Origin of the sequence: Paenibacillus sp. Dod16 (genome assembly GCF_049893405.1) — a bacterium.
Classification (GTDB): Bacteria; Bacillota; Bacilli; order Paenibacillales; family Paenibacillaceae; genus Paenibacillus_AQ.
This window is the reverse complement of the sequence record NZ_JBNDYG010000070.1, coordinates 1-47194: the sequence shown is the minus strand read 5'-3', so window position 1 is coordinate 47194 and position 47194 is coordinate 1. Positions and strand designations below refer to the sequence as shown.

Here is a 47194-nt window from a genome sequence, read left to right as displayed (position 1 = left end):
AAGTGACCATTTGAAATGTGAGAAACCCTGTACTTTGAAAAAAGTACAGGGTTTCTCGACAATCTGAACTCACCCTAGGGTGAGTTTTTTTTCGTTACGAGTATAAAGGAAAAACATACTCAGCGTTTGGATGTTTAACCGTAAACTCGATCGATCATGCAAGCATAATACGCCATACAGAAAATGTTGGAACGGGACATTTATTGCGGTTTTCCTGCAAAACAAGAAATGACCAATAAGCTCCTGCTCCTTACTTCGCGGCACTGTCAGGTATAAGGGACCTCGCGTTGGATTACGCCCCATGCGCGAATCGGACATATTTTTCCTTACGTGTTCATGCAAGAATTGTCCCTGTTCTGCTGCCTTCAGCACCATTATGGTAGACGTACACCATAAGCAAAGGAGGGAATGCTGATGAAATGGTGGTCAACGAACCGTCTCCGATTGATTCAAAATAATCTTCGCGAGACGGACGCCAATATGGATGTGGATCTTTTGATTCGGGAACTCAAGTCGTTTCAAGCGAATGTGCTCATGATGAATGCCGGGGGCATATTTGCGTTTTATCCATCATCGCTTATGCATCAATATGTAACGCCTTATTTAACCAAGGACCTTTTGGGGGAAGCGGTGGAAAAAGCCCATGCTAACGGATTGCGATTTATTGCGCGGTTCGATTTCAGTAAAGCGCACGAATCGTTGTGGTTGCGGTATCCGGAATGGTTTTACCGGGACCGGCAAGGGCGGGAGGTCAATTATCACGGCATCGTTCATACGTGTCTGAATGGAGAATACCAGCAGGTGAAGTCGCTGGAGAGCATTCAAGAAGTGTTGGAGCGTTATCCGGTGGACGGGATATTCTTCAATATGTTCGGCTACCAGCATTGGGATTACAGCGGAAATTTCTATGGGCCTTGCTATTGCCCAAACTGCCGCTTGCGGTTTCGAGAAGTGACCGGCGAAGATTTGCTGGCGTATACCGGGCCCGAACATCCGATGCACGAGCTGTACCGTTCCTTCCAGGAACGGACGGCAAGGGAAGTACTGGAGCGCATCCACGGATTCGTGAAGTCGCTCCGGCCCAATGTGGCCATCAGCACGTATCACCCGCACCGGGTCGATATCGTCCGCAAGGAATCGAATACGTCGCTGACAAGGAGCGGCCCGCCTTGGCTGTATTCAGCCTCGGAGAATGTCGCGTCTATACAAGACAGCTGGGATGACAAGCTGATCAGCAACTGCAGCATTAACGCCATCGACCTGACCTACCGGTTCACAGGAGTATCCGAGAATGAAAATGCAATCCGTTTATATCAAAGCATCGGAAGCGGATCGGGGCTGGATTTCTGCATCATCGGGGCATTCGAAGGATACCCGGACCAGGCAAGCTTCGAAACGGTGAAGGATATTTTCCGATACCATGCGGAGCACGAGGAGCTGTTCGGACAGCTCGGCTCCATGGCTGAAGCGGTGCTCGTCAAGCCAGCGGCCCCCGAAGCGGCAGCGGAGTATCACGGTATGTTTAAAATGTTAAAGGAAGAGCACGTCCTCTTCGACGTGGTGATGGAAGAACAACTGGTGGCCATGGAGTCCAAACTAATGCATATGCGAGCAATTATTCTTCCCGGCGTTCAGGAATTGTCGGTGGCGGCGGCGCGAGCGCTGAATCGGGCGATGGATGCCGGCGCGGTGCTGGTCGCATCGGGAACGGCGCTGGAGCGGCAGCCGGAGCTGCTTAAGGAATGGTTCGCGGCCTCGTTCACCGGCGTGAAACAATCGGAGCCGGGCGCTTATCTGGACGTTTCGGACAAGTCACATTTCCCCGGATTTGCCCATGGCAGGGACTGGATCGCCGCCGGAGGAAGCTTTGCCCGCGTTGCCTTTGACCCGGATACGACCGAGTGCCGATTGCCATTCATCGAGCCGTCCACGTTCGGGCCGCCGGAGCGAGCTTACGGCCACCGCACCGGAACAGATTACGGTTTGGCGCTGCACAGGCGGGTCGGCAAGGAGGGAACGGTCCGAATCGGCGTGTATATGCCTTGGAATCCCGGCGAGCTCTACTATCGTCACGGGTTTGAGGACTACAGGCAGGTAATGGCGGACGTGCTACATGATATCTTGCCGAATCGGGTTGCTACTACGAACGCGCCTCCATGTCTAGAGTTGTTCATTCACCGATTGAAGGAGGGCGGATGCCTGGTTCAGCTGCTGAATCTCTCCGGATATAACGGGACGACCTTTATGAATCCGCTCCCGTTATATGATGTTCAGGTGGAACTGACCGTTGATCGTGTGGACGAAACCGCTGCAGCGAATGCTTCGTGGTCTTGGCCGCAAAAGTGGCGGCTGCCAAGAAACACGGAAGCGAGGGGCAGGCTGCTCCGTGCCGATTCCGATGCGCTGGTGGAAACCTCGCAAGATCGCGTGGCGGTGACGCTGCCGCAACTCGGCCGTTATGAAGCGATTTGGCTTCAGGCCGTGCCTGTCGGCGATCGAAAGGAGCTGATCTCCCGCGATGCCAAAGCTTAAATCTGCTAAACCTGCCCAAGGAGCCGGACAAGGGGCGGGCGGGGTCATGAAGCCGGGCCTAACGCTTCGCCCGGGCAGTCTCGCATCCCGCATCGTCAAGCACCGCGTCATTTATTTGCTACTGCTGCCCGGGCTGCTCTTCTTCTTGCTGTTCAAAATCGCGCCGATGTGGGGGCTTCTCCTGGCCTTTAAGGATTATAATCCGTTTCTCGGCTTTGCTGGAAGCGAATGGGCGGGATTTAAGCACTTTGCGGATCTGTTCTCGAGCTCCAACTTCTATATCATGCTGCGGAATACGTTTGCGATCAATATGATTGCGCTGATCTTCCATTTTCCGCTGCCGATCTTGCTGGCCCTGATGCTGAACGAAATCCGGCATGAGAGCTTCAAGCGTCTGAACCAGTCCATAGTTTACCTGCCGCATTTCCTGTCGTGGGTCGTCGTGGCCAGCATGACGTTCTTCCTGTTGTCGACGGACGTGGGGATCATCAATAAACTCATCGCCGAAAGCGGCAGGGATACCGTTTCCTTTCTGTCCAATCCGAATTACTTCTGGGGACTGCTGACGGCGCAAAGCATGTGGAAAGAGGCCGGATGGGGAACGATTATCTTCCTGGCGGCCATGGCGGGCGTGGATCCCCAGCGCTACGAAGCGGCCGTCGTAGACGGGGCGGGCCGATTCCGACAGATCTGGCATATCACGCTTCCGGCCATCCGGCCAACGATCATCATTTTGCTCATTCTTCGGCTGGGCAGCATGGCGGACACCGGCTTCGAGCAGATTTTGCTGATGATGAATCCGCTGGTGCGTTCGGTGGCGGAGGTGTTCGATACGTACTCCTACACACACGGCATTCTTCAAGGGAAGATAAGCATCGGGGTGACGGTCGGCATGTTCAAGGGGCTGGTGGGGCTCGTCCTGATCGTGGCCGCCGACAAAATCGTAAAGCGGCTCGGCCATGAAGGGATTTACTAAGCCTCCAATTACCCGATTGCACCGCGTCTGCAGTATACCCATTATGCTAAACGAAAGGGGGAATTCCGCGTGAGCTTCGTTATCCGAAAAAAAGGGCTAAGCTTGTTCGATTGGGTCAACTACAGTCTAATCACCTTGTTCTCGGTCGCATGCTTGTTTCCGTTTCTATACGTGTTCAGCGTTTCCTTTACGGATCCCGAGGTCTATGTTCCGCTTAAATTTTATTTGTTCCCCGAGCAGTGGTCCTTGGAGTCCTACAAGTACATTCTATCTACCAATAGCTTTATGAATGCGTTTAAGAGCACCGTTTTCATTACGGTCGTCGGTACCGCGCTCAACATCGTCGTGTCCTTTACGATGGCCTACGCGCTGACGAAACGGTCCATGCCTGGCAACCGCTGGGTAATGGGGCTCGTCATCTTCACGTTGGTGTTCAGTCCGGGCATCGTGCCTAACTACCTGCTGGTCAAGGAACTAGGCCTGTTGAATTCTTACTGGTCGATGATCTGGCCGGGCCTGACCAACGCCTGGAGCTTGATCGTTATCAAAAGCTTCCTGGATTCGCTTCCATCCGAATTGGAGGATTCCGCGAAGATGGACGGCTGCTCGGATATGGGCGTGTTTTTGCAGATGATTATTCCGCTGTCGATGCCGGCGATCGCCACCTTCACCCTGTTCTTTGCAGTCGGGCATTGGAACGCCTATTTTAACGCCTTGATTTACTTATCGGATTCTAGCAAGTGGACGCTACAACTGTTGATTAAAACACTGGTCATCGATTCCAATTCGGTGGCGGTGGCCCAGGCAGGGGCAAGCGACGAAAATGTGGTGCCGCAGGAGACCATCCGGATGGCCTCAATCGTACTCGCGATGGTACCAATCCTGGTTGTCTACCCGTTTCTGCAAAAGCATTTTGCCAAAGGAGTGATGCTGGGTTCCATCAAAGGCTGATGAAGGAAACGGCGCATGGACGCCCTCTGCATCGGATATGCGGCTGGTTGGATTGAAAGCGTTATCCTCCCGCAAAGGCGGGAAGGAGACAGGACTCTGTTTCAAGAACAATAGATGGATGATGAGCATCCATAAGGAGGGGTTTACATGAAAATTACATCAAGTAAGGGAAGCTCGTACAAATGCTGGACGTTCTGGCTCGCAGCCCTCATCACTGTCGTCATGCTGGCCGGATGCGGCGAACAGGCGGGTGAGAAACCGCAGACGGCTGGGGGACCGGAATCGGAAGACACGGGCGGCAAGCCGATGACGATCAAAATGTTTGCCGGTCTCTATAACGAAATCCCCGACATGAATAATGATTTTTGGAAGGAATGGGAACGCCGTACCAACGTCAAGCTGGACGTGGAATGGGTGCCGTCGGGCGATTTGGACACAAAGCTGGATTTACTTCTGGCTTCCGGAGATTTGCCCGAGGTCGTGGCTTATCAGAACCCGATCCGTCCCACGCTGATTACGGCGATTCAGAACGGCGCGTTTTGGGATTTGACCCCTTTCCTCGGGGATCTCAGCGAATATCCGAACTTGAAAAGTAACCTTGCGCCAGATGCACTGAAATATTTGTCGGTGGAGGGAAGTATCTATGCGGTGCCGCGGTCCCGATCTAGGATCGACGGCGGGTTGAAAATACGAGAGGACTGGCTGAAGCAGCTGAACATTCCGATCCCTACCGATTTCGACGAGTATAAAGAAGCGTTGAAGAAGATCGTCGATGCCGATCTGGACGGCAACGGGAAGAAGGATACGGTAGGTCTCCTATATATCAATAACCCGCCCGCATCATTCCAGGCTGGTTTCGGCGTATACAATCCGACCTATACCGATGACGGAGGGCTGATGAGCCCGTCCCTTACGCCTCAGTACGTCGAGATGGTGGAATGGCTGCGCGGTCTGTACGAAGATGGCCTGATGTCCAAGGAATATGCGGTCATGAAGGAAAGCCAGGCGGAGGAGCTCTTCAAGACGAACCGAGCTGCTTCCTATGGCCGTCCGATCTGGTGGGATCATGAATGGGAGCAGGCGATGAAGAAGTCCGGTCAGCCGGATGCCAAAATCCTGAACGTGACCTTGAAGGGACCGAAAGGGGATTATGCGGTCGGTCTGGAAACCGGCGTAGCCGGCGGGTTCTACATCTCCAAGAAGGTGCCTGAGGAGAAGGTGAAGCAGCTGCTCAAATATTTCGACCAGACGGCGTCCCAGGAAATGACCGATTTTGCCTATTACGGCATTGAAGGCGTCCATTACACCGAAAAGGACGGGCAGAAGGTGCTGACGGAACAAGGGGTCAAAGAAGTCAATACGACGAGCAAGGGAGCGGGCGTACTGGCTTATGCCAAGTGGGGCAAGGTGATCAGCGCTTCCGGTGATAAAGCCTTTAACGATGCCAAAATCAAAGAGGTGGAAAATTACGACGAGATCGGAAAAATCGACCACTATCGCGTCATCACGTCCGATGGCTGGCGCAGCACCTGGCCTAAATATAGCGACGAATATGCTTCCATGGTGACAAAGGCGATTGTCGGGCATATTCCAATGGAGGAGTTCCGCGCATACGTTGATCAGCTGAACAACCAGCCGGACATTCAGGAAGCGTACCAACAAATGGCCGAAGCATACAAGCAGTTCAACGGGGAGTAACGGACAGTCGGCTCGGACGGTCTCGCATTTTGGAGCGGATATGTTGGAGAACGGGAGGAGACAGCATCGTTGAAGTCTCTGTTCAAACCGGCTGTCTCCGCCTTGTGAATCGACCGTTTGTTGCCAGTTTGAAATGAGGAAGGAGGTAAGGCAATGACGAAGGTTAATGAGGAACGCTTCTGGTGGCACAAACCGCTGCGCGTCATCCAGCCCAATATGCAGGTCCAGGATACCGCCTGCATCGCCCCCCCCCGGCTTGCCGCGCAGCTGAAGGAGATGGGGGCGAATGCGATGGTCTTCAATACAGGCGGCATATATGCCTGGTATGACACGCAGGTTCCGTACCATACCGTGAACGGATATCTCCCTGAGGGGCGCGATTTGCTCGGGGAGCTGATCACAGCCTGTCACCGTGAGGACCTTCGCTTTATCGCCAGGTTCGACTTCAGCAAAGCGGGTGACAGTGCGTATCTCCGAAGGCCGGAATGGTTCGTCCGCAAGGAGGGCGGCCGCCCGGAGATCATCGGGGCTGAACGGCCCGGACCGTGGCCGCTCTTGATGTCCACCTGCATCAACGGCGGCTACCGCAATGCGGATGTCGCCGCTCCGGTGCTCCGCGAAGCGTTGTCGCGGTATCCGATCGATGGCATTTTTTTTAACAACCCCGGTTATGTGTTCTGCCGATGCGAGCGATGCAGGCGTAAATACGCGGAGCAGTACGGCAAGGAATTGCCGGATTCCTCGCGGGAGCTGGAGCCGGATTTCGCGGCGAGATGCTTCGATGACAATATGGAAGCGATGTATGACCTGATCAAGCGGGAGAGGCCGGAGGTGCCCATGATTCTATACTACAACCTCCACCGCGACAATCTGTCGAAGCGCGTTCAGATCACTGACATGCTGTGCACGGAGCCGCAGGACGTACTCTCGCTCGGCCATGCTCGGATCCCTGAATTCTGGAAGCCGGCTCTCAGCATCAAGGTGGGGCGGTCGGTTCCGGGCAGGCCGGCTCCGTTTGGCATCGTGCATTCCTGCCCGGGCATGGACTGGCGCCATACCGGGCTTCCGGTAGCGGAATACCGCTTCTGGCTGGCTCAAATTCCGGCCAACGGCGGTCAGATCTGGCACTCCGTCACGGGCATACCCGATACGATCGAAGACCAGCGGATTTTGAAAACCGTAGCCGAGCTGAATCATCATGCCGCCAAGCTGGATGCCTATATGGACGGGGCCGTATCGGCTGCGGAAACCGCCCTGCTCTGGAACGAGCGCGGCGAGGCGCAGAGCTGGGCCGAAACGCTGATCAACCGGCAAATCCCGTTTGACGTACTGCTCCCGCAGAGCCTGCACGATTGGGATCTGAGCCGGTACCGGGTGGTGTTGGCCCCTGAAGGAACGGAATTCACCCCTTTGTTGCTCCATGACTTGCGTAGCTATGTGTATGGCGGCGGACAGCTGCTTGCGGAAGGTCCCCTTCCTTCCGTTGTCGCCGATGCCGCCGATGCCGGCGTCAAGCCGCTCCATGATCTGCTCGGCATTTCGGCCGAAGTCTTCGCAAGCGAATACCTGACGGCCTCGTATTTGCGGTTTGAGGAACTGCGGGGGAAGGGCAATCCGCTGCAGCAGGGAATGGAACGGACCGCGCTGATCGCTCACCGCGGCCATGTCGCTTATGTTCAGCCGTACAGTGAAGCGGTTCGGGTACTGGCGACGCTGGTGCCGCCGTTTTCTCCACCGGAAAGCGTGGGAGCGCCGCCGGAGCGGGCTTCGCTGCCCGTTTCCCGCACCGATCTGCCGCTGGCTTTGGAGCATTCGTGGGGTGCCGGCCGCGCTATGTATTTCACGTTCTCACTGGGTGTGCTTCTTCGCGAATTCAAGCTGCCTGAACACGAGATGCTGCTGGCTAACGCGATCGATCATTTGCTCGATGGGAAGCCGCAGCTGTCGGTAACGCCGTATCCTGGACTGCAGGCGACCCTCTTCCGAAGCGGCAGCGATCTGCTGCTCCACTTCGTGAACGGAGCCGGCCGCAGGCCGCTTGCAGCGACGATTCCTCTGCATAATATCGAGGTCCGGTTGAGACCGGGGACTAGATGGCCTACAGGGAGTGGCTTTAAACTGGAGATGTTGATCGGCGGAGGCTGTATAGAAGGATTCGCAGTGAACGACGTATTGAACTTCACCCTGCCGCGGCTGGAGGTTTGGGAGTGCATTCGGATCCCGCTGAATCCCACCGTTACCGCTGTTGGGGAAGGATAGAGGAAGCGGGAGGACGAAGTATAACAGGTGTAGGATCATCCGTAGAGAGTTGCGGATGGCACAGTGATCCGCAGGGCAGTTCCTGCCGCGGGAACCGGAGGTGAAAATTCGTGAAGTCTCTTTGGCAGCATATTCAGACCTCGTTCCTCCGCTGGTTCTCCGCGAACCGCTATCTGAAGCGTCTGATTTGGCTCGGATGCCTGTCGGCTATAATTCCGGTGATCCTAGCCGGAAGCGCCTACTACCATTTCTCCATGAAAAAGCTGACGGTCCAGTTCCAGGAAAATAATATGGCGTCCTTGATGCAGCTGAAGGACCGCGTCGAAAATATCATAACAAGCATCGAGCATGAATCGCTTCAGCTTGCCAGCGGTCCGCTGATTCGCAGCGCGCTGGAAAATCCCGAATATGAGACGGACTACATGCAGCAATTGGATATGCTCAAGCTGTTTCAGCTGCACAAAAATACGAATAACCTGATCGAAGACATCCTGTTTTACGATGTTCGGCACCGGCTGCTGCTGTCGCATTCCTATGGCCTGGTCCACCTGGACGGGTACAAGGGAAAAGAAGATATCGAGCAAGCCGTGGCGAGGGAAGGCGGAGCGAGGTGGATGCACCTCCCGAAGTCGACGGAGAACGGATACGTCTCTTACGTCCGCCATCTTCCCGTTATGGTGCTGGGGCAACCGAGAGGCACCATCTTGATACAAGTGAAAGAGGAATCGCTTCGCAGCCTTTTGAACAACTATACCCTTTCCCTGGAGGAGCAGTCGCTGGCCATTCTGGACTCCGATCACCGGGTCCTGCTGCATACGGATGGACGCAGCGAGATCGGCAAAGCCGCGGAAGAAGACCCCATTTTGGTATCTCTGGTAGAGAGCGGGGAAACGTCCGGCCATGACGTGCTGACCGGGGAGGACGGCAAGGAACTGGTCGCCTTTTACAAGACCTCCATGGGCCGTCTATATGTGTCCCGGATGCCGGAGCGGGAGATGATCGAGCAATTGAGGTGGATCCGCGTGCTGATCGTCATGTCGGTGTCCGTCTTCATGCTGATCGCGGTATTGCTCACCTGGTTCTCGTCCAAAATAGCGTACAATCCGATCCAGCAGCTCCTTCGTTACGGGGAGCATTTGAGAAGAAACGGCAGGAGCGGGGCGGATAGCTCCGTCAAAGAGAATGAAATCGAGTACATCCGCTCCTCCCTTAGCTACTTGAACGAGCAGGCGGAATCCCTGAACAGCTACATTCGAAAAATTCAACCGGATTTACGGGAACGGTTCCTGCAGCGTTTGCTGCTGTCCGGAAGCTCGTGGCGGTCCGGCACGCTGGAGGAGGGGTGCGTGAAGTACATGATTCCGATGAGCGGACCATATGCCACGATAGTGGTGAAAGTCGAGAATCCGGTAAAAAAGCGATTTTTGCCTAACGAAGGCCCGGTCATCGTGTTTGCGGTCAAAAACGTCATGTCCGAGCTGCTGGCAAACAACCGGCAGTTGGAGGGTTACGTGGTGGACCGGGAGGACCGGGAAGCTGTGGCGCTCCTGAGGCCGGGAGAGCCCGGGGTTTCCTCCCAGGAGCTCCGCAGCCTCCTCGCATGTTATGCGGAATCCGTCAGTCAGTCGCTGGCGCGCTATCTTTCTTTTTCCGCGTCCATCGGCATCGGCAATACTGGAACATTGAGTCGGGCGGCAGAATCCTATAAGGAGGCGCAGCTTGCTCTGCAATATCGTCTGTTCCATGATGCGGATACCGTACTGTTCTATGAAGACATGATCCGTATCGAGCGTAATCCCGTGTTCATGTATCCGAAAGACATCGAATCGGAGATGATCGAATATTTGTGGAATGGGGATCTGCCGCAGGCTGAGGCGTCGCTGCATGAATTTTCCCGGCGGATTCGGGTGTCGGAGTCGTACAACGTGACCTTCCAGAGCTATTACGTGCTGCTCTCGGCCATTGTCCAGTCGATGGAGGAGAAAGGTCCCGGCGTGCTGGAGTTGCTGGGAGGTAATCTGTTCGACCAACTGAAGGAGAACCAGACCTCACGCGAAATGCATGACTGGTTCATCGGCGCCCTGTTCCCGCTATACCAGGAAATAAGTCATGACCTGCGTACCCGCTCCACCCGCCTGATCGTTCAGCGGGTATGCGGCCATATCAGCCGTCATCCCGATGGTGCTCATTCACTGGCGGACTGTGCCGAGCTGGTGGGGGTGAGCCCGTCGTACCTCAGCCGGCTGTTCAAGAAAGAGATGGGCGTATCCTTTGTCGAATACGTCATGAACTCCAAAGTGCAGAAGGCGAAGCAGCTGCTCAAGGACACGGATTACACGGTCATGGAGATTGCCGAAATCGTCGGTTATTCCGAACGGAACCTGAACCGGGCCTTTCAGCGTTTTCTGCAGATGTCTCCGCGGCAGTATCGACTGTCGGTAAGATAGGAAAACCAATTATACAGGCTTAGGCTTATACAGAAAAAGGAGAGGATCACATAATGACAATCGCACCGAAACAAACGACCGTAGGGTTTATCGGCTTGGGCGTAATGGGCCACAGTATGGCAGGGCATATTCAGAAAGCCGGCTACGCACTGCACGTTTACACGCGAACCGCCTCCAAGGCGGAGCGGCTGGTGTCGGACGGCGCGACTTGGCACGATACCCCGGCCAAGCTGGCGCAGGCCTGCGACGTAATCATTACGATGGTGGGCTACCCGAAGGATGTCGAGGAACTCTATTTAGAGCCGGAAGGGCTGGTGGCGCATGCCAGGGAAGGGGCATATCTGATCGATATGACGACGTCCAGTCCGCTGCTTGCCCGCCGCATCTATGAAGCCGCCTCGTCGAAAGGGCTCCATGCTATCGATGCTCCGGTCTCCGGCGGTGACGTGGGTGCACGTGAAGCGAGGCTGTCCATTATGATCGGCGGGGAAGAGGGAGACTTCAAGGCGGTGCAGCCGCTGCTGTCAACGATGGGAAGCAATATCGTTCATCAAGGACAAGCCGGCGCTGGCCAGCATACGAAGATGTGCAACCAGATCGCCATTGCCTCTAACATGATAGGAGTCTGCGAGGCGCTGGCCTATGCGGAGAGCGCCGGGCTTGATCCCGAAACCGTGCTCAAGAGCATCGAGGGCGGAGCGGCGGGCAGCTGGTCGCTTAGCAATCTGGCTCCGCGCATGATTGCCGGGAATCTGGAGCCGGGATTCTATATCAAGCATTTCATCAAGGATATGGGAATCGCGCTGGAATCCGCTAAGGGAATGAACTTGGTTACGCCGGGCTTATGCCTCGCCGAATCGTTGTACCGCCAGCTGGCAGAGAAGGGATTTGAGGATAAAGGCACGCAGGCTTTGATTAGATATTATACGGGTGAGTGAGATTCAGATTCTTTTTACTGATCTAAGTCCTTAAAGGACCATAACATGCGCATGATGCCAAAGAACAAACGGGTACGAAAAGTCGCAATAGAACATAACAGTCTCGATTTCTCCGGTAGGACAGATTGAGGCTGTTATTAATTTCGGGACATAAGGAAACTTATCATGATAAAGTCAACGGTCTTCAAGACCTGTCTAAGACCATACCGATAGTTCAGTATGAGATGCTGTCGAATCACCCTTACCGATACACGCAAGAGGATGTGTTATTCGAAGTGTTTGCGGAGCGCAATCAAATCTCGAAGAAGGAAAGAGCAACCGCACGCGAGAAGTTCTTCTCCAAAGGGCAGCCTTGATTCCGAACCTCGTCCTTGGGCAAGCGTTATGGCTGGGGTATTCATCATGACGCTCAACCCGCACTCGATAGCGTTGGGTCTCATCAATTACATGTATACTAAGTCGCCTAGTTGGCGACTTTTTTTGGTTTGTCGGGAAAAACGAGAGCAGCATCCTTCATCGAGCAGAGATTTTAATTTTTAATTAACAAAAACCTGCATTCTATTAAATTATTCTTTTTTACAATCAATGGCGTAGGGTTATTAAACCGGTTTAATGATCCGGCAGGCAATGAGAATTTGCTAGAGAAAGGAACAACCATAGATGGCTACCATTGATGACGTTGCCAAGAGGGCTGGTGTATCCAAGGGGACCGTATCCAGTGTGTTCAGCAAAAAAAGGCCGATCAGCCATCAAGTGACGGAGCGGGTACTAGAGGTAGCCCAAGAGCTGGGATATTTCCCGAATCATCTGGCCCGAAGCCTCGCGATCAAGAGGACGATGAGCATCGGCCTCAAGATCCCTCTCCCGCCTGATGGGACGATGACGGCCTTCGATACTCAGTTGATTAACGGTGTCATCAAGGAATGCTCCAAGCAGGGCTACCGCTTAGTGCTCGACACTTTACCCGAGCAGGAGGATCCTACGATGTATTCGCAGGATCCTGTCGATGGCGTCATTCTGCTAAACCCGCGAAAGAATGATTTACGCATCCAACGGTATCTGATGATGGGCACACCTCTTGTGCTGGTGGGTCGGTCGGATCCATATGACGATTCGATCAGCTACGTGGATAATAACAACACGAAAGTGGCTCATCAGGTAGGAGATTATTTGCTTCAAGGAGGACATCAATCCATCCTCTTCCTGAATGCAGCCTCCGATATGACCGTGTCCTATGATCGAAAACATGGCTTATTGGAAGCTTATCGCCAGTACGGTCTGCCGATGCGCGAAGAGTACGTGATGTACTACAACCACAGGCTGCATGCCAACGGTACGGAATACGGATACATGTCCATCATGAATACCTATGGAAACATGAATTATACGGCAATCATTACCGATACGGACAGAGTAGCTCTTGGCGTGCTGAGGGCAGCCAGGGAGCTGGATATTGAGGTGCCGGAACAGCTATCGGTCATCGCCCTCAGCAATGATGCGATTTTAGCTCAAGATATGAATCCAAAGCTGACATCCGTGGAGTTGTCGGCAGAGACGCTTGGAGCTGAAGCAGCCAAGCTGTTGATCGAGAAAATAAGCGATAAACGTGTCCACAGGCAAATCATTATCCCCGCACAGCTGGTAGTGAGGGATTCCTGCAAGGTTCTTTCCTAATGACGAATAAGGAGTGGTTAGCTTGGTTAAACGAAACAAATTCATGATCGCGATCATGGCTGTATCTCTGTTCGGTGGGATGCTTGCGGGCTGTTCCCCGAGTCCAGGCAGCAGTAATCAGGAGGGCAGCAATGCCGCATCGCAAGCTGCATCGAAAGAAGAACGCACCCTCAAAATCATGACGGGGGTCATCGGCGGCAAAACGCCTGAAGAGAATACGCAGTTCGAGCAGGAAATCGAGCGTCTAACCGGCATCAAGGTAACGATGAACAAGCCGGCTGCTGACTATGACCAGAAGCTGCTTGCAGCGATCGCTTCCGGAGAAAAATTCGACCTGCTGCAAATCAGCAAAGAGAAGATGTCCACCTTCGTTGAACAAGGAATTCTTACGCCGCTGACCGATCAAGTGAACGCCTCCAAGGTGCTGTCGGATCCAAACGTCATTCCCGCGAATGAGTGGGAACAAGTAAAGACGAAGGATGGCCAGATCTACGGCGTGTTCACCAAGTACCAGGGAGGAACGATGCCGATCGTTCGCAAGGACTGGCTGGACAAATTAAACCTGCCGGAGCCTGCAACGCTGGACGATTATTATAACGTCCTCAAAGCGTTCACCGAACAAGATCCGGACGGAAACGGCAAAAAAGACACGTACGGACTCAGCACGGCCGGCATGTATGAACTGCAGGGCTTCTTCAGCGCAGCGGGCTTGAAACAACGGTATGTGGAAACGGCGGACGGCAAGCTGGACGTTCCATATTCTACGGATGCGGCCATCCCGGTTTATGAATGGCTGAACGAGCTGTTTGAGGAAGGCATTCTGGATCCGAACTTTACCACGAATGACACCGGTAAAATGCGAGACCTGTTCCTGACCGACCGTGTCGGCATGATTACGTACTGGGACGCTTGGGTAGGCATGCTGAACAATACGCGCCACGAACAAGATCCGAATACGAAATTCGAAGCGAAGGGCTTGCCTGGTGCAGCCGACGCAAACGGCAACCACATGCTGCGCAAAGGCGATCCGGATGTGTGGGTTATTCCCGTCAATGCGGAGCATCCGAAAACAGCCTTTGAATTCATTGAATGGTGGCATTCCGAGGAAGGTATCACGCTGGGCAGTTTAGGCATAAAGGATGTGGATTACACGGTTGACAACGGCAAATACGAACTGACCCAAACCGGTAAAGAGCATGCTTCCGACCATGGCGTTCCTTTCTGGTATAACCGCAACGTCGAACCGCCTTTCGGTAAACTGCCGGGCGTCCAGGAAGCGCAGGATCTCGTCGATCAATACGCTTCCTTGGAATTAACGCCTCCGAATTGGGCGAATGCCGAGAAGATTATCAATGAATATTCCTTCAAAGCGATCATGGGCGAAATGCCGGCTGCCGACGCTGTAAAGAAAATGCGAGAAGAGCTTAAAGCAGGCGGACTTATCGATTAAAGCATGAGGAGGGGCGGTGATGGCGGCCGCGCCCTTCTTTATTTTTTTAATAAGGGGGCGAAATTCCGTGAAAGCCATATTCAAATACAAAACCCTATATTTTATGATGCTTCCTATCCTGGCCTACTTCCTCATCTTTTCCTTTTATCCGCTTGCCCGAGGACTTGTTATCAGCATTCAAGATTACCGGCTTATCGGAGATCGTCCTTTCATCGGCATCGATAACTATCTGAGTGTGCTAAAGGATCCGGCTTTAAATGAAGGGGCTTCAGCCTGGTTCAAAAAAATGACCCAGATGATCGTCTATTTACCTCATTTATTCTCTTGGGTTGTCGTAGGCGGGATGTGGATTCTACTGCTGTCTCCGGATACGGGCATCGTGAACCAAATCATCCAGCTCTTTGGCGGTCAGCCGGTCGGGTTCCTGTCTTCGGACCGTTATGCCCGCTCCGTCATGATCCTGACTTCTGGCTGGAAGGAAATGGGGTATACCTGCATTATGTACCTGGCCGCCATCGTAAACATCAATCCATCGCTGTATGAGGCTGCGAGCATGGACGGAGCCAGTCGCTGGCAAAGGATACGATATGTAACGATTCCGATGCTTCGCTCCACCATGAAAGTGGTCATTATGTTGAACGTTTTGGGAATCCTGCGTTTGTTTGATCAAATATTCGTGATGAGTAACGGCGCCATTGCCAATAAAGTCGATGTCATTATGATGTACACCTACCAAAAGGGGATATTGGAATTTAGCGTTGGACCTGCTACGGCGGCCGGCTTCCTGGTGATTATGGCAACATTCGCGCTAACGTACGTAACAAGAGCGGTGATCCGCTACGATGAAGGGTGAGTCGGTATATGAAACCAACGAATAAAATCAGCTTGCCGGGCCGTGTGTTTGATGCGGTCAATATTCTGTTCCTCCTTCTGCTCGTTTCAACCATGGTTATCCCTTTTTTAAATACGCTTGCGCTTGCATTTTCATCGAATTTTGCTTCCATGCAGCCCGGGATCGTACTGTGGCCTAAGGAATTCAGCCTGGAGGGATTCTCCACGGTATGGAACCGCATGAAGCTTTATTTGCCATTTACGAACAATGTCATTGTGACCGTTGTCGGTACCGTAGGTCATGTGTTCCTAAGTTCTATGGCAGGCTATGTGCTGATTCAAAAAGGGCTTCCCGGAAAAAAGTGGATGTTATCCGCGATCCTGTTAACGATGATGATTCCGAGCGAGGCGATCATGATCCCGCTGTATATCGTGAATCAGGATTTAGGACTCCTGAACACGTTGTCCTCACTCATACTTTCCGGCTTCGTATCCGGCTTCAGCGTCATGCTCATGCGAAATTTCTTTTTGAGCGTCCCTTACGAGATGTCGGAATCGGCGCGGATCGACGGAGCCGGGGATCTTCGGATTTTCTTTACGATGTACTTGCCGCTTGCGAGAGCAGGGCTGGCAACAGTTACGCTGTTTGAATTTGTCAGCCGCTGGAACCAATTCACGCCAGCCCTCCTGTATATAAATGACTCGTCCAAATATACGCTGCAGATCGCGTTGAAATCGCTCATTGTCGATACCGATTCGACCTCRAGCAATTTTCTTATCACGACCAATGTCAGAATGGCAGGGATCGTCATTGCGCTTCTTCCGCTAATCATCATCTATCCGTATGTGCAAAAGTATTTTGTTAAAGGAATGTTTGTCGGCGCAAATAAAGAATAAGCAGAATTGAGGAGGCAGTCGTATGACTAAACGAATCGAGCGGACGAACACATTAGCTTTCAAACGATATATTGAGCATTCAGAACAAAGTACGTACATCGAAGTACCGTTTCAAATGCCGGAGCGTGTCGAAGAAATCCACGTGAGCTATCAGGTGGAATCCCACGGCGATGAAGCCGCAAAAGCCGTCATTGATTTAGGGATCCGGGACGCCGAGAGAGTAAGAGGCTGGAGCGGAGGGGCACGTCATGAATTTAGCATCGGTCTGAATCAAGCGACTCCAGGATACCTGCATGGACGGTTCGCCCCAGGAGATTGGGCTATTCTCCATAACGCATACAAGGTTCCCGCTCAGGGTTGTACGGTCACGATCGAAATCGAGTTTACCTTCAGGACATCGCGCTGGCTGAAGGGAGATCTTCACACGCATAGCGTTCATAGCGACGGCACTTATACCCTCGAAGAGAATGCGGCCATGATGGAGAGTTTGGGCTGCGATTTTATAGCCATGACCGATCACAATACGAACAGCCAAAACCTTGCGTATCCCCGCGGGACCTCGGTACTGATGATACCGGGTACGGAGTTTACGACGAATTATGGTCATAGTAATTTTCTCGGCGTGACGAACCCCATGGATGATTTTCGCGTAACGGGAATATCCGATGTGCACGAGAAGTTTCGAGTCGCCCGCGAACGGGGAGCTAAGATTGTACTCAACCATACGCACTGCGATAACTGCCCGTGGGAATGGGATTTCGATGTGGATTACGACTGGGTAGAAATTTGGAACGGCCCTTGGAGAGAGCACAACAGACGCGCGCTTTCTTGGTGGCAGGAGCAGCTCGTTACCGGAAGACGTCTGGTAGCCGTAGGGGGAAGCGATGTGCATCGACCGGACTCATATGTGAAGCATGCGATGCCATGCGTATGGGTCTGGACCGATGAAAAAACGGTGGAAGGCGTGCTGAACGGTATTGCGGAAGGCCATGTCGTTATCACTTATTCGCCAGACGGCCCCTTTGCCACCCTTCAGTGCGGTGAATACGGGATTGGTGATGAAGTGCCCTATGGGCACGCCGATCACGAGGTGGTCGTTCAACTGGATGATTTGATTCCGGGCGATCGGATTCGTCTGTACAGCGAGCGCGGTCTCGAGGAGGAAACTTCTGTTGACTCGGAAGGAGGCGTTACACTGATGGTTAACGCCATGCATAGGAGATTTTTGCGGGCTGAAATTTGGCGGAATCTCGATCTGGCCGACGGCTTGTCGATGGCGGCACTGACAAACCCCATTAATTTTGCTTCAAAAGAAGATACGCGATCATCGAATCACGAGGGTTACAGCATGTTTCAGTCCGTCTGAAGCCATTGTCCAATCGTGCCGATCCATTGAGGCGAATTATAAATCGATAAAATGAGCAATTAAGAAGAAATATCGCATTTCATTTTAAGTTAAAATGAGTATAATTCGCCTAAGATCATACACGAAAGGGTGGGACGATGTCAGAAATCGTAGATGACAAGAAAATCCATTGGAAGAGAAAGATCATTCTCTTCTTAAGCAGCCAGACACTGTCGCTGTTTGGTTCTGCCTTGGTGCAATATGCCATCATGTGGTACATTACACTGACTACGCAGTCAGGCCTCATGATGACGCTGTATATTATTTGCGGATTCATTCCGACGTTTTTGCTGTCGCCGTTTGCAGGCGTTTGGGCGGACCGCTACAACCGTAAATCACTCATTATGATTGCGGATGCTATGATCGCGGTGGTTACGCTGATATTGGCCATTACGTTTATGCTTGGCTACCAAGCGGTTTGGCTGCTGTTCGTCATTTCTGCCGTACGCGCACTCGGGGCAGGCATTCAAACACCGGCGGTCGGAGCGATATTGCCTCAAATCGTGCCGCAAGAGAAGCTAACCAAAGTTAACGGCATCAACGGCAGCTTACAAGCGCTTACTATGTTCGTAGCGCCCATTGTCAGCGCGGCTTTGCTTACCATGGCAACGATCGAGGTGATCTTTTTTATCGACGTCGTTACGGCTGCGATCGCGATATTCACCTTGTTTGTCTTTCTCAAAAACCTGGACGACTTCAAGGAGGGCTTGGCATATATTAAACAGCATGCCTTTTTAAAATCCTTTTTTATCTTCTTCGCTATTTTCTTTGTGCTTATGGCACCAGCTGCCTTTCTGACTCCGCTGCAGGTTACCCGCAGCTTCGGTGACGACGTATGGCGCTTGACGGCAATCGAGATCGCGTTTTCCGTCGGCATGATGGCAGGAGGAGGGATCATCGCGTCATGGGGCGGCTTCAAAAATAAAGTGTACACGATGGCGATTGCCAGCCTCATCATGGCGGTTTCCACCTTTGCGCTCGGCATTGTCCCTGTATTCTGGATTTACTTAGCCATCATGGCCGTGTTCGGAGTAGCGATGCCCATATTTAATACGCCGACCACCGTCATGCTGCAGGAGAAGGTGGACGAAAATTATTTGGGACGAATATTCGGTGTCTTCGGGATGATCTCGACTTCCATGATGCCCATCGGGATGCTGATATTCGGACCGCTTGCCGACGTGGTCAAAATTGAATGGCTGCTGGTCGGTACCGGACTGTTTATACTCGTGCTTACTGTGTTCTTCGCACGCAACAAACGCTTGGTTGAAGCGGGCATGCCGCTTCCGAAAGAGCAAGAGGCCGCGACGGATTAAAGCTACAATGCCTGGACAGAAAATGGACATACCAAAACGAAACATTAAAATAGTGTCCCAGGCTGGTTTCCTGTTGCCAAGGCACTGTAACGCATATGCTACGTCATAAGTAGAAGGAGCTAGTGACCTTTTGAGGTTACAGCTCCTTTTTATCGTGAGATCGGGCGCAGCATTCGGCCATGTTTACTCTATCGAATCCAGTTATATTTTTGGTTGACAGATTTTAACACCGGGAAGATAATAATTGTAACTATGGAAAAAGGAGGGAATCGTCTAAGAAGTTTGTATTCATATGGAATCTCTAATCGTAAGGATTCGGTTGTACCTCGTATATCAACCCTTTAAAGGAGTGTAGTCATGTACGATAAAATCGTAGACATTTTGTGCTCTATCAAGGAAGACCAACCGGAACTCCGCCAAAGCCTGTCCCCCGAAACGGATCTAAACAACGATATAGGCCTCGATTCTCTGCAAATGATCCAGTTTATGCTCAAAGTCGAAGATCAGTTAAACGTGGTCATTGACTATGACCAATTCGATTACGAACACCTCCAGTCGATCGACACATTTATCACTTTCCTGAAAAGCTGCCAATCGCAGGAGCAGCCTCTGTACGAAGATGTCAAACCATGAACCTGGTGTGATTCCGAAAATCGCGATGGGTACCTTCGATCCCGAAACGCGCTGGAGGGATCCGGCGCTGGCCCGGCTGCCCGCGATGCCCGATAAGGACCGAGAATCGATTGTCCTATGTATGGACGAGCTGCTTTTTCCATTTTGCGGGCCGGACGACGTCCTTTACACGCGTTGCAAAATCGATCCTGCGCTGCACGAATACCTGAACGGACTGGGTTTTTCTTTTCGGACCCGTTACCACTTTGATTTGAACGAAGAGGATAAACCTTTACCAGGATCGGACGTGTTCAAACAGTGTATGTTCAGCCTTGCAGCCGAACAAGCCCAGGATCTTTTTCCGGCAAACAGGATGCTGCAGACTGCCGGTTATTCAAAGGGTGTGGCCTTGCCGGAATCGATCCCTTCCATATATGCCGCTAACGATTTACGGCAAAGGCAATCACCGGATGAGACTTTGTTCTCCAACGCCGCACACATTTTATCGCCCTACGCTATTACAGCAGAAACGGAAACTTACCTTCATGCTGCCGAACCGTTTAATTCATTACCGGACATGGAGACGGTTGTACGTGTGAACTCCAAAATATACTCGAGCAGGCTTCTGACTAGAATTGGCGAGAAAAGCTGCGGCGTGGAGGCAAACAGCGCTGCGGAAATAGAGGTAATTGGAACTGCCCTTCTGAAACGAGGGCCATATTTGCTGAAAGACCCTTTCGGTGTTTCGGGCAAGGGCAACCTGCTCATCGACAGCGAAGCCATGCAGCGAAGGATCGCGGAGCATCTGCATAAACAGGAGGGGAGCGGATTGCGGGTTCAATTCCTGCAGGAGCCCTTGCTGCCAAAGGTGACCGACTTCAGTTCCCACTGGTTCATCCGGGAGAATGGAAAGACGGAGTTCATCTCCGTACAGCGGATGATGAATCACCAGCAAAACTACAGCGGGTCTATCAAAGCCGATGAAGCTTTTATCGGCATGCTTGAGAACGCCGGTTATTTTACCGTGATGGAGAAAGCGCTCCGGGCTTTGGTCGAGGACGGCTATCACGGCTTCGTCTGCTTTGACTCCATGATACTGGAAGACGGAGAAGTCGTTTCCATTGTGGAGATCAATGCCCGCAAGTCCATGGGACTGATTAACGCCTATCTCGATAAATGGTCGGAACCATACGGCCATACCGGCTGGCTTACGTTTTTCTCTCTCGGTCTTCCGGAAGGCTTCACATTCGGGAAACTCCTGCAGGCTCTACGCGAATCCGGTCTTTTGTTGACAACGCCCGGGGATTACGGGATCGTACCGCTATCATCCAATACCGTCATGGTGAACGAGATTCTGAACCGGCGCCGTATCGCCGAAGGAGCACAGAACAACCGAGGCGTACCGAAGGGGCGGCTGTATGTATCGGTGGTGGGCTGTGACGACAGACACCGCAGCCAACTGGTCGAAAGCCTGCGGCAGGTGCTCGCCGACTTGTCCGTTAAAGTGTACAACTAAAACTGGAACTTGGAGGCTGCCCATGAATTCATTTTCGGTTACCTTGCTGGCGTCCGGGAATTCTCTTGGCGCATACATTCCGGCTATGCATCTACACATGTACCTGCAGAGCAGAGGTGTCGGAACAGACGTTCAAGTTCTGGAGAACTTGTATCACGAAGAAGTCCGGCACAAGATTCGGTCCACCAAAAAAGCATTCCACGCGGATTTCTCCGTTGCCCGTATGGGGCATAAGCTGGCCAAGCCCGTTGACTCTTCTCTGGACGAGGAGACGGTTCGGAGGATGCTGGAAGGCTGGAAACGGGCCGGTGTCACCCGCTTTGTGGTCTTTACCGGCTTCTGGCTGCCGATTCTGGAGCGTTATAAGGAAGCTGCGGAGATCCCCCTGGACATCCGACTGATTCGGCTGGATGCGATTGATACACCGTCTTATAAGGTGCACAAGCAATTATATCTAAGCTACGACAACGTCTGGTTCTACGATCCTTCAAAGCTCTCGCCGGGCAGCTACCTTGCTACGGACGAAGAAGCACCTCTGCCTTATGCGCAGCGTACCGGACGCATTCTGATCCATGGCGGTGGCTGGGGGATCGGGACCTATGCCGGGACGATCTCAGAACTTCAAAAGCTCGGCCACAGCCTTGATGTGATCGTATATGATCCCTCCGAGGTGAAGGAGGACGACGGGGTTACGCGCTATTTCGGAACGGAGGCCTCCTGGGATCCGTGGAGCAAGGATGCGCAGGGGTGTCACACGTTTCCGCCGATGGTTCGTTATGTCCGGCAAGATGGTGTTCTTCGGGAGTTTCCGCTCGGGAGTTATTCCGCTTACACGGACCTGATGCGTAATTGCGCCGCAATCATCAGCAAACCGGGGGGAGCGACCCTGAACGACTCGCTGGCATTCGGAATCCCTTTTGTTATGCTGGAACCGTTCGGCGACCATGAGCTTCACAATTCAGCCTATTGGGAATCCCGTGGTTTCGGTATCCGTTTTGCGGAGTGGAAAGCCCGGGATTTTTCAAAACCTAAACTGCAGGAGATTTGCAGATGTTTGCTGGAGCAGCGATCCAAAATCAACCATTATGGGAGGAACATCTATGCAGCCGAAAACAGCAGTTACGTTTGATAAACTGACATTCCGCAATATGAAAAGAACCCTGGTGCCGCTCGCGGAAACGGGAAGGAAGCTCAAGGAGGATCCGACATATGCGGCCCCCGTGCCTTATGAGATCGGGATCAAGCTTAATAACGGCTGCAACCTGCGCTGCAAGCACTGCTTCGAATGGAATCCGGAAGGCTTCCATCACGGCTTTGCCAAAGAAGTAAAGAACGACGAAATCGAGATTCCTGTCGTGGAGAAGCTGTTGGCCGAAACGAGAGAACGCAAATCGCGCGTATTCCTGTGGGGCGGGGAGCCGCTGTTCTACTCCAAGTTTGATGAACTGGCGGAGCTGCTGGCCAAAGAAGACCGTTACACAACGATTTGTACGAACGCGATCCTCATTGAAAAGAAGCTGGATTCCATCTTGAAAATGTCAGAAAATCTGGTCATGCTGGTCAGCCTGGAAGGCTTCGAGAAAGAGAATGACGCGATCAGAGGCAAAGGCACGTTCAAGAAAGTGATCCACGCCATAGAGCTGCTGCTGGATTTGCAAAAGCAGGGACTGTACAAAGGCAAAGTGTCCGTAGCTCTGACGGTAAATGACCAGATGGTCGGCCAGCTATACAGCTTTATGGAATTCTTCGAAGAGATGGGCGTAGATTCGGTATATTTCTGCTTCCCTTGGTACATCCCTTCCGGGACGGCGGAGAAAATGGACGCCTACTTCGATGCTCATTTCCCGCACCTTGCCTCCCGCTTCGCGGACGACCACAAGAACAGCTGGCACTCCTTCACGTTCCATATCTCGCCGGACCATTTCGACACGCTGATCGAAGAGCTGAAACGTGTCAATTCGCGTGTATGGAATGTACGGATACGCTATCAGCCCGCACTGGAGCCCGAAGAGGTGGAAGGGTTTATCCGGGGAAGCGAGAAACCGGCCATGAACCGCACAAAGTGCTTCTCGATCTCGAACCGGATGGACGTAATGCCGGACGGCAAGGTGAATCCGTGCAAGTTTTTCCCGGAATTCAGCGTCGGCAATCTGTATGAAGATAGCGTAGCGGATATTTTTCATGGTGAAGATCTTCGGAAACAGCGCGAGGTGCTGGCCTGCGGTCTGATGCCGATTTGCTCAAAATGCGTACTTCTTTATAACAATGGAGTTTAAGCGTTTAAACTTTATGCCGTTCAATCAGGCAAATCAGGCAAACGTTTGGGAGGATCGGAGATGGATTTTATCCGTGTGCGGGAGCTGCACAAATCGTTTGTGTATTACCGGAAACAAGCCGGGCTCAAACATTCATTAAAAAATTTATTTGCCCGCAAGTCACTGGTGAAGGAAGCGGTTAAATCCGTTTCCTTCGATATCGGTCCCGGCGAGTGTGTCGGATTTCTCGGGCCCAATGGGGCGGGCAAGACCACAACGCTTAAAATGTTATCGGGCATTCTATATCCCACGAGCGGGGAAGCCGTTGTACTCGGCTATGTGCCGTGGGAGCGAAAGAACGAGTTCAAACGGCTGTTCTCCATTGTGATGGGCCAGAAAAACCAGCTTTGGTGGGACCTTCCCGCCAGCGAGTCGATTTATTTGAACAAATGTATTTATGACGTGGACGATGATCTCTACCGTCGGAGTCTTGCCGAGCTATCGGAAATGCTCGATGTGCAGGACCTTCTGGATGTGCAGGTGCGCCGGCTGTCCCTTGGGGAGCGGATGAAAATGGAGCTCATCGCCGCTCTGATTCACCGCCCTAAGCTGCTTTATCTCGATGAGCCGACGATCGGCCTCGATTTCCCCTCGCAGAAGAAGGTCAGGGAGTTTCTGAAATACTACAATGAACAGTTCGGTGCGTCGATCCTGCTGACGAGCCACTACATGAAGGATGTGGAGGACCTGTGCAAGCGGACGATCATTATTAATGAAGGCAGTATTCTGTATGACGGTGATCTTCACAAAATCAACGAACTTTTTGACGAGCAGAAAATTATAAGGCTGCATTTCTCCGAACCCGTTGCCGAGCAGCGGTTGGCCAAATTCGGGAAAATCGTCAGCGCAGACGACTACAACGCTGTTTTGGAGCTGCCAAAGTACAGGTTGAAGGAAGTGTCGCGTGCCGTGCTCGATTCCTTTCCGATCGTTGACTGGACGATCGAGGACGTGGCGATCGAGGAGAGCATATCGATGCTCTACCGCAAGGAATCCGTCGGATGAACAGACGCAAATTGTATAAGGCTGTGTTTTCAATGGGCGTCCAGCATTCGATGGAGTACCGTTTTCATTTTTTTCTTGGTCTAGTGGGGGCCGCGTTTCCGATTCTTGTCCAGTATTTCATCTGGACGGCGGTGTACCGGCATTCCGGTCAGGCTGCGCTGTTCTCGTATTCGTACGGTCAAATTATTTTGTATACGATCTTGGCGGGATTGGTGTCCAAGCTGATCGCGACTCAGTTCGAGCACCAGATTGCCGACGATATCAAAAACGGCGGTCTTAACAAGTATTTGATCAAACCGGTCAGCTATTTCGGATATCGGCTGGTATCTTTTTTCGGTCAGAAGGCGATCTACTACGGGATTACGGCTTTGCTGCTCTTCGGAATTATTGGGTTCGCATCTGCAGGTGGCGTGCTGGAGCTCCAGGCCATACGCCTGATCTTGTTCGCGGTTACGCTGTCGGGGGCGCTTTTGCTCAATTTTCTGATCGCTTACTGCATCTGCGCGAGTGCATTTTATCTGCATGAGATCTCTTATTTTTTTGTCATTACAAGTTTACTTGTCAATATTTTAAGCGGAGGCATGTTTCCGCTCGAGATCTTCGGGGAGTCGGTAGTGAAGGCACTTCAGTACACGCCATTCCCGTACACGATTTATTTTCCGGTCAATATCCTCAGCGGCAAAGCGGAAGCGGCGGCTATGTACCAAGGGCTGCTCATCCAGTGTGGGTGGATTCTGATGTTCTTCTGGTTATCCCGTCTGACGTGGCGCATTTCCATGAAGAAATATTCGGCAGCAGGGGGGTAGCGGACGTTGCATATGTTTAAAATCACGAGGAAATACATGCGTCTGTACGGTTTATTCATCAAAAATTGTCTCATCGCCCAAATGGAGTTTCGGGGCAATTTTATGATGAGCCTGCTGGTCGAATCCGTCTACCTGCTTGCCAAGCTGCTATATGTGCTGGTCGTGTTCCGTACCGATCTTCATGTTGATGGCATACCGCCCGAAGGGCTGCTTCTATTTATAGGCATGCACACGGTGGTGACCGGAATTTATGTCGGCCTGTTTTTTACAAATTTCATGAAAATTCCGGAATATGTTAAAGACGGCTCGCTTGATTTCATGCTGACGAAGCCGGTATCCCTTCAGTTCATGGCTTCCTTGCGTTACGTCGATTTGGCGCTGCCGATCCCTGATATTCTGGTTGGGTTCGTCATGATCGGCATCGGCTGGCATGCGATGGATATTCCGCTGACGTTCCTGCAGCTAGCGGGGTTTGCCCTGCTGCTGCTCGTCTCCGTTGTCATCACTTACTGTCTGATGATTATCCCGGCGCTGCTTTCATTCTGGTTCGTCCAGACGGGCTCTGTGTCGGAGATCGCGCATTCCGTTTGGGGACGCCAACAATTTCCCTATGGCTATATACCCGGCCTGGGTCCGGCGGGTCGGGACTTTTGTTATTCCTCTATTCCTTATTACCAATTTCGGACCAATGTTTCTGCTTGGGCAGATTAACTGGCTCCATGCGGGCTTGGCGCTGATCGCTTCGCTTCTGCTCTTTGCCGCTGTTCGGCTGCTCTGGAAACAGGCCGTGAAAGGTTACAGCAGCGCGAGCAGTTAATCCGGCAGTTTGGTGGGGCGAAAAAGCTGAGCTTGCATTCTCGCATCAGAGAAGGAAGTAGATGTGTCGGGTTAAATCGTCGGAAGACTGCTATCACGATTCGGGATCACTTGTAAGAAAGGAGGAGAATCAGATGAACGCGTTTCAGCTACCGGTGGTGAATCCGCCGCTTAAAGGATTTTTGCGGTGGGCCTACACACTTTCCATCACCAGCATCCATGAAGAAACGAAGCCTTGGTTTTACAGCAATTTTATCCAGCTGTTCTGCAAAAAAACTTTCTGGAGGACGGCAGGCAGTACTACTTTGATTTTTTTCGGGGCAAGCCCAACGAACTGAATTTCAACAACCCGTTTCTTCTCACCTGCTCGGTCAATTATACGATTCTGGAGAGTTTGGCATTGGACGTTTGGCCGAAATTTTTCGCGGATCAGATCCGAAACGGCTATTATTGCGTTGTGTTTTTGGATGAAGCCAGGTTATCGCCTGCGGCCTCCTATCAGAGAGAGCCGTTCCCGCATCATCTTTTTCTATATGGTTACGATTGGGACGAAAGGATCTTCAATGCGTCGATGTTCGATCGTACGGGAGTATACCGCAATTTGCAGATCCCGTTCCGGGAGTTCCAGGACGCCGTTCAGTCCATGAGGCATCTTCTAAAGGAGAAGCTCACGGCCGATCATCATACTTACTTTTATAAATACGAGCCGCATTCTCCATATCCTTTTGATAAAACGGCCGCGATTGACCAACTTCGCGATTATTTAAACGGAGAGACCCGTCTCAACCGGATCAATTACAATTCGGACAACGAAGAAGCATTCGGAATCAAGGTATACGACTATTTACGGCTGTACTATGATGCCGCAGAGGGCAACGATTCCCGGCTCGGTGACCGTAACGATGTAAGACACCTTCATGTGCTCTGGGAACATAAAAAAATGATGAGCGAGCGGATCGGATACTTGGTGGACGAGGCGATCATCCCTTATGACGAAGAGCTGGTGGCTGGCTACAAGGATATCACCAAAAGGGCGATGAAGCTGAGAGATCAGTACATTCGTCATGAACTTCGCGAAGACCACGAAATGTTTGATCGGCTGAGGCTTCGGTTCGATGAATTCCAAAACGAAGAGCCTGCTCTCCTGCAAAAGCTCATTACACTGCTTGATGGCTGAAAAAATACGGGTGAGCATACGCGTCATGGATGCGATGCTTACTGAAAAGACCGGGTTTTCAGCAACAGATGAAGCATGGTTAGAAAACAAAACCTGCTAGCTATGGCTAGCAGGTTTATTGTTCATTAATGGTTAAATGATGCTCTCGTTAGCCTGACTGCGTCGATAAGGCATCCCATACGCTCATCAGTTGAGTGATGGCAGCATCCATTGCTTCGTATGAAATACCGTCCCGGGCTTGCGTTGATATTCCTTGCAGAAATGTTTCAAATAAGGTTACCAGCATGGGGATATCCGTTGAATCCGGCAACTCTCCATTGGCTACGGCCCGCTCGATACAATCTTTTAGCCAACCGTGGACCCTGGCCCGTTCCTTGGCAAGCATCTCGCGGATATGTTGTTGCTCGGGTGAACAGTTCACGGCGGACAAAACCAACAGACAACCGGGAGGATGGGAACTTTCTGTCTGCATTCGAGCCGATCGTCGCAGTCCTTGTTCGATGGCCGCTTTTGATGTCAGGCGTGTATCCCTGAAACTTTCAGAGACTTGTCCATAAGTAGAGATATATTGATCCATCACTTCTCGGAACAGGGATTCTTTTGATTCGAAAGCGGCATAAAAACTCGCTGCAGAAATATCGCCCATGGCAGCACGCAACTGAGCTAGCGAAGTGGATTCGTAGCCGTGTTCCCAGAACAGAAGCATGGCGGCAGCAACTGCCTCGTCACGGTTAAAAGCGCGTGGACGTCCCGTTCGTGCCATATAAATGCCCCTCCTTTATTTAATTCTATACTAATCGATCCAGAAGTCCTTGACAAGAGAGAAGGGTCAATCTAATATGTGGAATGATCGATCCATAATTAATTTGCTCTTGAGGAGGAAACTATTTTGCCACAATTATCATCTTCTAAGGGTACGGCACAAACGGGCAACATGCCCGTCGCCAGGCTTCCTTGGTTAGCACTGCTCGCGCTTGCGATGACTGGATTTATTTGTATTTTTACAGAAACCATTCCGGCGGGTTTACTGCCGCATATTGCGGGAGGTTTGAATATTACGACAGGGATGGCCGGGCAACTCGTCACTTCCTATGCTTTGGGTTCCATTGTGGCGGCAATCCCGTTTGCGATGTTTACCGGAGGGATGAGACGACGTTCGCTTCTGCTAGCCATTATTGTAGGTTTTTTGATCTTCAACTCGATGACCGCATTGTCTAGCAGCTATGTATTGACTTTGGTCGCTCGATTTTTTGCCGGCGTATCTGCGGGTGCCGCATGGGGGATGATTGCCGGGTACGCACGGCGTATGGTTCCGGATGCTTTAAGAGGCCGTGCCTTAGCAGTCGCGATGGTTGGCACTCCGATAGCTCTTACACTCGGTGTGCCGGTGGGCACCTTGCTCGGTGACCTCATTGGTTGGCGCCTTGTATTCGGACTCATGTCTCTGCTGACTCTCGTATTAATTGGATGGGTTCTGTGGCAGGTGCCGGACTATCCCGGGCAGCCTGCAAATCAAAGAATGACCATCCGTCAGGTGTTTGTCATGCCCGGCATCCGTCCGATTCTTATGGTGGTATTGACATGGATGCTGGCTCACAATATTTTATATACGTATATCGCGCCGATTCTTGAGCCTTTGGGACTGGCTGGGCGTGTTGACCTGGTCCTGCTTGTATTTGGAGCATCCGCACTTATCTCGATCTGGATTGTGGGGCTGTTGATAGATCGACACCTGCGCCTGCTTGTACTTCTTAGTCTGCTCTGCTTCCTGCTGGCAGCCGCAACACTATGGACGGGCGTCACATCGGCATTCGTTGTTTATGCGGTCGTGGCATTATGGGGATTTACCTTCGGCGGTGCAATATGATGCTATTATGGAGCATAAGAATATGGATTCGCATACAGGAGGGCGTATGGACCAAAACGTAAAATTAATGTTCTTGGACGAACATGCCAATGAAGGTGCAGCGCGGTTCGGAGTCAGCTCCAAGGAGCTGACCTTCCTTGGAGGATTTCAAAACTTTATATATTCCTATGATCGCAATGATATGAAATATATCCTCCGTTTCACAGCGAGCACTCATCGCACAGGAGAAGAACTTGCAGCTGAAATAGAATGGATTCGTTATCTATCAAAGAATGGGCTGGCGGTCTCAGACTCGTTATCTTCGATGAATGGAAACGACTTCGAACGAATCCGAGGAACTCATATTGATTTCTACGTGACCTCTTTCAGATATGCGCCTGGTCGTAAAATCGGATACCCGGAATGCCTAGGCAATCCCTTACTTTACGAGCAATGTGGACGCGTGACTGGCCGTCTCCATGAATTGTCGAAGCGTTACAAACAAAAGGTAAAAAGGCACACTTGGGAAAACAATGAATACCTCTTACAGGCCCAAAAATATATACCGGAAGAGCACCTACCCATGCTTCTTGCGCTTGATGATCTTAAGAGACAGTTGTCCAGTCTCCGTATTACTACTGATAATTTCGGTTTGATACACGGAGATATCAATGTAGGAAATTTTATGGTTGATGAATCAGGGGAATTAACGCTTTTCGACTTTGACGAATGTCAGTATAGTTGGTATGTCGAAGACATTGCGATCCAGTTATATTACCTGCTGTATGTATTTGGGGAAGATTCTAAAGTTGAACGAAAGGCGCAGTACGAGCTTTTCATGAAACATTTTGAGCGAGGCTATACAGAGGATAACCGTCAAATGCCTGAGGGCAGGAGGGATCAGTTGGGGCTTTTCCTGAGGCTGCGTGAAATTATCGTAGTCGTCGGCATGCACCGAAGCTGGGATTTAAGTCAACCAGACGATTGGACTCGCGACTTTTTAAGGGATAGCATGATGCGGATTATACATGGGGTTTCGTTGATCGACGAATTCCAGTCATCCTAAATGGGAGGGTAGGATAGAACAAGCATGGTTATATGTTGTTTACATATGGTTGGGATATTGGATAATTCTGGGCTGTGATTGATGTTATAATCAAAGTGGACGCTTTATTTCGAGACGAGGGAGGAGATGGCGGCTGAACAAGCGTACATGGTATATCTTTCTGGCAATTTGTGTCCTGATTCTAATCAGCGCAACGATATATTCGGCGTCTCAAAACAGAACATCGTTTAAGGAGATGGTGCTCGATCAATTGATTGAGCCTAAGACCATAAGCCATATGAGCGTCAGGAAGAATCGGTTCCGTTCGAACGAGCAAGAGATACAAATTACAGATCCTGCGGAGATTGAGCGGATTATGAACAGCTTTTCCGAAGTCAAACTGCGTAAAACCAGCAGAGTGGATTACGGTAACGAAGAATATGAAGTTTGGTTTCAGGGTCGAAATGGCCCGACCTTCTCTATGTACTTCTTTAGCCCTGACCACGTTCGAATCCATAACGGTTCGGGCAATCACAAAAGGTATGGCAAGGAATAAAAAATTGTAAACGACTTCGATCGTGGGGGCATCGAAAATCTATTTAAATAGACGAATGAGGGGAAAGGTCATCGGGACGATGACGTTTCTCTTTTTCATTGTGGAAACCCAAGGCCGTTTGAAGATCATCTCAGTCCGTATCATTTTGAACGTCCTCTGCTGTTTAAAAATAAATACTGGAATGTTCGTTCCAATTGGTATATACTCATGTAGAAAAGGAGGGAGTATCGATGGGACGGACCAAAGAATTTGACCGGGAGCAAGTACTGCGTAAAGCCATGATCGTTTTTTGGGAAAAAGGATATGAGGCTGCAAGCATACCGGATTTATTGGAATCCATGGAGTTGAGCAGATCCAGTATGTACGAAACGTTTCAGGATAAACAGACGCTGTATTACGAAGCCATCCAATATTATAAAAAAATGTCGCAAAAAAAACGTGATCAAATGATACATGCAACTTCTGCGATCGCGGGAATCCGCCAGTATTTCGAGCTGCATATCATGAACGCTTTTGCCACGCACGGCGAAGCTTTCCCTAATGGATGTCTGATTACGAATGCTTCCGTTGGTTTGGATACGGTGGATGAGCCTTTGCAGAATACGATTCGCCAAAGCTTTACGGAATTGGAGCAGCTGTTTTATGATACGTTAAAGAAAGGGAAAGAAACGGGAGAAATAGCCCCGGAGAAAGATATTAAAATGTTATCGTACCTGCTGCTGAACCTCAACCATAGCATTAACGTAATGGCCAGAATCAAAAGCGATATTAATAAAGTACACGGTATGATGAACGCGGTTTTCGAGATGCTGTAAACCTATTTTTTTCATCAAACCGGAATGATCATTCCAAAAAGGGTTTCCCCTTGCTTATAAGCATAGGGGGGAAGCTATCTCTATTCTGGAACGAATGTTCCTGTAATATAACCCAATAATTCATAAAAAAAGGAGTGTTTATCAATGACTGAAAACGCAAAGGAAATGCCGGAGAAATCCGTATCAACATGGATCACGCTGATTCTTGCAGTGGCTTGCGGGTTGATCGTTGCAAATCTTTACTATACTCAACCTTTAATTGAATCGATCAGCTCGGCCATCGGGTTATCTTCGGAAGCCGCAGGTCTGATCGTGACGCTGACCCAAATCGGTTACGGGATCGGCTTGTTATTTATCGTCCCTTTGGGGGATTTGCTTGAAAACCGCAAATTGGTGGTTATGCTGCTGATTCTGACGTCTATTGTTTTGATCATCGCGGCTGAAGCCCGAAGTGCGGCTCTGTTTCTTGCCGCTTCCTTGTTTATAGGTGTCGGGGCCGTTGCGGCCCAGATCCTAGTTCCATATGCGGCGCATCTTTCCCCTGAGGAGACGCGTGGACGTAATGTAGGCAACGTAATGAGCGGTTTGTTATTGGGTATTATGTTGGCCCGTCCGGTTTCGAGTATGGTAGATACATATTTCGGCTGGCATGCCATCTTTATGATTTCCTCCGCTATGCTCTTGGTACTGGCTCTTGTATTGGCAAAAGTCCTTCCGGCAAGGCAGCCGCAAACGAAGGACAAATATCCGGTTATCATCTCATCCATGCTGCATCTGCTCAAGACAACGCCGATTCTGCGGCGCCGCGCACTGTATCACGCGTTTTTGTTCGGCATGTTTAGTCTGTTCTGGACAACGGTTCCGCTCGTTTTAACGAGTCCGGTGTTTCATTTTTCTTCAACAGGTGTAGCACTTTTCGCTTTGGCAGGGGTTTCTGGTGCGGCGGCGGCTCCTATTGCTGGCCGCTTTGCAGATAAAGGCCTGATACGTTCGGCAACGGGATTGTCCATCGCGTTGGTGATTCTATCGGGTCTTTTGCCGATTATGTTTCCTGGAGGTTCTATATTTTCTATCGTTATCCTCGTAATTGCTGCTATTCTGCTCGACATGGGTGTGTCCGCCAATTTGGTGTTGGGACAGCGAGCGATTTTCGCTTTGGGAGCTGAGGTGCGCAGTCGGCTGAACGGCATGTATATGGCGATCTTTTTTGCGGGTGGAGCCATTGGCTCCGCAGCCGGGGGTTGGGCGTACGCCATGGGCGGCTGGAAAGCGGCGATGTGGGTTGGCGTTCTATTTCCGATTCTGGCATTACTGTACTTTTTTACGGAAAAAAGAGGGGCTCACGGCGATATGAGATGAATGATGGTCAAGTCTTTCGTGAATGCGACATTGATTTTTTAAATGGCTCTAGTTGAGTACGTGTGAATATATCGGTGTTTATGTTTGACATAGCCGCGTAAATTCGCGGCTATGTCAACAAGGGAAAATATGGATCTCAATGCGGTCTTCCACGCGAAGAGTTGTTCATTACTTCAAAGGTATGGACAACCGATCTTGAATATCGCGCAACGAAGAAGGCGTTTGAGGAGACCTGTCGGAAATTGAATGTTACGTATCTCGATATGTATTTGATTCATTTTGCTGGCCCTCATTACGAGAAGGCATGGGCGGCGATGGAGGATTTGTACATGGAAGGGAGAATTAAAGTTATCGGCGTAGCAAATTTCGAAATCGAGCATTTGGAGCATCTCAAAAAGCAATCTCGGATATCACCGATGATCAATCAGATCGAAACGCACCCAGAGTTTCAACAACACGATGTGCATGATTATATGAATCGTGATCGGATACTGCATGAAGCATGGGGACCACTGGGACAAGGAAACAAGGCCTTGCTGGAGCATCCGGTTCTCGTTGAGATTGCCCGTAATCATCAAAAGTCAGTTGCACAAGTCGTATTACGCTGGCATATAAACCGTGGAATTATTATCATCCCTAAATCGTCAAATTTGATTAGGATAAAGGAAAACAGCGAAATTTTCGATTTTGACCTAAGCGAGGAAGAAATGGACCGAATCCGGCAGCTGAACACGGGTAAAAGATATTCCGTTAACCCGACTGGCTACATGATAAGTCCGATTTACATACGGTTGATGAAGCTATTTGTAAAATAAGTGTGGGCTGGATCTTAAACGAAATAGCACAATCAGGTAGAACAGGAGGATTACATGCTTTTTATGGTAAACTTCTAATTAAGAAGTTTAGGCAAGTAAAGGAGTGGAGCAGTTGTTTGCTGAGCAGCGGCATCAAATCATTATTCAGAAACTGAATCAGGACAAATCGATTCGAGCGTCGGAGCTCATGGAGCATTTCGGAGTTTCGTTTGAGACGATCAGACGTGATCTGGAATATTTGGAAAGCGAAGGCTACCTGCGGCGGGTGCACGGCGGGGCGATTCTGAAGGAGCCCGACTATAGCCGGGAAATCCCGCTGCCGATCCGCGAATCGATATATATGGAAGAGAAGGCGGAGCTTTCTCAAATCGCGGTACGTTATGTGACCGAAGGGATGTCCATCGCGCTTGATCCCAGTACGACAAACACCCAGATTGCGAAGGCGCTGAAAGCCAAGTTCGATCGATTAACCGTGATTACGAACTCGCTTCCGATCGTCAACGAATTGGTTTCGATGCCAGGATATACGGTGATTATGACCGGGGGCGTAATTCGTCATGAAGAGCAAAGCATCATCGGAGATTTGGCGGAGGAGTTTTCATCACGCTTCCATGCGGATCTGTTCTTTATGAGTATGAGCGGGGTTACGTTGGAAGCAGGGATTACAGATTACGGAGTCGGCGAAATTCAAGTGAAAAAAATAATGCTCGCGAACGCAAAGCGCTGCATCGCCCTCGCAGACAGCAGCAAGTTCGGGCAAAATTCATTTATCAAAGTATGCGGGGCAGCGGAAGTCGAACGGTTTGTGACGGATTCCAAAATCGACCGGGATATCGTTGAACAATTTCGCAAGAACGGCATCGAAATCGTATACAAATAATAAAAATCCGTATGAACGATTCTTGGTTTCCACGAACCAGGAATCTTTTTTTTATATATTTGGAAGGTGCTTGTTATGGAGTTGTATTTGTGTGTGTTTGTATGTTTCTAATATTCCGACATGGCTCACACAGTTCTACTGTTCTTCCGACCAGGCAGTTTATCGATTAACTAGAGTATTTATACTCAACAGATTCCGGCAGAAAAAGAGTTGCACCTAATTAAATAATGTATGTGATTGATTGTGTATATGTGGTATTATTTGTATCAAATCAAGGAACCGAGAAATGAACCATTGCTTTTCAAAAGGAGGAGAAACCAGTGAAGATTCATTTTCTAGGCACAGCCGCAGCCGAAGGATTTCCAAACCCGTTCTGCCGCTGCGATGCCTGCAGCAAGGCGAGGTCGCTTGGAGGAAAAAATATTCGAACAAGAAGCTCTATTTTGATCGACGATTTGATCAAGGTCGATTATTCTGCAGATTCCCATATGCAGGCGCTCCGTGATCGGATCGACTTGGGTGCGGTTGAGCACCTGTTGTTTACGCATACGCATTACGACCATTTTCAGCCGTCGGATCTGTACAACCGAGTTGAAGGATTTGCGCACGGTATCGATCATCCCTTACATATATATGGCAACGATGTTGCCATTAGCGAGACCGTTACTGCACTGGGGCCGGACGCTGGAGGCAGGTTTGCGTTCCATTTATTGCGCCCGTTCGAGACGATTTCATTGGGCGATACACGAGTCACCCCTTTGCTTGCGAATCATGACCCCATGGAAACTTGTTTGCTGTTTTACATAGAAGAAGGGGGCAAAACGCTATTTTACGGCAATGACACCGGATGGCTGCATGACGATACTTGGGAATGGCTTCAACGCAAAAGGATCGATATGGCGATCCTTGATTGTACGCATAGCTATACGAACAATAAGCGAAATCCAAATCATATGGGGATTGAGAGTGTGCTGGAGGTTCAGCGCGTATGGCGGGACGAAGGTACGCTTGGGCGTGACGCTCTTATATACGTGACTCACTTTACACACAATTCCGATTTTCTGCATGATGATTTTGAACGCGCTTTCGAGCCCGCGGGCATTAAGGTGGCTTACGATGGCCTGATCGTCGACCTATGACGAGTGACAGCAGCAACGCGATAGAACAGCGCCAGATTAGGATTGTCGGTATCGTAACGGCGCTAACCCTCTTCGGCGACTCGATGCTGTACATTGTCCTCCCCGTGTATTGGAAGGAAGCGGGACTGGACGCCCTTTGGCAGGTAGGCGTGCTGTTGTCCGTAAACCGACTAGTAAGGCTGCCCCTTAATCCTGTCATTGGCTGGCTGTATCATCGCATGTCGCTTCGAACCGGTCTGTTCATCTCTGTGTTGTTAGCGGCGCTTACCACAGTAGGATACGGCGTCTTCAAAGGGTTCGTGCTTTGGATAGCTTTGCGGGCGGTGTGGGGAATTGCATGGTCCTTGATGCGAATGGGCGGATATTTGACCGTCATTCGTTACTCGGACGATACCAATCGAGGGCGATTTATGGGAACGTATAACGGATTGTGGCGCCTGGGCAGCCTGGTTGGCGTGCTGTTCGGAGGGTTTCTCGTACCCATGCTCGGACTGCAGTCCGTCTCGATCATCTTTGGTTTGATGGCATTGGCCGGACTTCCGTTGATCGCGGCATCCATAAGTCCGGGAAAAGCGTCCGGCTCACATCAACTGGAATTACCTCCCGGTAAGACAAAAACGGTATGGTCGCTGCAGGTAAAGAAAATCGTGATAAGCGGACTAATTATATCCTTGCTGCACGCCGTGTTCGGCGCGACGCTTACGTATCTCATTGATACGAGTTATCCAAAGGGAATCCCGTGGTTCGGTCTGATCATCGGCAGCACGGTGTTGGGCGGCGTATTGACAGCGCTTCGCTGTGCTTGGGAGCCGTTCTTGGCCCGATGGTTCGGACAGCGTACGGATGGGCCGAGAGGAAGGCTGCCTTTATTCATGCTCTCGCTTGCGGGTGCGGCAGCGGGTTATGCGTTACTTCCGTGGCAGCTGCCGCTCGGTATATGGATTGTTATCGTTATTTTTGTCATGATCACAAGCACTGCGATTGGCACCATTATGGACGCCATGGCTTCTGACGCTGCGAAGAGTACTTCCGTTATTACAGTCATGACTGCTTATTCCGTATCTACCGATTTAGGGGCGGCGATCGGCCCGACGTTAATTTATTGGGTGGTCGGCTCGCAGTATGGCGTGACATCGATGTATTTGGCGTGCGCTGCTGTATTCGTTTTGATCGGGTTATGGTATTGGAAGGAATATGTGACAAAGGGGCGGGTATATCTTGGAGAAAAAGCTGAAGTTTCGTGAGGATGGAACGTTTGTCATTGTACAGTTTTCTGATGTAGAGTTTATTGACGCTGAGGATCACGATCCGGAGACGCCGCTTCTCGACTCGATGACGAAGGCGACGATGGAGAGAATCATTGCGATTGAGCAGCCGGATCTTGTTGTGTTTGCAGGCGACTTGACGGCAAGCGCTAGAAGCAAAGATCCGCTGCAATCGTTCCGCAGCGCGGTCGCTGTCGCTGAGGAAAACCGCGTAGCATGGGCGGCTGTGTTTGGCAATCATGACTCGGAAGGAAGGTTACCGCGTAAAAGGATGCATGAGGAGCAGCTCCTGCATGAATATTGCGTAGCCAAACCGGATCCACCGGGCGTAAGCGGAGCCGGAAATTATGTGCTGACGGTTGACGATTCCAAGGGAAGGCCGGCAGCTTCGTTGTTCTTCCTCGACAGCGGTGATTACTCACCGATGGATGCGGTGGGCGGATACGATTGGATACGCCGGGATCAAATCGAATGGTATGCATCTGAATCTCGGCAATTAGCCGAGCGAAATGGTGGAGAGCCTTTGCCTGCACTGGCTTTTTTTCATATTCCGCTCCCGGAATACAAAGAGGTGTGGAAGACGAAGGTGTGCGAGGGCCACTGCAGCGAATGGATCAGCTCGCCTGAACTGAACTCCGGCTTGTTCGCCGCCATGGTGGAGATGGGCGATGTTATGGGCACGTTTGTCGGACATGATCACTCGAATGATTACTGCGGGACACTGCATGGCATTCGTCTTTGTTATGGGAGGTCTACTCGTTACGTTAGTTATGTAGACGGTGTGCGCAAAGACAAATTTCCGACGGGCGCAAGAGTCATTCGATTAAGAGCGGATGAGCGACAGTTTGAGACATGGATCCGCCAAAGCGATGGGCTTGTCGCGGAATTGCCGCTACATGAGCCGGATGCTCGGTAAGTTACCCTTTCCCACGCAATTTCTCTTCACCAATATAGAATTCCTAAAATGTTCTGAATAAGCTGCGAATATTCTTCCGTTCAAACTGAGCCATATTCAATCTACCTCGTTCTTTGAGAATGTTGTTGTGATGCACCATGCAACCTGGGGATTTGAATGTGGCTTTTTCTCGATCTCGTATTTTGCAAGTTGATATTTTATAACAAAACAAGGATTGTCGTTGTCATTAAAGCCTGAAGTGGATCATTCGGATGGCGTTAAAGCCGGGAGGGGGGTGATGAAACAGACGGAATTCATGCAAAAGGATGCTGGGGCTAACCATTGGCAGTCTAATTTGAATGATGGAAGGTGGTATTGTGATGAATTTACGTTGGCGGAAATGCATGGTGGTTTCTCTTCTCACCAGTTTCATGCTGTATCCCATTTTGTTGTTTACCGGACCGATACAAGCATCAAGCGCTGCAGACGAGTTCGATTTGCTGAGGGAAAGGTGGCATGTATATTTGACCGGGGGGACGGCAATCGACACGTCGGACCCGGAAATTGCAGCGAAAATCAGCCAAATCGAAACCAACGCGAACAAGCACTGGTCAGCGATGAACACAAACGCCGGACGAACTTATCTGTGGAGCGATCTGGCGAATTGGAGTGTCTCCAGCACGATCTCATCCAACTATGTAAGGCTGAAGGAAATGGCTCTGGCCTATTCCACAACAGGGTCTTTCCTCAAAGGGGATAAGCAGCTGGCTGCAGACATCCTAAGTGGCCTGGACTGGATGTATGCGAACAAATATAACGAAACGAAGAGCGAGACAGGAAATTGGTGGGATTGGGAAATCGGCGTGCCGATGAATCTGACGGATGCGATGGTCTTGATTTATGATCAAATGTCCGCAACGCAAAAAGCTAACTACACGAAGGCTTTGGACAAATTCGTTCCGGATCCAACCTATCGCACAAATTCTCCTTCACTCCGGGAGACCGGTGCGAATCGGCTTGATAAAGCGCTAATTGTCTCTTTGCGCGGCGTGCTGAATAAATCGGATGCCAAGATTGCGCAAGGCCGTGACGCGATCAGCCAGGTGTTGTTGTATGTACAGAGCAGGGACGGCTTTTACGAGGACGGTTCATTTATCCAGCATGACTATGTCGCGTATACAGGAAGCTACGGTGCCGTTCTGCTCGAAGATATGGCGAAGCTGCTGTATCTTCTAGGCGGTTCGAGTTGGGATGTGACGGACCCGAATATCGCGAATGTCATTCGTTGGGTAACGGAGGCTTACCGCCCTTTTCTGTATAAAGGCGCGATGATGGATACAGTGCGAGGGCGTGCGATATCGCGCGAAACTTCACAGGATCACCAGGCGGGACGGAAAATCCTGGCTTCACTCGTCATGCTGGCCGACGGCCTGAACGCTCGGGATGCCGCAACGGTTCGCCAAATTGCCAAAGGCCAAATGATGTCGGATACAACGTTCCCGAGGTATACGGAGGGGCTGTCCATTTTCAGCATCGGCAAAATCAAAGCACTGCTTGGCGATCCATCCGTTGAACCCGCAGGCGATATGATCGATACCCATGTATTCGCAGGGATGGATCGCGCCGTACACTTAAGGCCTGATTTCGGCCTGGCGCTTGGTATGTTCTCGACGCGGATTTCGGCTTTTGAATACGGCAACGGCGAAAATACCAAGCCATGGTGGCAAGGCGCAGGCGCAGCCTACATGTACAATGCGGACCAGACGCAGTTTTCGGGGGCCTATTGGCCAACGATTGATCCGGTGAGATTACCGGGAACGACTACGGACGGCTCTACGGGGAGCGTGGGCTCGTTCAGCTTCAAATTCAATACATCGAATTGGGTAGGCGGTTCATCGATTGATGGCCCTTACGGTACGGTCGGCATGCAATTTTCGATGTCGAAAAACACGGGTACTCCGTTATCCGGCAAAAAGTCATGGTTTCTATTCGGCGACAAATATATAGCGCTCGGATCCGACATTTCGAGCACCGGAGGTCGATCAGTAGAGACGATCGTTGAAAATCGCAAGCTGAACGAGAACGGTTCAAATACGTTGACGGTTGATGGAACGGTTAAGCCTGCGGCGACGGGGTGGACGGAGGCGATGACAGGCGTACAGTGGGCGCATCTGTCTGGAAGCGTACCCGGAGCGGATATCGCGTACGTATTCCCTGGAGGGGCGACGGTCCATGGTCTTCGAGAAACGAGATCCGGCTCCTGGAAGGATATCAACACCGATGGAAGCGATAAGCTTCTATCCGCGCAATACGCCAGCCTTGCGCTGAATCACGGTATCGATCCGGTGCAAGCTTCCTATGCCTATGCCGTTTATCCGGGGGCGACAACAAGTGAGGCTGCCGGTTATGCGGCGAACCCGGGCTTTACGGTTTTGAAAAACACAGGAAACGTCCAGGCGGTTATGGATACCAGCGATGAAATGGCGGTCGGAGCCAACTTTTGGAAGGATGCGGTTGAAACCGTTCAAGTGAATGGAGCCGATTACTTAACTAGCAATAAGAAATCATCCGTCACCATCGTTGAGAGCGGAGATGAGCTGCAAATCGGGGTTTCAGATCCGACCCAAGCAAACGGAGGGACTATTGAAGTCGAAATTCACCGTGCGACAACCGGCGCGTTGCGGCTCGACCCGGGGGTTACAGTGAAGCAGTTTGCACCGACGACGGTATTGGAAGTCAATACGGCGGGAGCGATCGGGAAAACGTTCCTGGCTAAGCTGAGCACAGGGTCAACGACGCCGCCAGTGGCGCCACAATTGATCGAAGCCTTGCCAGGACCCGGTTCAGCTGCGCTGAAATGGTCCGCAAGCGCAGGAGCAACAGGATACCGAATTGATTACGGGACAGCGCCCGGCAACTATACGAATACTGTGGATATATCCGCAGTCAGCGGAAATAACCAGTATACCGTCACAGGGCTAGCCGACGGGGCAACGTATTATTTTACGATAAAAGCACTTAATGGCGCCGGTAACGAAAGCGCCGCATCCAATGAATTATTCGTAACGCTTGGATACGCAATCTTGCCTTCCGACGATGTCTACGTGCGCAGCGGGTCTTATGCAAACACGAACTTCGGATCTTCCGATCAATTGGTTATCAAAAACGATCCCAACGCAGGTTATCACAGGTACTCCTATTTGAAATTTGATTTATCTCATCTGCCGGATCAGGTCAAAAGCGCGCAAATCCGCCTGGTTCCGACAAGTGCCGGACTTGCCAACACACAAGGCGTCGCTTTTGAAGTTAGCAATCATGCATGGACCGAAAGCAGCATGACATGGAACAACAAGCCTGCCGCCGGCAGCCTAATCGGAAGCTGGACCGTCCCGGCAGCGGGGACGCCGGCAACCTTGGATGTGACGGCACAAGTGAATGCGGCCATGGCTGGTGATCATACAATCGCCGTTCAGCTCGCTCAGACGACCAACTATGGCTCGACCGGCTGGGTGATTTACGGCTCTAAGGAGCATACGAATGCAGCTTACCGGCCCGCGCTTCTGTTCGAGCCGCAGGATACGGTTCCGCCAAACACGCTGGCGACATTATCCCCGGAAAAGCCGGACGGCGATAACGGTTGGTATGTCCAGCCTGTAACGCTATCGTTGGCCGCGGAGGATTCATTCTCGGAAGTAACCGAATCGGTATACAGCTTAGACGGTGGAAGTTCATGGCAGCCGTACACTGGACCTGTTACATTCAGTGAAGACGACAAATATACAATAAACTATCGATCAAAGGATGATGCGGGTAACCTAGAGCCCGCGAAGATGATTGAATTTAATCTGGATACAGAGGCCCCTCTTATTACGTTTGGCGATCCGGCAGCAGAAAGCTACGGTATTGATCAGGACTTATTGCCGCAATTTGATGTAAGCGACGATTTGTCCGGCGTCGATTCTAAGAAGACAACTTTGTTGCTTGACGGTCGGCCTCTGGAACAAGGCGCAACGATTCCACTGTTTACATTGCCAGTGGGCAGTCATTCATTAGAACTTACAGTTTACGATTCAGCAGGAAATATGGGGAGAGCCAGTGTGGATTTCCAAACGACGGCGACTACAGAATCGCTCAAAGCGCTGGTCGCAAGGTTTGAGAAGGGCGGATGGATTGACAACAACGGCATCGCGAATAGCTTGAGGACAAAGCTCGACCAGGGTGAACTGAACAGTTTTATTCACGAAATTCAAGCACAGAGCGGCAAACATGTCCATAGCGATGCTGCACGTTACTTACTTCAGAATGCAGAGGCATTGATTTAACATAGCAATCGGGAAGCAAACAAAATCTTGCATGGGCCCTTTTCGCCTGTGCTTTTTTTTGTGCATATAACCTACTTAATTGAAAAGTTCGCGGAGTTATTTAATGAAAAGTATGTTGACGGTCTACATAACTTTAACCACTTGAGTTCATTTTTGCACAAAAGGGTCTCCATGAATTGAACTGTCTTTCATGAAATGCCTGTGGGTATAATCGAATTGCAAAAGGTACCACACTAAACGGCAAAGGAGTTGATGCCGTATCCTAGACGAAAGAAGTACCCGGATTTTGACGCTGCTTCATGAAGCAGCCGATTATGTGTCGCTGGAAGAACTGATGCAGAAGGTCGGTATCTCCAGACGAACCGTTTATTATGATATGGAAAAAATAAACGACTACTTGAAAGCGGTTCATCTTCCGCCAGTCAAATACGTCAGGACAGTCGGCTATTATTTGCCGGATGAAAGCCGGTCCGGTCTTCCGCAGTCGACCGGGAAGCCTCAAACACAGCAGTATTATTTGTCCCCACGGGAAAGAATGGCCTGGATGTCGCTTTATCTGTTATCGGCGGAGGCTCCGCTCTTTGTTCATCATTTTACGGACCTTTTGCAGGTTAGCCGAGGGACCGTACTCAAGGATTTGAATATGGTCCGGTCGGACATGAAGATCTCGAAACTTAAAGTAACCTATGACCGCAAGCGGGGCTATGGCGTACATGGGGAGGAACGTGACAAGCGGAAGGCCTTGAGCCAATACTTCGGACAGATTTTCGGTCATGCCGGCTGGGAACAGATATTTAACCGGAATCCGGAATCGGAAAGTCCGGATCTCGCCCAAGTCTTATTTCCCCCTATGAAGTCAGGTCACCTGAAGCGGGTGTATCGCCTGATTTCGGATAGCGAAATAACGCTGGGCGTAGATTTGACGGATGAGATGTTATTTCATTTGACGGCACGGTTCCTGTTATATGTAAGGCGGATTCAGACCGGACAGTTTATCTCGATAGATGAAGATGAACGAAACGTGCTGCGGAGGAAACCGGAGTACGAAGTTGCCGCAGGGCTTGCCGAAGGTCTTGGCCAAATGTTCGGCGTCTCCATCCCGGACGAAGAGATTTGCTACTTTACGATGCATTTACTGGGAGCCAGGGTTAACCGGATGGAACAGATGACCGGATCCGAAGAGGTGCTTAAGCAGCTTCGGCAAGTGACCAGACAGATGACGGATGATTTTCAGCGTTACGCCTGCGTATTCCTGCCGAACAGAGAAACGATGGAAGAGAATCTGCTTGTTCATTTGAAGCCGGCTTATTATCGGATCGTATACGGACTCGGTCTTGAAAATCCGCTGCTCGAAAATATCCTATCCAAGTACAGGGAAGTGTTCGAGCTGACCCGCCGATCCGCGGCTCCGTTCGAACAATTGGTTGGGCGTCAACTTGACGACAACGAAATCGGATATCTCGCGATGCATTTCGGCGGCTGGCTGCGCAGAGAGAACACGAAGCCGGCCGTACGGCGACAGGCAGCCATCGTTTGCGTCAACGGCATTTCCGCTTCGCGAATGCTGAAATCGCAGCTGGAGAACCTTTTCTCGGCAGTGGATATTACGGCCGTGCTCTCACTGCGGAATTACGAGTCCTTTGATGAAGACCATGTTGATTTTATTTTCTCAACGGTCCCATTGCCGGATAGCAAAGTGCCCGTTCTCTTAGTGAATCCGATTCTCAGCGATAAGGATAAGGAGCACCTGCTGAACCAGGTCAACATGGTTGCCGGCCGTAATTCTAAGACCCCGGCGTACTCGGTTCAAGCACTGCTCGATATCGTCCATAAATACGCCGTGGTTAGGGACGAAGCAGGTCTTACGGAGGAGCTGAACCATTACTTGTCCGTTGGGAAAACATGGCTGAGTGAAGCACGCAAGCCATCTCTATCGGATCTGCTCACCGGACAGATGATCCAAATGAAAAGAAAAGCTGCCGACTGGCGGAGCGCTGTACGCGATGCCTCCGAGCCCCTGCTGAAGGATGGGCGCATCGATGAAGCCTATATTGATGCGATGATCTCCAAAGTCGAGGCGCTAGGCCCTTATATCGTCGTTGCTCCGGGTATCGCGATTGCGCATGGCAAGCCGCAGGATGGTGTCCGGCGGCTGGGCATCAGTCTGCTGCGGCTGGAGGAACCTGTCGCCTTCTCAGAAGAAGCAAGGCATCAAGTTCAGGTCATTCTGGTACTGGCTGCGATTGACGGCGAATCCCACCTCAAAGCGCTGTCGGAGCTGACCATCCTGCTCAGGGAGAAGGAGAGCCTGATCCGTCTGAAAGAGGCCAAGACGAAAGAAGAGATACTGCAGCAATTACACACCGGTCTTTAGCATCGATTAGAATACCGGATTTGGGAGAGATGAGAATGAAATTTTTGGAACCGTCGCTAATTGCCTTGGATGTTGAGGCCGAGACGGCCGAAGAAGCGATCCGCTTAGCGGGAGAACTGCTGGCGAAAGCGGGTGCGGCGGAAGAACGTTATGCCGACGCCATGGTGAAATCTTATCGTGAAAGAGGTCCGTACTTTGTTCTTGCACCCCATATCGCACTTCCGCATGCCCGTGCGGAGGATGGGGTGAAGGAAGCGTCCGTCTCGCTGATTAGATTGAAGAAACCGGTCGTATTCGGCCATGCGGCCAACGACCCGGTACAGCTTGTATTTGCGCTTGGCGGCTCCTCAAGTTCGGAGCATATCGCCATGCTGCGCAAGCTGACCACCTTGCTGAGCAGCCCGGGCAGCATTGAACAATTCATGCATGCAACGGATGTTGAGACAATCCAACAACTCATTAGGGGGAACGAACAATGAAAATCTTGGACAAGGAACGAGTTTGATTCTGAGAATGAATGTGGAGAACGTCCTGAGCGGTATGGGAGTAAGTGCCGACGTGGAGCACACGGACGTGTCAACGGCATCCGGAACCGCAGCCGACTATATCATTACAAGCAACGAGCTGGCCCAAAGCCTTCAAGGGCATGCGGCCCAAATTGTGATCGTCAACAACTATTTCGACACTAACGAAATCAAACAGAAGCTGGAAGAAGTGCTGTAAACCATTAGAAAGGGAGAGGGCATATGGACGTACTTTTTTGGATTGCCACCAACATTTTTGGAACGCCCGCCATTCTGCTCGGATTCATCGTTCTGGTCGGCCTTCTGCTTCAGAAGAAATCAACGAGCCAGCTTGTAAGCGGCACCTTTAAAGCGATTATCGGCTTCCTCATCATCGGTGCAGGCTCTGATGTTATCGTGAAAGCCTTGAATGTATTCGAGCCGATGTGGAAGGAAGTCTTCGGATTGGAGAGCGGAACCCTCGGTACCTTCATGGGGCAGGAGGCATTCAATTCCAAATTCGGAAGCGCCGTTACGCTCGCCATGCTCATCGGCTTTCTGATCAACGTTCTGCTGGCACGCTTCACCCGGTTTAAATTTATTTACCTGACCGGACACATGATGTTCTGGACGTCGACCGTTTTTGCGGGCGTGATCGTTCATGCGGCCAGCGGCATCCCGGTCTGGAAGCTGGTACTTATGGTCGCTGTCGTCCTTGGCGTGTATTGGACATTCCAGCCGGCGCTGGTTCAGCCGTTCCTGCGTAAAATTACGGGCAACGATAACATTGCGCTTGGTCACACCTCGGCCTCGGTTGCCTTGCTAGCTGCCTTGTTCGGTAAATTATTCGGCAACAAAAACAACGATTCCGAGAAAATCAAAGTACCCAAAGGCTTCGAGTTTCTTCGCGATTCCAACGTCATCACTGCACTCAGCATGGGGGTTTTGTTCCTGATCGGGGCCATTATTCTGTCGACGAAGGGCACACCGGCGGCTGCGGAGCTGATGAAACAATCGGGTGACCAGAACTTTATTATCTACTCCATTATCCAATCCTTTACATTCGCAGGCGGAATCGCCATCGTTCTGATGGGGGTCCGGATGTTTGTCGGCGAGCTGGTTCCGGCCTTCAACGGGATCGCTACTAAACTAGTACCAGGCGCTAAACCGGCACTGGATGCGCCGGTTGTATACCCTTACGCGCCGAATGCGGTGGTTCTTGGCTTCCTGGGAGCTTTCGCCGGAGCGATTATCTGGCTGCTTGTACTTGGCAACACCGTTTCATACATTTTCGTGCCAACGATGATCGTCTTATTCTTCCACGGCGCTACGGCGGGGGTATTCGGGAATTCGACAGGCGGTGTCCGCGGAGCTGTTATTGGCGGCTTCATCACTTCGACCGTGGTTGCTTGGGGACAGTTTCTGATGGTTCGCTTCTTTATCGCCTCGACGGTACCGGATACGGCCATGTGGGCAGCCGATTCCGATATGTTCATCATTGGGCCGATTTTGCACTTCCTGGCGAAGCTGTTCTTTTAGAGGTTATTCAAAAAGCAGCTGACCTTTTGAATATTGAATGTTGAACACGCATTTTTAGAGATCTGGCCAGGTTCCAATTTTATAGAGAGTGGAGGAGAAACGATATGGGCTTTATTCGTACTTTACATGGAGATATCAGAGATCTGGCCAGGTTCCAATTTTATAGAGAGTGGAGGAGAAACGATATGGGCTTTATTCGTACTTTACATGGAGATATCAG

The 47194-nt window shown here is 51.0% G+C and carries 38 protein-coding genes and 1 pseudogene; 38 read left to right on the top strand and 1 reads right to left on the bottom strand.

The window, feature by feature from the left end; translation table 11 throughout:
• Positions 1–414: 414 nt before the first annotated feature.
• The 23 genes and pseudogenes from ACPV3A_RS34720 to ACPV3A_RS34610 all read left to right on the top strand — a co-directional run bounded on the left by ACPV3A_RS34720 (position 415) and on the right by ACPV3A_RS34610 (position 27621).
• The gene (locus ACPV3A_RS34720) at positions 415–2532 is read left to right on the top strand and encodes a family 10 glycosylhydrolase (protein ID WP_426204366.1); all 2118 of its coding nucleotides are present in this window, start codon (positions 415–417) and stop codon (positions 2530–2532) included.
• On the top strand, positions 2519–3508 hold the full coding sequence (locus tag ACPV3A_RS34715; protein ID WP_426204364.1) for an ABC transporter permease: 990 nt from the start codon (positions 2519–2521) through the stop codon (positions 3506–3508). The genes ACPV3A_RS34720 and ACPV3A_RS34715 overlap by 14 nt, the downstream gene beginning before the upstream one ends.
• A 69-nt stretch (positions 3509–3577) precedes the next feature.
• Complete coding sequence (locus ACPV3A_RS34710) at positions 3578–4459, top strand: carbohydrate ABC transporter permease (protein ID WP_426204362.1); 882 nt, start codon at positions 3578–3580, stop codon at positions 4457–4459.
• Positions 4460–4606: 147 nt separating this feature from the next.
• Complete coding sequence (locus ACPV3A_RS34705) at positions 4607–6157, top strand: extracellular solute-binding protein (protein WP_220684932.1); 1551 nt, start codon at positions 4607–4609, stop codon at positions 6155–6157.
• Between the two features lie 153 nt (positions 6158–6310).
• A complete protein-coding gene (locus ACPV3A_RS34700) occupies positions 6311–8416 on the top strand; it encodes a hypothetical protein (RefSeq protein ID WP_426204360.1) in 2106 nt (701 codons plus the stop codon).
• Between the two features lie 110 nt (positions 8417–8526).
• Positions 8527–10863, top strand: coding sequence for a helix-turn-helix domain-containing protein (locus ACPV3A_RS34695; RefSeq protein WP_426204358.1), 2337 nt, complete (start codon positions 8527–8529; stop codon positions 10861–10863).
• 53 nt (positions 10864–10916) lie between these two features.
• Positions 10917–11801: an NAD(P)-dependent oxidoreductase gene (locus ACPV3A_RS34690; RefSeq protein ID WP_426204356.1), complete on the top strand. Its 885-nt coding sequence runs from the start codon at positions 10917–10919 to the stop codon at positions 11799–11801.
• Between the two features lie 125 nt (positions 11802–11926).
• Positions 11927–12259: pseudogene (locus ACPV3A_RS34685) on the top strand (DUF6157 family protein).
• Between the two features lie 202 nt (positions 12260–12461).
• On the top strand, positions 12462–13475 hold the full coding sequence (locus ACPV3A_RS34680) for a LacI family DNA-binding transcriptional regulator (RefSeq protein WP_339217787.1): 1014 nt from the start codon (positions 12462–12464) through the stop codon (positions 13473–13475).
• Positions 13476–13497: 22 nt separating this feature from the next.
• Positions 13498–14925: an extracellular solute-binding protein gene (locus tag ACPV3A_RS34675; protein ID WP_426204354.1), complete on the top strand. Its 1428-nt coding sequence runs from the start codon at positions 13498–13500 to the stop codon at positions 14923–14925.
• Positions 14926–14992: 67 nt separating this feature from the next.
• Entirely contained in the window at positions 14993–15778 is a 786-nt protein-coding gene (locus tag ACPV3A_RS34670) for an ABC transporter permease subunit (protein ID WP_426204353.1), read from the top strand.
• Positions 15779–15786: 8 nt separating this feature from the next.
• Positions 15787–16653: a carbohydrate ABC transporter permease gene (locus ACPV3A_RS34665; RefSeq protein WP_426204351.1), complete on the top strand. Its 867-nt coding sequence runs from the start codon at positions 15787–15789 to the stop codon at positions 16651–16653.
• A 22-nt stretch (positions 16654–16675) separates the two neighbouring features.
• The gene (locus ACPV3A_RS34660; protein ID WP_426204349.1) at positions 16676–18019 is read left to right on the top strand and encodes a CehA/McbA family metallohydrolase; all 1344 of its coding nucleotides are present in this window, start codon (positions 16676–16678) and stop codon (positions 18017–18019) included.
• Between the two features lie 137 nt (positions 18020–18156).
• The gene (locus ACPV3A_RS34655; protein WP_426204347.1) at positions 18157–19374 is read left to right on the top strand and encodes an MFS transporter; all 1218 of its coding nucleotides are present in this window, start codon (positions 18157–18159) and stop codon (positions 19372–19374) included.
• A gap of 357 nt (positions 19375–19731) precedes the next feature.
• The gene (locus tag ACPV3A_RS34650) at positions 19732–20007 is read left to right on the top strand and encodes an acyl carrier protein (RefSeq protein ID WP_071220754.1); all 276 of its coding nucleotides are present in this window, start codon (positions 19732–19734) and stop codon (positions 20005–20007) included.
• Positions 19994–21502 carry a hypothetical protein gene (locus ACPV3A_RS34645; protein WP_426204345.1) on the top strand — a complete coding sequence of 503 codons (1509 nt, stop codon included), beginning with the start codon at positions 19994–19996 and terminating at the stop codon, positions 21500–21502. The genes ACPV3A_RS34650 and ACPV3A_RS34645 overlap by 14 nt, the downstream gene beginning before the upstream one ends.
• A 22-nt stretch (positions 21503–21524) precedes the next feature.
• Positions 21525–22631, top strand: coding sequence for a hypothetical protein (locus ACPV3A_RS34640; RefSeq protein ID WP_426204343.1), 1107 nt, complete (start codon positions 21525–21527; stop codon positions 22629–22631).
• A complete protein-coding gene (locus tag ACPV3A_RS34635) occupies positions 22603–23778 on the top strand; it encodes a radical SAM protein (RefSeq protein ID WP_339217770.1) in 1176 nt (391 codons plus the stop codon). Before ACPV3A_RS34640 ends, ACPV3A_RS34635 begins: the two co-directional genes overlap by 29 nt.
• A 60-nt stretch (positions 23779–23838) precedes the next feature.
• Positions 23839–24822, top strand: a complete 984-nt coding sequence (locus ACPV3A_RS34630) for an ABC transporter ATP-binding protein (RefSeq protein WP_220684944.1) — start codon at positions 23839–23841, stop codon at positions 24820–24822.
• Positions 24819–25628 (top strand): ABC transporter permease, encoded by an 810-nt coding sequence (locus ACPV3A_RS34625; protein WP_220684945.1) that lies wholly within the window; start codon positions 24819–24821, stop codon positions 25626–25628. Before ACPV3A_RS34630 ends, ACPV3A_RS34625 begins: the two co-directional genes overlap by 4 nt.
• A 12-nt stretch (positions 25629–25640) precedes the next feature.
• The gene (locus ACPV3A_RS34620; RefSeq protein WP_426204368.1) at positions 25641–26339 is read left to right on the top strand and encodes an ABC transporter permease; all 699 of its coding nucleotides are present in this window, start codon (positions 25641–25643) and stop codon (positions 26337–26339) included.
• Positions 26239–26445 (top strand): ABC-2 family transporter protein, encoded by a 207-nt coding sequence (locus ACPV3A_RS34615; RefSeq protein WP_426204340.1) that lies wholly within the window; start codon positions 26239–26241, stop codon positions 26443–26445. Before ACPV3A_RS34620 ends, ACPV3A_RS34615 begins: the two co-directional genes overlap by 101 nt.
• A 234-nt stretch (positions 26446–26679) precedes the next feature.
• A complete protein-coding gene (locus ACPV3A_RS34610; protein ID WP_426204338.1) occupies positions 26680–27621 on the top strand; it encodes a hypothetical protein in 942 nt (313 codons plus the stop codon).
• A 148-nt stretch (positions 27622–27769) separates the two neighbouring features.
• On the opposite strand, the gene ACPV3A_RS34605 is transcribed toward ACPV3A_RS34610, so the two are convergent.
• A complete protein-coding gene (locus ACPV3A_RS34605; RefSeq protein ID WP_426204336.1) occupies positions 27770–28384 on the bottom strand; it encodes a TetR/AcrR family transcriptional regulator in 615 nt (204 codons plus the stop codon).
• 126 nt (positions 28385–28510) lie between these two features.
• Between ACPV3A_RS34605 and ACPV3A_RS34600 the strand changes: the two genes are divergently transcribed.
• The 15 genes from ACPV3A_RS34600 (at position 28511) to ACPV3A_RS34530 (ending at position 46974) form a co-directional block, all read left to right on the top strand.
• A complete protein-coding gene (locus ACPV3A_RS34600) occupies positions 28511–29488 on the top strand; it encodes an MFS transporter (RefSeq protein ID WP_426204334.1) in 978 nt (325 codons plus the stop codon).
• 46 nt (positions 29489–29534) lie between these two features.
• On the top strand, positions 29535–30533 hold the full coding sequence (locus ACPV3A_RS34595) for a phosphotransferase enzyme family protein (protein ID WP_426204332.1): 999 nt from the start codon (positions 29535–29537) through the stop codon (positions 30531–30533).
• Positions 30534–30783: 250 nt separating this feature from the next.
• Positions 30784–31068 (top strand): hypothetical protein, encoded by a 285-nt coding sequence (locus tag ACPV3A_RS34590; RefSeq protein WP_426204330.1) that lies wholly within the window; start codon positions 30784–30786, stop codon positions 31066–31068.
• Positions 31069–31298: 230 nt separating this feature from the next.
• Positions 31299–31883: a TetR/AcrR family transcriptional regulator gene (locus ACPV3A_RS34585; protein WP_426204328.1), complete on the top strand. Its 585-nt coding sequence runs from the start codon at positions 31299–31301 to the stop codon at positions 31881–31883.
• Positions 31884–32027: 144 nt separating this feature from the next.
• The gene (locus ACPV3A_RS34580; protein WP_426204326.1) at positions 32028–33242 is read left to right on the top strand and encodes an MFS transporter; all 1215 of its coding nucleotides are present in this window, start codon (positions 32028–32030) and stop codon (positions 33240–33242) included.
• A gap of 161 nt (positions 33243–33403) precedes the next feature.
• On the top strand, positions 33404–34057 hold the full coding sequence (locus ACPV3A_RS34575; protein WP_339294064.1) for an aldo/keto reductase: 654 nt from the start codon (positions 33404–33406) through the stop codon (positions 34055–34057).
• Positions 34058–34169: 112 nt separating this feature from the next.
• Positions 34170–34937 carry a DeoR/GlpR family DNA-binding transcription regulator gene (locus ACPV3A_RS34570; RefSeq protein WP_194544835.1) on the top strand — a complete coding sequence of 256 codons (768 nt, stop codon included), beginning with the start codon at positions 34170–34172 and terminating at the stop codon, positions 34935–34937.
• Between the two features lie 320 nt (positions 34938–35257).
• Positions 35258–36076 (top strand): MBL fold metallo-hydrolase, encoded by an 819-nt coding sequence (locus ACPV3A_RS34565; protein ID WP_426204323.1) that lies wholly within the window; start codon positions 35258–35260, stop codon positions 36074–36076.
• On the top strand, positions 36073–37320 hold the full coding sequence (locus tag ACPV3A_RS34560) for an MFS transporter (protein WP_426204322.1): 1248 nt from the start codon (positions 36073–36075) through the stop codon (positions 37318–37320). The genes ACPV3A_RS34565 and ACPV3A_RS34560 overlap by 4 nt, the downstream gene beginning before the upstream one ends.
• Positions 37295–38257, top strand: coding sequence for a metallophosphoesterase family protein (locus tag ACPV3A_RS34555; RefSeq protein WP_426204320.1), 963 nt, complete (start codon positions 37295–37297; stop codon positions 38255–38257). Before ACPV3A_RS34560 ends, ACPV3A_RS34555 begins: the two co-directional genes overlap by 26 nt.
• Before the next feature lie 359 nt (positions 38258–38616).
• The gene (locus ACPV3A_RS34550) at positions 38617–42558 is read left to right on the top strand and encodes a polysaccharide lyase family 8 super-sandwich domain-containing protein (protein ID WP_426204318.1); all 3942 of its coding nucleotides are present in this window, start codon (positions 38617–38619) and stop codon (positions 42556–42558) included.
• A 259-nt stretch (positions 42559–42817) separates the two neighbouring features.
• Positions 42818–44932, top strand: a complete 2115-nt coding sequence (locus ACPV3A_RS34545) for a BglG family transcription antiterminator (RefSeq protein ID WP_336245464.1) — start codon at positions 42818–42820, stop codon at positions 44930–44932.
• A gap of 35 nt (positions 44933–44967) precedes the next feature.
• Positions 44968–45411, top strand: coding sequence for a PTS sugar transporter subunit IIA (locus tag ACPV3A_RS34540; protein ID WP_194543090.1), 444 nt, complete (start codon positions 44968–44970; stop codon positions 45409–45411).
• On the top strand, positions 45368–45655 hold the full coding sequence (locus ACPV3A_RS34535; protein ID WP_426204316.1) for a PTS sugar transporter subunit IIB: 288 nt from the start codon (positions 45368–45370) through the stop codon (positions 45653–45655). The genes ACPV3A_RS34540 and ACPV3A_RS34535 overlap by 44 nt, the downstream gene beginning before the upstream one ends.
• A gap of 23 nt (positions 45656–45678) precedes the next feature.
• On the top strand, positions 45679–46974 hold the full coding sequence (locus tag ACPV3A_RS34530) for a PTS ascorbate transporter subunit IIC (protein ID WP_426204314.1): 1296 nt from the start codon (positions 45679–45681) through the stop codon (positions 46972–46974).
• The last annotated feature ends 220 nt before the right edge of the window (positions 46975–47194 follow it).

Coding starts and splice junctions, on each gene's coding strand:
- ACPV3A_RS34690 (WP_426204356.1), top strand. CDS start 10,917: ATGACAATCGCACCGAAACAAACGACCGTAGGGTTTATCGGCTTGGGC.
- ACPV3A_RS34700 (WP_426204360.1), top strand. CDS start 6,311: ATGACGAAGGTTAATGAGGAACGCTTCTGGTGGCACAAACCGCTGCGC.
- ACPV3A_RS34530 (WP_426204314.1), top strand. CDS start 45,679: ATGGACGTACTTTTTTGGATTGCCACCAACATTTTTGGAACGCCCGCC.
- ACPV3A_RS34615 (WP_426204340.1), top strand. CDS start 26,239: ATGGCTATATACCCGGCCTGGGTCCGGCGGGTCGGGACTTTTGTTATT.
- ACPV3A_RS34705 (WP_220684932.1), top strand. CDS start 4,607: ATGAAAATTACATCAAGTAAGGGAAGCTCGTACAAATGCTGGACGTTC.
- ACPV3A_RS34720 (WP_426204366.1), top strand. CDS start 415: ATGAAATGGTGGTCAACGAACCGTCTCCGATTGATTCAAAATAATCTT.
- ACPV3A_RS34580 (WP_426204326.1), top strand. CDS start 32,028: ATGACTGAAAACGCAAAGGAAATGCCGGAGAAATCCGTATCAACATGG.
- ACPV3A_RS34630 (WP_220684944.1), top strand. CDS start 23,839: ATGGATTTTATCCGTGTGCGGGAGCTGCACAAATCGTTTGTGTATTAC.
- ACPV3A_RS34605 (WP_426204336.1), bottom strand. CDS start 28,384: ATGGCACGAACGGGACGTCCACGCGCTTTTAACCGTGACGAGGCAGTT.
- ACPV3A_RS34560 (WP_426204322.1), top strand. CDS start 36,073: ATGACGAGTGACAGCAGCAACGCGATAGAACAGCGCCAGATTAGGATT.
- ACPV3A_RS34645 (WP_426204345.1), top strand. CDS start 19,994: ATGTCAAACCATGAACCTGGTGTGATTCCGAAAATCGCGATGGGTACC.
- ACPV3A_RS34535 (WP_426204316.1), top strand. CDS start 45,368: ATGTTGAGACAATCCAACAACTCATTAGGGGGAACGAACAATGAAAAT.
- ACPV3A_RS34635 (WP_339217770.1), top strand. CDS start 22,603: ATGCAGCCGAAAACAGCAGTTACGTTTGATAAACTGACATTCCGCAAT.
- ACPV3A_RS34550 (WP_426204318.1), top strand. CDS start 38,617: ATGAATTTACGTTGGCGGAAATGCATGGTGGTTTCTCTTCTCACCAGT.
- ACPV3A_RS34595 (WP_426204332.1), top strand. CDS start 29,535: ATGGACCAAAACGTAAAATTAATGTTCTTGGACGAACATGCCAATGAA.
- ACPV3A_RS34620 (WP_426204368.1), top strand. CDS start 25,641: ATGTTTAAAATCACGAGGAAATACATGCGTCTGTACGGTTTATTCATC.
- ACPV3A_RS34585 (WP_426204328.1), top strand. CDS start 31,299: ATGGGACGGACCAAAGAATTTGACCGGGAGCAAGTACTGCGTAAAGCC.
- ACPV3A_RS34655 (WP_426204347.1), top strand. CDS start 18,157: ATGTCAGAAATCGTAGATGACAAGAAAATCCATTGGAAGAGAAAGATC.
- ACPV3A_RS34680 (WP_339217787.1), top strand. CDS start 12,462: ATGGCTACCATTGATGACGTTGCCAAGAGGGCTGGTGTATCCAAGGGG.
- ACPV3A_RS34540 (WP_194543090.1), top strand. CDS start 44,968: ATGAAATTTTTGGAACCGTCGCTAATTGCCTTGGATGTTGAGGCCGAG.
- ACPV3A_RS34650 (WP_071220754.1), top strand. CDS start 19,732: ATGTACGATAAAATCGTAGACATTTTGTGCTCTATCAAGGAAGACCAA.
- ACPV3A_RS34715 (WP_426204364.1), top strand. CDS start 2,519: ATGCCAAAGCTTAAATCTGCTAAACCTGCCCAAGGAGCCGGACAAGGG.
- ACPV3A_RS34625 (WP_220684945.1), top strand. CDS start 24,819: ATGAACAGACGCAAATTGTATAAGGCTGTGTTTTCAATGGGCGTCCAG.
- ACPV3A_RS34660 (WP_426204349.1), top strand. CDS start 16,676: ATGACTAAACGAATCGAGCGGACGAACACATTAGCTTTCAAACGATAT.
- ACPV3A_RS34640 (WP_426204343.1), top strand. CDS start 21,525: ATGAATTCATTTTCGGTTACCTTGCTGGCGTCCGGGAATTCTCTTGGC.